This window comes from Citrobacter sp. Ce104, assembly GCF_030334595.1.
GTDB lineage: Bacteria > Pseudomonadota > Gammaproteobacteria > Enterobacterales > Enterobacteriaceae > Citrobacter > Citrobacter europaeus.
Window position 1 is genome coordinate 1 of the sequence record NZ_JAOWDP010000012.1, and the last position, 48,258, is coordinate 48,258.

General features: G+C 52.9%; 45 protein-coding genes and 1 pseudogene. 14 read left to right on the forward strand and 32 right to left on the reverse strand.

Annotated elements, in window-relative coordinates; translation table 11 throughout:
• The 3 genes and pseudogenes from OGW16_RS26425 to OGW16_RS00625 form a co-directional block, all read left to right on the forward strand.
• Positions 1-79, forward strand: a pseudogene (locus OGW16_RS26425) (T6SS immunity protein Tli3 family protein); the annotation flags it as partial.
• A 1-nt stretch (position 80) separates the two neighbouring features.
• Positions 81-341: a PAAR domain-containing protein gene (locus OGW16_RS00620; RefSeq protein ID WP_043018109.1), complete on the forward strand. Its 261-nt coding sequence runs from the start codon at positions 81-83 to the stop codon at positions 339-341.
• Entirely contained in the window at positions 338-1,744 is a 1,407-nt protein-coding gene (locus tag OGW16_RS00625) for a KPHS_23130 family T6SS system protein (RefSeq protein WP_172862575.1), read from the forward strand. Before OGW16_RS00620 ends, OGW16_RS00625 begins: the two co-directional genes overlap by 4 nt.
• Positions 1,745-1,815: 71 nt before the next feature.
• Here OGW16_RS00625 and OGW16_RS00630 read toward each other — a convergent pair whose 3' ends face one another.
• The 3 genes from OGW16_RS00630 to OGW16_RS00640 form a co-directional block, all read right to left on the reverse strand.
• On the reverse strand, positions 1,816-2,757 hold the full coding sequence (locus OGW16_RS00630) for an ABC transporter substrate-binding protein (protein ID WP_003826688.1): 942 nt from the start codon (positions 2,755-2,757) through the stop codon (positions 1,816-1,818).
• A gap of 73 nt (positions 2,758-2,830) precedes the next feature.
• Positions 2,831-3,826, reverse strand: coding sequence for an ABC transporter permease subunit (locus OGW16_RS00635; RefSeq protein WP_047406945.1), 996 nt, complete (start codon positions 3,824-3,826; stop codon positions 2,831-2,833).
• Positions 3,819-5,342: a sugar ABC transporter ATP-binding protein gene (locus tag OGW16_RS00640; protein ID WP_075145337.1), complete on the reverse strand. Its 1,524-nt coding sequence runs from the start codon at positions 5,340-5,342 to the stop codon at positions 3,819-3,821. The genes OGW16_RS00635 and OGW16_RS00640 overlap by 8 nt, the downstream gene beginning before the upstream one ends.
• A gap of 114 nt (positions 5,343-5,456) precedes the next feature.
• On the opposite strand from OGW16_RS00640, the gene OGW16_RS00645 reads away from it, so the two are divergent.
• The 4 genes from OGW16_RS00645 to OGW16_RS00660 all read left to right on the forward strand — a co-directional run bounded on the left by OGW16_RS00645 (position 5,457) and on the right by OGW16_RS00660 (position 8,947).
• Positions 5,457-7,721, forward strand: coding sequence for a hybrid sensor histidine kinase/response regulator (locus OGW16_RS00645; protein WP_172862576.1), 2,265 nt, complete (start codon positions 5,457-5,459; stop codon positions 7,719-7,721).
• A 69-nt stretch (positions 7,722-7,790) separates the two neighbouring features.
• Positions 7,791-8,120, forward strand: a complete 330-nt coding sequence (gene yjdP, locus OGW16_RS00650) for a DDRRRQL repeat protein YjdP (RefSeq protein WP_172862577.1) — start codon at positions 7,791-7,793, stop codon at positions 8,118-8,120.
• Between the two features lie 156 nt (positions 8,121-8,276).
• Positions 8,277-8,579, forward strand: coding sequence for a type II toxin-antitoxin system RelE/ParE family toxin (locus OGW16_RS00655; RefSeq protein WP_075145335.1), 303 nt, complete (start codon positions 8,277-8,279; stop codon positions 8,577-8,579).
• 26 nt (positions 8,580-8,605) lie between these two features.
• Positions 8,606-8,947, forward strand: coding sequence for a HigA family addiction module antitoxin (locus tag OGW16_RS00660; protein ID WP_043018115.1), 342 nt, complete (start codon positions 8,606-8,608; stop codon positions 8,945-8,947).
• A gap of 52 nt (positions 8,948-8,999) precedes the next feature.
• Here OGW16_RS00660 and phnP read toward each other — a convergent pair whose 3' ends face one another.
• The 16 genes from phnP to OGW16_RS00740 form a co-directional block, all read right to left on the reverse strand.
• A complete protein-coding gene (gene phnP / locus OGW16_RS00665) occupies positions 9,000-9,758 on the reverse strand; it encodes a phosphonate metabolism protein PhnP (RefSeq protein WP_286517553.1) in 759 nt (252 codons plus the stop codon).
• An 8-nt stretch (positions 9,759-9,766) separates the two neighbouring features.
• Entirely contained in the window at positions 9,767-10,201 is a 435-nt protein-coding gene (gene phnO / locus OGW16_RS00670; protein ID WP_043018117.1) for an aminoalkylphosphonate N-acetyltransferase, read from the reverse strand.
• On the reverse strand, positions 10,188-10,742 hold the full coding sequence (phnN, locus tag OGW16_RS00675; protein WP_043018118.1) for a ribose 1,5-bisphosphokinase: 555 nt from the start codon (positions 10,740-10,742) through the stop codon (positions 10,188-10,190). Before phnN ends, phnO begins: the two co-directional genes overlap by 14 nt.
• A 2-nt stretch (positions 10,743-10,744) precedes the next feature.
• On the reverse strand, positions 10,745-11,881 hold the full coding sequence (gene phnM / locus OGW16_RS00680) for an alpha-D-ribose 1-methylphosphonate 5-triphosphate diphosphatase (protein WP_047406916.1): 1,137 nt from the start codon (positions 11,879-11,881) through the stop codon (positions 10,745-10,747).
• Positions 11,878-12,564 carry a phosphonate C-P lyase system protein PhnL gene (gene phnL / locus OGW16_RS00685; protein WP_080626348.1) on the reverse strand — a complete coding sequence of 229 codons (687 nt, stop codon included), beginning with the start codon at positions 12,562-12,564 and terminating at the stop codon, positions 11,878-11,880. Before phnL ends, phnM begins: the two co-directional genes overlap by 4 nt.
• A gap of 143 nt (positions 12,565-12,707) precedes the next feature.
• Positions 12,708-13,466 (reverse strand): phosphonate C-P lyase system protein PhnK, encoded by a 759-nt coding sequence (phnK, locus tag OGW16_RS00690; RefSeq protein WP_003826710.1) that lies wholly within the window; start codon positions 13,464-13,466, stop codon positions 12,708-12,710.
• Positions 13,463-14,254 carry an alpha-D-ribose 1-methylphosphonate 5-phosphate C-P-lyase PhnJ gene (gene phnJ, locus OGW16_RS00695; RefSeq protein ID WP_230586357.1) on the reverse strand — a complete coding sequence of 264 codons (792 nt, stop codon included), beginning with the start codon at positions 14,252-14,254 and terminating at the stop codon, positions 13,463-13,465. Before phnJ ends, phnK begins: the two co-directional genes overlap by 4 nt.
• Before the next feature lie 46 nt (positions 14,255-14,300).
• Positions 14,301-15,368 (reverse strand): carbon-phosphorus lyase complex subunit, encoded by a 1,068-nt coding sequence (locus tag OGW16_RS00700; RefSeq protein ID WP_047406909.1) that lies wholly within the window; start codon positions 15,366-15,368, stop codon positions 14,301-14,303.
• Complete coding sequence (gene phnH / locus OGW16_RS00705) at positions 15,368-15,952, reverse strand: phosphonate C-P lyase system protein PhnH (protein WP_043018121.1); 585 nt, start codon at positions 15,950-15,952, stop codon at positions 15,368-15,370. The genes OGW16_RS00700 and phnH overlap by 1 nt, the downstream gene beginning before the upstream one ends.
• Positions 15,949-16,401 carry a phosphonate C-P lyase system protein PhnG gene (gene phnG, locus OGW16_RS00710; protein ID WP_043018122.1) on the reverse strand — a complete coding sequence of 151 codons (453 nt, stop codon included), beginning with the start codon at positions 16,399-16,401 and terminating at the stop codon, positions 15,949-15,951. Before phnG ends, phnH begins: the two co-directional genes overlap by 4 nt.
• Complete coding sequence (gene phnF / locus OGW16_RS00715) at positions 16,402-17,127, reverse strand: phosphonate metabolism transcriptional regulator PhnF (RefSeq protein WP_043018123.1); 726 nt, start codon at positions 17,125-17,127, stop codon at positions 16,402-16,404. It abuts the gene before it with no gap.
• A gap of 20 nt (positions 17,128-17,147) precedes the next feature.
• Entirely contained in the window at positions 17,148-17,927 is a 780-nt protein-coding gene (gene phnE / locus OGW16_RS00720) for a phosphonate ABC transporter, permease protein PhnE (RefSeq protein WP_016155398.1), read from the reverse strand.
• A gap of 125 nt (positions 17,928-18,052) precedes the next feature.
• Positions 18,053-19,069, reverse strand: coding sequence for a phosphonate ABC transporter substrate-binding protein (gene phnD / locus OGW16_RS00725; protein WP_080625840.1), 1,017 nt, complete (start codon positions 19,067-19,069; stop codon positions 18,053-18,055).
• A gap of 24 nt (positions 19,070-19,093) precedes the next feature.
• On the reverse strand, positions 19,094-19,882 hold the full coding sequence (gene phnC / locus OGW16_RS00730; protein WP_043018125.1) for a phosphonate ABC transporter ATP-binding protein: 789 nt from the start codon (positions 19,880-19,882) through the stop codon (positions 19,094-19,096).
• 132 nt (positions 19,883-20,014) lie between these two features.
• Positions 20,015-20,461, reverse strand: a complete 447-nt coding sequence (gene yjdN / locus OGW16_RS00735; protein WP_043018126.1) for a VOC family metalloprotein YjdN — start codon at positions 20,459-20,461, stop codon at positions 20,015-20,017.
• A 138-nt stretch (positions 20,462-20,599) separates the two neighbouring features.
• On the reverse strand, positions 20,600-20,935 hold the full coding sequence (locus OGW16_RS00740; RefSeq protein ID WP_003031835.1) for a zinc ribbon domain-containing protein YjdM: 336 nt from the start codon (positions 20,933-20,935) through the stop codon (positions 20,600-20,602).
• Between the two features lie 540 nt (positions 20,936-21,475).
• On the opposite strand from OGW16_RS00740, the gene crfC reads away from it, so the two are divergent.
• Both crfC and OGW16_RS00750 read left to right on the forward strand, forming a co-directional pair.
• Complete coding sequence (gene crfC / locus OGW16_RS00745) at positions 21,476-23,833, forward strand: clamp-binding protein CrfC (protein ID WP_286517557.1); 2,358 nt, start codon at positions 21,476-21,478, stop codon at positions 23,831-23,833.
• Entirely contained in the window at positions 23,830-24,723 is an 894-nt protein-coding gene (locus tag OGW16_RS00750; protein ID WP_047406891.1) for a diguanylate cyclase regulator RdcB family protein, read from the forward strand. The genes crfC and OGW16_RS00750 overlap by 4 nt, the downstream gene beginning before the upstream one ends.
• 30 nt (positions 24,724-24,753) lie before the next feature.
• On the opposite strand, the gene kdgT is transcribed toward OGW16_RS00750, so the two are convergent.
• Positions 24,754-25,752 (reverse strand): 2-keto-3-deoxygluconate transporter, encoded by a 999-nt coding sequence (kdgT, locus tag OGW16_RS00755; protein WP_043018129.1) that lies wholly within the window; start codon positions 25,750-25,752, stop codon positions 24,754-24,756.
• A 699-nt stretch (positions 25,753-26,451) separates the two neighbouring features.
• On the opposite strand from kdgT, the gene proP reads away from it, so the two are divergent.
• Positions 26,452-27,954, forward strand: coding sequence for a glycine betaine/L-proline transporter ProP (gene proP / locus OGW16_RS00760; protein ID WP_043018130.1), 1,503 nt, complete (start codon positions 26,452-26,454; stop codon positions 27,952-27,954).
• 81 nt (positions 27,955-28,035) lie between these two features.
• Positions 28,036-28,125, forward strand: coding sequence for an LpxT activity modulator PmrR (gene pmrR / locus OGW16_RS00765; protein WP_008321468.1), 90 nt, complete (start codon positions 28,036-28,038; stop codon positions 28,123-28,125).
• On the opposite strand, the gene pmrB is transcribed toward pmrR, so the two are convergent.
• The 7 genes from pmrB to melR form a co-directional block, all read right to left on the reverse strand.
• Positions 28,119-29,192, reverse strand: coding sequence for a two-component system sensor histidine kinase PmrB (pmrB, locus tag OGW16_RS00770; protein ID WP_087052826.1), 1,074 nt, complete (start codon positions 29,190-29,192; stop codon positions 28,119-28,121). The genes pmrR and pmrB overlap by 7 nt on opposite strands.
• A gap of 9 nt (positions 29,193-29,201) precedes the next feature.
• Positions 29,202-29,870: a two-component system response regulator PmrA gene (gene pmrA / locus OGW16_RS00775; RefSeq protein ID WP_043018133.1), complete on the reverse strand. Its 669-nt coding sequence runs from the start codon at positions 29,868-29,870 to the stop codon at positions 29,202-29,204.
• Positions 29,871-29,874: 4 nt separating this feature from the next.
• The gene (gene eptA, locus OGW16_RS00780; RefSeq protein ID WP_172862582.1) at positions 29,875-31,512 is read right to left on the reverse strand and encodes a phosphoethanolamine transferase EptA; all 1,638 of its coding nucleotides are present in this window, start codon (positions 31,510-31,512) and stop codon (positions 29,875-29,877) included.
• Between the two features lie 143 nt (positions 31,513-31,655).
• On the reverse strand, positions 31,656-32,993 hold the full coding sequence (adiC, locus tag OGW16_RS00785) for an arginine/agmatine antiporter (protein WP_003031853.1): 1,338 nt from the start codon (positions 32,991-32,993) through the stop codon (positions 31,656-31,658).
• A gap of 127 nt (positions 32,994-33,120) precedes the next feature.
• Positions 33,121-33,882, reverse strand: a complete 762-nt coding sequence (locus OGW16_RS00790; RefSeq protein ID WP_043018135.1) for an AraC family transcriptional regulator — start codon at positions 33,880-33,882, stop codon at positions 33,121-33,123.
• A gap of 314 nt (positions 33,883-34,196) precedes the next feature.
• Positions 34,197-36,464 (reverse strand): arginine decarboxylase, encoded by a 2,268-nt coding sequence (gene adiA, locus OGW16_RS00795; protein ID WP_172863295.1) that lies wholly within the window; start codon positions 36,462-36,464, stop codon positions 34,197-34,199.
• A gap of 237 nt (positions 36,465-36,701) precedes the next feature.
• Entirely contained in the window at positions 36,702-37,634 is a 933-nt protein-coding gene (melR, locus tag OGW16_RS00800; protein ID WP_043018137.1) for a transcriptional regulator MelR, read from the reverse strand.
• Between the two features lie 269 nt (positions 37,635-37,903).
• Here melR and melA point away from each other — a divergent pair, with 269 nt between their 5' ends.
• The 3 genes from melA to OGW16_RS00815 all read left to right on the forward strand — a co-directional run bounded on the left by melA (position 37,904) and on the right by OGW16_RS00815 (position 41,039).
• Positions 37,904-39,259 (forward strand): alpha-galactosidase, encoded by a 1,356-nt coding sequence (melA, locus tag OGW16_RS00805; protein ID WP_087052793.1) that lies wholly within the window; start codon positions 37,904-37,906, stop codon positions 39,257-39,259.
• A 92-nt stretch (positions 39,260-39,351) separates the two neighbouring features.
• A complete protein-coding gene (gene melB / locus OGW16_RS00810) occupies positions 39,352-40,782 on the forward strand; it encodes a melibiose:sodium transporter MelB (protein WP_043018139.1) in 1,431 nt (476 codons plus the stop codon).
• 2 nt (positions 40,783-40,784) lie between these two features.
• Positions 40,785-41,039: a SemiSWEET transporter gene (locus OGW16_RS00815; protein ID WP_043018140.1), complete on the forward strand. Its 255-nt coding sequence runs from the start codon at positions 40,785-40,787 to the stop codon at positions 41,037-41,039.
• Between the two features lie 26 nt (positions 41,040-41,065).
• On the opposite strand, the gene OGW16_RS00820 is transcribed toward OGW16_RS00815, so the two are convergent.
• From OGW16_RS00820 to OGW16_RS00840, 5 genes are all read right to left on the reverse strand, one after another.
• Positions 41,066-41,683 (reverse strand): DUF2238 domain-containing protein, encoded by a 618-nt coding sequence (locus OGW16_RS00820; RefSeq protein WP_043018141.1) that lies wholly within the window; start codon positions 41,681-41,683, stop codon positions 41,066-41,068.
• 148 nt (positions 41,684-41,831) lie between these two features.
• Positions 41,832-43,478, reverse strand: a complete 1,647-nt coding sequence (fumA, locus tag OGW16_RS00825; RefSeq protein WP_286517558.1) for a class I fumarate hydratase FumA — start codon at positions 43,476-43,478, stop codon at positions 41,832-41,834.
• Between the two features lie 96 nt (positions 43,479-43,574).
• Positions 43,575-44,915 carry an anaerobic C4-dicarboxylate transporter DcuB gene (gene dcuB, locus OGW16_RS00830; RefSeq protein ID WP_003031873.1) on the reverse strand — a complete coding sequence of 447 codons (1,341 nt, stop codon included), beginning with the start codon at positions 44,913-44,915 and terminating at the stop codon, positions 43,575-43,577.
• A 718-nt stretch (positions 44,916-45,633) separates the two neighbouring features.
• Positions 45,634-46,353, reverse strand: a complete 720-nt coding sequence (gene dcuR, locus OGW16_RS00835) for a two-component system response regulator DcuR (protein ID WP_043018143.1) — start codon at positions 46,351-46,353, stop codon at positions 45,634-45,636.
• Entirely contained in the window at positions 46,350-47,981 is a 1,632-nt protein-coding gene (locus OGW16_RS00840) for a sensor histidine kinase (protein WP_043018144.1), read from the reverse strand. Before OGW16_RS00840 ends, dcuR begins: the two co-directional genes overlap by 4 nt.
• Positions 47,982-48,258 lie beyond the last annotated feature (277 nt).

Below are 48,258 nucleotides of genomic sequence, written 5' to 3' on the forward strand. Positions count from 1 at the left end.
CCTGCCGGACAAAGAACCGGAAGTGGTGGGCTATAAGGGCTGGACCCGGATGCACTGCGATATGGATGCGGGGAAATAATATGAAAGGTGTAATCAGGCTAAACGATCCGCTGGAAAATGGCGGATATGTTAATAAAGCTTCTGGTAGCAAGTTTATGGGAATTGCTGTCGCCTTAATGGGGGATACTGTGGTTTGTATTCTGCACAAAGGTACCTTCCCAATACTTGATTTTGAGCCAACCTGGACAATGGATGGCAAAGGCGTCGTTGTGGATGGTTGTAGGGCCGCATGTGGTTGTGCAATTAAAACCACACTGCCAACAGCGGGGACAAGCAAATGAGGAAATGGAAGATACCAAACAAGAATCCCTATGAAGAACCAGAAAAATTCCCGCTGAATATTATGCTGATCATTAGCTGTGCTATCTTTCTGTTTTTTATAACATACAATATATTCAACTGGTTGCAGGACAAGAAAGTTCCTGATGATCTGATATGGAATGCAATAGGTATCCCATCGCTAATAGTGTTGGCAATCTGGTGTGTGATGGTAATCACTTACGGTGTTATATCTTTTCCATGTTACTATGCGGGTTATCTTGAGCAGTATGGTATGAATCAGTGGAAAAAGTGGGCAATACGGGCATTGCCGCTTTTAGACTATTCATCCATTCTGCCGGTACCTGAACTGGCATTAAAAATTCAGAAACTAGAGGGGGAAGCGCCAGCAGGTTCTGCAACGCCGTTACGCATTGATATTGAAGTTGACTCAATGGATGACACCAGAGTTGATAAAGTGCTAAGGCAATTGATAGAGCCCCTCAAATATTCTCTTGTCAGGGATTATCGGCCTTTTAATACCTGGCTGTACGTTAAGGGAGCGGATGACACTATCGGCAGTAGTTTCAAGGCGGTGCTGGCAAGCCTGAGCGTCCCCAACGATAAAGTCGGAAAAATTAATATCCTTCACGAGTGCCCTGATTATTTCTTAATTAATGACTGGGTTGATTTAAATATTTCTGAAAATAACCTGGTTATTGCAGTTGAACTGCATGATGAAAATAATTTTGACTTTTTTGAAAGTGCTAATGCTTTTATTTTTACCAATACACAACTGCTTAAAGATAAAGACACACCTTTATATTTATTGCGCATGATGGACAGTACCCCTTACTATCTTGATGAAATCGTAAGTACATATCTTTCTGCACAGCAAGTTGATGTGAGTAAAATTAAAAAACTATGGTTCAACTCACTGGATAAGCAGTCAAAGTTCGTATTATTTAGTGGGATAGAAAACGCAAAAACGAGCATTTTGGCCGATAGCCGATATGAACTGGAGGCCGTCACTGGGCAAAGCACAGAGGTTCAGCGCTGGGTTGTATTGGCATTGGCTGCGGATGCTGCAAAATATGGGCAAGGACATCAGTTATTCGCCAGTACATCCGCAAATGCTATTCAATCCGGCATAATAGCGGCTAAATATCCAGGATCTTGTCCGGCACTTGAAAAGCTGGATTTCCATGATTATTGGAGGGTCATAAAATTGTGCGCAATTATTTTATGGTGTATGGGATTTGTAAGTCTCGTACCACTGGAACTGTTCCAAAGTCACCCCTGGTATACGTTTGCACCTTTGGTTATTGGTATTCTGGTTATTTACACGGCGGTTATGATTTTTTCTTTTATACTGAGTCATAATATAGAGGAGAAAATGGATATTTATTACTCTCAGTTTTTATGAGGTAAGCGCCCTGACGGGCGCTCTTACTTCTTTGACTCTTTTTGTGGCAGGAGCCTTAGTCGGTTCAGGATTTATTTCACTGTCCAACCCTTATAACTGCCGACGTTGTTTTTATCGATCATCGTCACCGGGATCAGCACGGGTTCTTTCGGGGCGGGTTTCCCCTGCAATATGTCATAGCCGATTTCGACCGCTTTAGCAGCCATCACCTGCGGATCTTGTGCCGGAGTCGCCACAAATAGTGAGTTTTCGCGCTTCAGCGCTTCTTCACCGTCTGGGGATCCATCTACGCCGACAATAAAGAATTCGCTACGCTGCGCCTGTTTTGCCGCCAGATCGGCACCGATCGCAGTCGGATCGTTAATGGCGAATACGCCGTCGATCTTCGGATTCGCCGCCAGCAACGCGGTCATGATCTCCAGCCCGCCTTCGCGACTGCCTTTGGCGTTTTGGTTATGCGACAGCACCTTGATGTCCGGGTGGCGTTTGAACTCGGTTTGGCAGCCTTCCACGCGGTTCTGGACGGCGGAAACCGGCGGCCCGTTGATGATAACGACGTTGCCTTTGCCTTTCAGGCGGTCGGTAATGTATTTACAGGCCATTTCACCTGCCTGGGTGTTATCGGAGGTAATGGTCGCGTCTGCGCCTTCCGCCGCCACGTCAACAGCCACCACCACAATCCCGGCGTCTTTCGCGCGTTTTACCGCCGGGCCGATGCCCTTAGAGTCGGCGGCGTTAAGGATAATCATGTCGACTTTGGCGGCAATAAAGTTGTCGATTTGCGACACCTGTTGCCCCAGATCGTAGCCGCTGGACACCAGCGTCACTTTAACGCTATCCCCCGCCAGTTTGCGTGCTTCCAGCTCCGCGCCTTTGGTTATTTGCACGAAGAACGGGTTGGCCAGATCGCCCACCGTAACGCCGATCGATTTCAGTTCTTTTGCCTGCACAAACGGAGCTGCAGCAAGCAGTGCGCCAGCACAGAGCGCGGTCACTAATGGCTTCAAACGCATACTCGTTTCCTCACGTAGGGTATTGTTGTTATAGGCCGGATAAGGCGATTGCGCCGCCATCCGGCAAGTTTGTCTATGCACTTTGATGGTGTCGGGTACGGTATTTGTCGATCAGCACCGCTATGATGATCACCGCCCCTTTGATCACCAGTTGCCAGAAATAGGAGACGCCCATCAGCGTCATGCCGTTATTGAGCGTGGCAATGATCAACGCCCCCACCAGCGTGCCGGTAATGGTGCCGATCCCGCCAACAAAACTGGTGCCGCCAAGGATCACCGCCGCGATGGCGTCCAGTTCGTAACCCATGCCTAAGTTGCCGTTGGCGCTGTACAGCCGCGAGGCGCTCATCACCCCGCCAAGACCTGAAAGCAAACCGCTCATGCCGTAGACGAACAGCAGCACCAGCCACACTTTGATCCCGGTTAAGCGTGCGGCCTGCATGTTGCCGCCGACCGCGTAGATATGAACGCCGAGCGTGGTACGGCGCAGAATGAACCAGCACACCACCACCACCGCCAGCGCAATCACCACCAGCCATGGGATCGGCCCGAGATAGTTGTTACCAATCCACTCAAAGCTGATGTTGGAGTTAATCACCGTCGTACCATCGGCCAGCAGGTAGGCCGCGCCGCGTAACGCCGTATACGTTCCAAGCGTGACGATAAACGGCGGTAGTCCGGCAAAAGCGACCAGCGCGCCGTTAAACAACCCCAGCACCAGGCCGAGCATCAGCGCCGCCGGAATCGAAAGCATGGCAAGCTCAGGAATAAGAGAAACGACCATGGCTGCGACGGCGGTGGTGCCGAGAATCGAGCCAACCGAGAGGTCGATCCCGCCGGTCAAAATAATGAAGGTCATGCCAGCCGCCAGCACGATGTTGATCGACGCCTGGCGGGTAATATTCAGCAGGTTGCTTTCGGTAAAAAAGTTGGGCGCGATAAAGCCAAATACCGCCACAATCAGGATGAGAATCGGTAAGATGCCGACCGTTTGCATCAGATCGCTCATCAGCATTCTTTTCGCGGAGGCGGATTTCGCCACCTGCTGGGGAGGGGTTGGATTATTCATGGGGCACCGCCTGATGGTGGGAGTCGTTCACGCCGGTAGCCAGCGTCATAATATTTTCCTGGGTAATACTTTGCCCGTTCAGCTCGCCGGCAATGCTGCCTTCGCGCATGACGTACACGCGATCGCTCATGCCAACGACTTCCGGCAGTTCGCTGGAGATCATCAGGATCGCCACCCCTTTGCGCGCCATATCGTTCATGATCCGGTAGATCTCGCTTTTGGCGCCAACATCCACGCCGCGCGTGGGTTCATCGAGGATCAAAATACGTGGGCCGATCGCGACCCAGCGCGAAATCAGCAGTTTTTGCTGATTACCGCCGGACAGCCCGCCTGCGCGTACCTGCGCGTGCGGCACGCGGATGTTGAGCAATTTGATGGCGTCATCGGAAATAGCCTGCGCCTTTTTGCGATCGAGCATGCCCCAGTTGGCATCACGCTCCAGCGTCGCCATGGTGATGTTTTCTGCCGCTGCCAGCTCTAAAAACAGTCCCTGCTCTTTGCGGTTTTCCGTCAGAAAGCCAATGCCGTGGTCAATCGCCTCACGCGGGGAGTGGATCACCACCGGCTCACCGTCTACTTCAATCATGCCGCCGATGGCTTTACGCACGCCAAAAATCAACTGAGCCAGTTCAGAACGTCCGGCGCCGACTAGTCCGGCCAGGCCGACGATCTCCCCGGAGCGCACCAGCAAGCTGCACGGCTGGACTTTATGGCCGTCGGTCAGGTGGTGGACGTTGAGGCGCGCTTTCCCTAAGGGAATATCGCGTTCTTTGTTGAACAGATCGCTTAGCGGACGGCCCACCATCATGCGCACCAGCTCCGCGGCGTTGAGCTTGTCGCGGGTCAGGCTGCCAACATATTGCCCGTCGCGCAGGACGCTGACGCGATCCGAGAGTTCATACACTTCCGCCATGCGATGGCTGATGTAAATAATCGCCATCCCTTCATCGCGCAGACGCATGATCAGCTCAAACAGGCGGTGGGTTTCACGTGAGGAGAGGGCGGCGGTGGGTTCATCCATCACCAGAATGCGGCTGTTACGGTGCAGGGCGCGGGCAATTTCCACCTGCTGCTGTTCGGCGATAGTCAATGTCATCACACGGTCGCTGGCCTTAAACTGGGCACCGAGTCGGTCGATGACTTTCTGCGACTGCATCACCATCTCTTTACGCTGGACCAGACCGCCGCGCGACAGCTCGCTGCCAAGAAAGATATTTTCCGCTACCGTCAGGTTGGGCGCGAGCTGCATCTCCTGGTAAATCAGCGTGATGCCCGCGCTGAGCGCATCTTTTGGCCCACGAATGTGGAACGGCTGACCGTCAATCAGGATCTCACCACTGGTGGCAGTATAGGCACCCGCGAGGATCTTCATCAGGGTGCTTTTCCCCGCGCCATTCTCACCCATCAGGGCATGAATCTCACCCGGCCAGACCGTTAAATCGACCCCTTTTAGCGCGTAAAATTTGCCAAACGCTTTGGCAATGTTGCGCATCTCCAGAACCGGTGTCCTGCTCATGGCGGATCTCCTGTGGGGTGGCCGATATCAGCAGTCCATCACAGGAATGTAAATGCAAAATGTCAGAAGCCGTTCATATTTGTCATATTGCGATTTTTCTTCACGGAGCGTGATATGCCGCAACCGGGACGTCACTTTTTCGCCAGTGCGCGCGGACGATTGCTGTTCTTCAATCTGCTGGTCGTCGCGGTTACGCTGATGGTGAGCGGCGTGGCGGTGCTGGGGTTTCAGCACGCCAGTCAGATCCAGGAGCAGGTGCAGCAGCAAACCGTTGATGACATGACCAGCAGCATGAACCTGGCGCGGGATACGGCGAACGTGGCGACGGCGGCGGTGCGGCTGTCGCAGGTGGTTGGCGCGCTGGAATACAAAGGTGAAGCGGAGCGGCTGCAGGAGACGCAACGGGCGCTGAAGGATTCGCTGGAACAGTTGGCTAATGCGCCGCTGGCTCAGCAGGAGCCGGTGCTGGTTGAGCGTATTATCCAGCGTAGTCAGGAGCTACAAAGCAGCGTGGAAGGTATGCTGCAGCGCGGGCAACTGCGACACCTGGAACGTAACGCGTTGCTCAGTTCACTGTATCAGAATCAAAGTTATTTACGTCATCTGCAAAAGCTCACCGGCGCGCAGGATGACGTGCTGCTGGGACAAATAGACCGATTAATTATCGCCGCCATTGAAACACCCACGCCGCGTTCGGTGGTGAAACAACTGAATGGCGTGATGCCTGCGCTGCCTTTGCAAGCCAATAATCCGCTGATTAGCCACATCCTCAACGACTTCAACCAGGAACTGCATAAGCTGGAGCCACTCTCTTCCGCGCTGGAACAAAGCGATTTGGCGATCAACTGGTATATGTTTCATATCAAAGCGCTGGTGGCGATCCTCAACAGCGATATCAACCAGTATGCCTCGCAGGTGGCGCTGATCTCCGAACAGCGGGTGGCGCAAAGCCATCAGGAATTGCAATCTGGCGCGTTGTTTATTTTGGCGTTTGCGCTGCTGGCGGTGGTGATCACCGGTTTTGCCGGGTGGTATATCTACCGTAACCTCGGTTCCAACCTGACGGCCATTTCACGGGCGATGACCCGGCTGGCGCACGGTGAATCGGACGTCAGCGTACCGGCCCTGCAGCGTCGCGATGAGCTGGGTGAGCTGGCCCGCGCCTTTAGCGTCTTTGCCCGTAATACAGCGTCGCTGGAGCACACCACCCGATTGCTAAAAGAAAAAACCAGCCAGATGGAAATCGACCGCACCGAGCGCCAGGGGCTGGAGGAAGCGCTATTGCATAGCCAAAAGCTGAAGGCGGTGGGGCAACTGACGGGCGGATTAGCGCATGATTTCAATAACCTGCTGGCGGTGATTATTGGCAGCCTGGATCTGGTGAACCCAGACTCGCCCGATGCGCCGCGGGTCAATCGGGCGCTTAAAGCCGCCGAGCGCGGGGCGCTGCTTACCCAGCGGCTGCTGGCCTTTTCGCGCAAACAGTCGTTGCACCCTCATGCGGTGGAGCTGAAAACGCTGCTGGAAAACCTGGGCGAACTGATGCGCCACTCTCTTCCGGCCACGTTGACGCTGGAGATTGAAGCCCAGTCTCCCGCCTGGCCCGCATGGATTGACGTCAGCCAACTGGAAAACGCCATTATCAATCTGGTGATGAACGCCCGTGACGCCATGGACGGGCAGGCGGGCACGATTAAAATCCGTACCTGGAATCAGCGGGTCACGCGCAGCGATGGGCGTAAGCAGGATATGGTGATGCTGGAGGTTGCCGACCAGGGAAGCGGGATGTCGCAGGAGGTGAAAGCTCAGGTCTTCGAACCGTTTTTCACCACTAAACAGACCGGTAGCGGCAGCGGGCTGGGGCTATCGATGGTCTACGGTTTTGTGCGCCAGTCCGGTGGCCGGGTGGAGGTTGAAAGCGCGCCCGGACAGGGAACGACGGTCAGATTGCAGCTTCCTCGCGCCGTTGTGCCGGTGCAGGCTCAGGCAGAACCGGTGGCGGTACATGCGGCGAACAGCGGTGAAAAACTGGTACTGGTGCTTGAGGATGAAGCCGATGTGCGCCAGACATTATGTGAGCAGTTACATCTGCTGGGCTACCTGACGTTAGAGGCCGCCAACGGCGAACAGGCGATGCATATGCTGGCGGCTTCATCCGAGATTGATATTTTTATCAGCGATTTAATGTTGCCGGGGGGATTAAGCGGCGTGGATGTGGTTAATCATGCGCTGGCACATTATCCGCAACTGAACATCCTGCTGATTAGCGGTCAGGATTTACGTCCGGCGCATAACCCGGCGCTGCCGGATGTGGCATTACTGCGTAAACCTTTTACCCGAGGAGAACTGGCGCAGGCGCTGCGGCATTCGCGTAATTGAGATTCCTCCGCTACCCGCGCAAATTCGCTTTGATTACCGTGGGGCGAGTTTCTCGATGAGGCTGGTTTTATGCAACGCTCCACGACATTCTTACTTTTCACTCTGCTGATGATGACCACCGTTTCGGCGCAGGCGGATATTATCGATGATGCCATCGGCAATATTCAGCAGGCGATTAACGACGCATACAAACCGGACAACGGGCGGGATTATGACGACTCTCGTGATGAAAGCTGGCAGCGTCAGATGAGTGACGATCGTCGCAGACAATATGATGACCGCCGCCGCCAGTTTGAAGACCGACGCCGTCAACTGGATGACCGCCAGCGCCAGCTCGATCAAGAACGGCGTCAGTTAGAAGACGAAGAACGCAGAATGGAAGAAGATTACGATCGTTAGCTATAACGCTTTAAATATATGAGTATTTTGTCTCCCAGGCAGGGATTCACCTGTCAGCTAAATATTTCGCCATTTTATGTCAAGAAATGCACTTGAGCACAGTGCGTGTGTGCGTTACAATCTCTCTATGCTTATGGAAGAGGAGCTGGCAATGGAATGTCTAAATCATTAAACATCAGAAGTTTTCGGGATACATGGCTTGAAGATTTTTTTGAGCGGGCGACATCGCACAGAAAAATACCTGCGGATATTCATACTGCATTAGCCAGAAAGCTGGATATTATTAATGCGGCTGTTTCGCATCGGGATTTGCGCTCGCCACCCGGTAACAGATATGAAGAGTTAACCGGAAAGTTGCAGGAATATTCTTCAATTAGAGTAAACAAGCAGTACCGATTAATATTCAAATGGATTAACGGTAAGGCCGAAGATGTGTACTTAGATCCACACATCTACTAGAACTAGAGAAAATCTAAGGTAAAGATATGAAACAGGCAACCAGAAAACCAACTACTGTGGGTGATATCCTGCAATATGAATACCTGGAGCCGCTCGAGCTGAAAATTAACGATCTGGCTGAAATACTGCATGTTCATCGCAATACGGTGAGCGCACTGGTCAACAATAATCGCAAATTAACAACGGATATGGCGTTTCGTTTGGCCAAAGCGTTCGATACCTCCGTTGATTTCTGGCGTAACTTACAGTCGGCGGTTGACCTGTGGGAAGTTGAAAATGACATGCGGGCGCAAGAAGAACTGAACCGCATTGTTTCGGTTAAAGATTTTATCGCTCAGCGAAATGGCGAGTCTAAAAAAGTCGCCTGACTGTCAGCTTGTAGGCCGGATAAGATGTTTTCATCGCATCCGGCTAATTTCCTTACTCCAGCACAATCTCCATTCCGTCATATCCGGCTTCAAACCCTACTGGTAGCGGATTTCCCATCATCCACAGGTCAAACTGATGGCTGATATGCGTCAGGATCACCCGTGGGCAGCGGATAACTTCGTTTAAGGCGATAACGGTATTTACATCGCTGTGATTGCGCGGCGGTTCGGCGCGCGGGGCGTGGCTGCAGTCGATGATAATCACCTGAGGCTGGTTATTGTGGAGAAACTTCAGCGTCTTGTCGGGAAGTCCGGCGGTATCGGAGAGCCACGCCACGCGGCTGTGCGCGGACTCCAGCAGATAGCCAAACGTCAACTTTGAATGATTGAGCGGCAGCGGCGTGACCTGCAATCCTTGCAGGTCAAACACCACAAATGGCGCAACGGTATGCCTAAAATCGAGGATGCCGGGATGCTTAAACAGGTCGTCGCAACCCTGATCATCCGGCGGTCCGTACACCGGGATAGTTGCCCCCACGCCCCAGCGCAGCGGAAATAGCCCTTGCACGTGATCCATATGATAGTGGGTCAGCAGAAACTGCTGGAAGCTGCCCGCTGGCCAGTCGTCCATCAGATGTGGGATCCCCGCGTCCAGCAATGTCACCGCATTGTTGAACTTGACCACCCCGCTACAAGGGCGTCGACGGTATTGCACCTGTAAGCGTGCTCGTTGGCAGGCCGCACAATCGCAGCCAAATGTCGGCACCAACTGCGCGCCGCCCGTTCCCGTCAGCGTAATGGTCAGACTCATGGCTCCCCCTACACCGGTTTGGTGAAGCGAAAATGGCTCATGGTATAACCTTCGCGCTGGTAAAAACGATGCGCGTCAAGGCGTTGGGTGCTGGTGGAAAGCTCGGTGACTTCTGCGCCCGCTTCGCGCGCGGCGGCTTCGGCCCAGGCCAGTAACTGGCTGCCGACCCTTAACCCTCGCGCCTGCGGCATCACCACCAGTTCCTGGATTTCGCCAATCCAGTTAGCGTGGTGCAGATGAAACTGTAGGTGCAGACCGATCAAGCCGACGACCTGTCCGTCGATTAACGCCAACTGGTAGTGCATATTGGGATCTTGCAGATTTGCGGCGTAACCAGCGCTAAAAGCCTGCAGGTCAAACTGACCCTGCTTCAACTCGCAGATCAGCGCGTAAACCGCATCGGTATCGTAGAGCGTGGCGCGGCGTAATTCACAGACAGACATGTTTCTTCTCCTTGCGTCCCATCAGTGCGAGCAGTGTATCGACAGACTGTAGCAAACTACCATCGTTATTCAGGACGTGGCAGTCATACGGTGCGTAGCGCGCCGCGCGTTCAAGGCGGGCAGCGATTTCCGTTTCGCTCTCCCGCCCACGCGCCTGCAGGCGCTGGCGGAGAATTGCCGGAGAAACCTGTAAGCAAATGGGAAGCAAAGAAGCGCCATAACGGGCCTGCGCCTGGGGCAGATGTGCGCGCGAGCCGTTGACCACCACATCAAAGCCGGCGTGCAGCCAGAGGTCTATCTCTACGCCGACGCCGTAGTAGAAGCCGTTCGCGTGCCAGCTCAGCGCCAGCAGATTCTGCCCGGCGCGGATAAAAAATTCATGTTCACTCAGCGCGATATGGTTTTCATTCCCAGCGTTGGAGGCGCGGGTGATGTAACGGTGCGCCACCAGCAGTTGCGTCGGTTCCTGCTGGCGCAGTTCTGCCAGCAGACTGTCCTTACCGGAGCCGGAGGGCCCCATCAGCCAGATCAGTTTACCCATAGTCAGAATACCCTTTTTCCCTGACGCCAGACGTGGTCGATATGGATGTTGCCGCCTTTGCGGTGCGCCAGCACCAGATCCGCGCGTTTGCCTTCGGCAACAACGCCACGATCGTCGAGATTTAATGCCCGCGCCGGATTGCGGGTCACCAGGCGAATCGCCTGCGGGAGCGTAAAGCCGTTGGCGCTATCGTCCGCCACGCGAAATGCCGCATCGAGCAGGCTGGCGGGGTAGTAGTCGGAGGAGAGAATATCCAGCAGACCCAGCTCAGCCAGCTTATGGGCCGCCACGTTACCGGAGTGAGAGCCGCCGCGCACGATGTTGGGTGCGCCCATCAGTACGTTCATTCCATGCTGGCGCGAGGCTTCAGCCGCCGCGAAGGTAGTAGGAAATTCGGCGATCACGCTGCCAAGCTGGTGCGATTCCAGCACATGTTCGCTGGTGGCATCGTCATGGCTCGCCAGCGCAATCTGGCGCTCACGGCACATCTGGGCAATCGCCGTGCGATTGGGCTGTGACCAACGCGCAGCCAGGGCTAATTGTTCTTCTTCATAGCGGGCCATCTGCTCGTCGGTGAGTGAATACTTGCCCTGATAATACTCGCGGTACTTCTCGCGATTGGCGAACTGACGCTGGCCTGGCGAGTGATCCATCAGCGATACCAGCGTCACCGGCTCACGACCGACCAGTTTTTCAAAAAGCGGCAGAGTGGTGTGGTGCGGCAGCTCGCAGCGTAAATGCAGGCGGTGTTCGGCGCGATTGACCCCGCGCTTTTGCGTCTCTTCCACCGCATTGATCATCTTCTCCAGATTTTCCAGACGGTCGCCGCCGTCGCGCACATCGCCAATCGCCACCGCGTCCAGCACGGTGGTAATGCCGCTGGCCACCATTAGGGCATCGTGGCTGCTCATCGCCGAGTGGGCAGGCCAGTCTACCTTCGGTCGCGGGGTGAAAAACTTGTCGAGATTGTCAGTATGCAGTTCGATAAGCCCTGGCAGCAGCCAGCCGCCTTCGCCGTCCAGCGCCTGCGGCAGCTGGCTTTGACTTTCGGCAAAGGCGCGGATCGTTCCGCCTTCAATTTCCAGCGATCCTTGCACCACTTCATCTTCCAGTACCAGCTTTACATTATTGATAATCATGCTGTTGTTCCCATCAGATGCAGACGATCCGCTACACGGTCGCGCACGGTTTGATCGTGAAAAATGCCGACAATTGCTGCGCCGCGGGCTTTCGCTTCTTCAATTAATGCGACGACGGCGGCGCTATTTTTGGCGTCCAGCGAGGCGGTAGGCTCATCGAGTAGCAGAATTGGGTAATCAACGATAAACCCGCGGGCGATGTTGACGCGCTGCTGTTCACCACCGGAAAAGGTCGAAGGCGCCAGGTGCCACAGCCGCTCCGGCACGTTCAGACGGGTAAGCAGGTTAGCCGCTTTGGCTGCACACTCTTCACGGGATTCGCCGAGATCCAGCAACGGCTGCATCACCACATCCAGCGCGGAAATCCTCGGGATCACGCGCAGGAACTGGCTCACCCAGCCGATGGTTGAACGACGAACTTCCAGCACTTTACGCGCCGGAGCCTGCACCAGATCGACCCATTCATCGTTGTGGCGGATGTGGATGTGGCCTTCATCAGGCAGATAGTTGGCGTACAGCGAACGCAGCAACGTGGATTTGCCGCTGCCCGAGTGACCGTGCAGCACCACGCATTCGCTGTTTTTAACGTCCAGCGTGGCGTTTTGCAGCACCGGCAGACGCACGCCGTTTTGCTGATGCAGGACAAAGGTTTTACTGACATTTTCAACGCGGATCGCGTTCATTTTTAGCCTCTTTAAGCGTTTTTTCGTTTGATTGCCTGATGGCGCTTCGCTTATCAGGCCTACAACCAATGCCGCCATCCGGCACAAGCGATGCCGCTCCGTAGGCCGGATAAGGCGCAGCCGCCATCGGGCACAACAAAAAATCAGTTCTGCAAAACCGACGACACCAGCAACTGGGTATACGGATGATGCGGGTCGTCGAGCACGCGGTCGGTTAACCCACTTTCCACCACCTGACCCTGCTTCATCACCAGCAAACGGTCGGCCAGCAGGCGCGCCACGCCCAGATCGTGGGTGACAATCACTACCGCCAGATCCAGTTCCACCACCAGGCCGCGCAGCAGGTCCAGCAGTTTGGCCTGTACGGAAACGTCCAGCCCGCCGGTGGGTTCGTCCATAAACACAAGTTTTGGGTGGGTGACGAGGTTACGGGCGATCTGCAGGCGCTGCTGCATGCCGCCGGAAAAGGTGGTGGGCAGATCGTCGATACGCGAGGCAGGGATCTCTACCTCCTCCAGCCAACGCTGCGCGGTGGCGCGGATGTCGCCGTAGTGGCGCGCGCCGGTGGCCATCAGACGTTCGCCGATATTGCCGCCTGCGGAGACCTGACGGCGCAGGCCATCCAGCGGATGCTGGTGCACCACGCCCCACTCGGTGCGCAGCAGACGGCGGCGGTCGGCCTCGTTCATGCCGTACAGCGAACGGTTCTGATACAAAATCTCACCGTTCTGCGGCGTCAGCCGTGATGAGATTGATTTCAGCAACGTGGTTTTGCCGGAACCGGACTCGCCGACGATACCCAGCACTTCGCCAGGCCACAGGTCAAAAGAGACATCGCTGAAGCCCTTGCCCGGCGCGTAGAGATGGGTCAGGTTGTTGACTGAAAGCAGCGGTTGCGTCATTGGCTGAGGGCCTCGCTCTGTTGGCGGCAGTAGTCGGTGTCGGAGCAGACAAACATGCGTTTGCCGGTGTCATCGAGCACCACTTCATCGAGATAGCTGTGGGTTGAGCCACAAATGGCGCAAGGCTCATCCCAGCTCTGCACGGTAAACGGGTGATCGTCGAAATCGAGACTTTCCACGCGGGTGTAAGGTGGAACGGCATAGATGCGCTTTTCGCGGCCTGCGCCAAACAGTTGCAGGGCCGGCATCATGTCCATCTTCGGATTGTCGAATTTTGGGATGGGCGACGGGTCCATGACGTAGCGGTCATTAACTTTCACCGGATAGGCGTAAGTGGTGGCGATATGGCCGAAGCGGGCGATATCTTCATACAGTTTCACCTGCATGATGCCGTACTCTTCCAGCGCGTGCATGGTGCGGGTTTCCGTTTCGCGCGGTTCGATAAAGCGCAGCGGCTCAGGGATCGGTACCTGGAAGATAATGATTTGATCTTCCACCAGCGGCGTTTCCGGGATGCGGTGGCGGGTCTGGATCAAGGTCGCGTCTTCCGTACGCTCGGTGGTATTCACCCCGGTTACGCGTTTGAAGAAATTGCGAATCGACACGGCGTTGGTGGTGTCATCCGCGCCCTGGTCAATCACCTTCAATACGTCCGGCTCGCCAATCACGCTGGCGGTGAGCTGGATGCCGCCGGTTCCCCAACCGTAAGGCATCGGCATTTCACGTCCGCCAAACGGCACCTGGTAACCGGGGATGGCCACCGCTTTCAGAATGGCGCGGCGGATCATGCGCTTGGTCTGCTCATCAAGATACGCAAAGTTGTAGCCGGAGAGGTTAGTGGTCACGAGGGGCCTCCTGTTGCAGGCGTTTGAGCAGTTCCAGCTCAGCCTGGAAATCGACGTAATGGGGAAGTTTGAGGTGCGAAACAAAACCCGCCGCCTCGACGTTATCCGCATGCGCCAGCACGAACTCTTCGTCCTGCGCCGGTCCCGTGACCGTTTCATCGTATTCGGCTGCCTGTAGAGCGCGGTCCACCAACGCCATCGCCATTGCTTTACGTTCGCTCATGCCGAACACCAGCCCGTAGCCGCGGGTAAAATGGGGAGATTCGTTTTCTGGTGCGACAAACCCGTTGACCATTTCACATTCGGTCATCAGCAGTTCGCCGACGTTCACCGCAAATCCCAGCTCTTCCGGGACTGTTTCCAGTGCCACATAGCCGCTACGGATTTCGGCGGCAAACGGGTGATTGCGCCCGTAGCCGCGCTGGGTGGAGTAGGCCAACGCCAGAAGATAGCCTTCGTCGCCGCGCATCAGCTGTTGCAGGCGTGAAGCACGTGAACAGGGGTAAACTGGTGGTGTGCGGGTGACGTCGTCGGGCGTGGCGCCATCATCCTCTTCACGCTTTGCCAGTCCCTGGTTGGCCAGCAGGGAAAAGACGTGCGGGGAGGCATCCTGTGCGCCGTCTGCGCTGCGCAGAGGCGGCGTTTCGCCATTAGCCAGCAGAGTAAAATCCAGCAGGCGATGGGTGTAGTCATAGGTCGGTCCCAACAGCTGTCCGCCGGGAATATCCTTGTAGACCGCCGAGATTCGGCGCTCAAGGCGCATTTCTGCACTGTTAAGCGGCTCGCTGACCGCCACCTTTGCCAGCGTAGTGCGGTAGGCGCGGAGCAAAAAGATGGCTTCGACGTTATCGCCGCTGGCCTGCTTCAGCGCCAGCGCCGCCAGTTCGCGATCGGCGATGCCGCCTTCGGTCATCACCCGGTCGACGGCCAGATTCATCTGCTGTTCGATTTGCGCTACGCTCAGTTCAGCAATGGTCTCATCGCCCCGGCGTCGGTTTTCCTGCAGGGCGTGGGCGTTGGCTATCGCCTTTTCGCCCCCTTTGACGGCGACGTACATCAGCACACCTCCACATGGGTGGTTCGCGGAATAGCCAGCAGGCGTTCGCCGCAGGTGAGGATCAAATCAACCCCCAGCGGGAACGGATGCGGGCGTTCGGTGAGTTCGTGAATCAGGCATTCCGGCAACTGTGGCGCGATCATGCGCTCTTCGGCGATGCCCGCGCCGGTCAGACGCAGCATACGTCCGCCGCTTAAGCCTGCGACCTGCACAATGAGCGTGGCGCTGGTCTCTGGCGCGACGGCGGAACCGGCGGAGAGGACGTTAAGCTGTTCACTGCTGATGTGTTCATCGGCGACGGCAAAGGCCGCCAGCTGCGGCTGATCCACCAGCGGCGCGTTGGTATGAAAACGTAGGTTCTGCCGGGCGATATCGTTATCCATCGACGGCGCCAGCCAGACCGGCGTGTCGCCGTCGACCAGGGTCAGCAGCACGCTGGTGGTTGCCACGCCCAGTGGCTGCCAGCCGTGTTTCAGTTGATGCAGGGCGACGATTACGCCCGGTTCGCTCATGGCCTTCAGCAGGCGACGAAAGCTCTGCTGAGCATCCTGAACGGGTAAATTAAAAGCGGTTTGTAAGGTCATGCGTTATCTCCGCGTACCAGCGTGAAGAAGTCGACCCGACTGGCGTTGACTTCGGCACGGCGTGCGCGAATCAGCGCATCGCGTTCCGCTTCCAGCGGGGCAATTAAGGTTTCCATTAAGTTCTGGAAATGCGTTTGTTCCTGCAGCAGCGCGTCAATCACCGCGCACTGCTCGGCATGTTGTTTGTTGCGTCCCAGCAGGTAGCTGTAACCCAGCGTGCCGCTTTTCAGGCGGACAACTGCGCGGGTAAGCGTGGTGTCACCGGCAAAGAAGCGGTTGCCGGTACCACCCATACGGGCCTGGATCTGCATCAGTCCGCTTTCCGGTGCGCGAATAAGTTCATAGTCCGGCGTCAGTTTGAGCGCGGTGATGCGGGCGTTCAGGGCATCGGCATTGCTGTAAGCCAGCGCGCGCATCCAGCGCTGGCGGGTGGCGGTATCGAAATGCATTCAGTGCTCCATAGTGAATTCGATCATGTCGGCGCGGGTCAGGCTGACGGAGTATTCCGCCGCGTGTTCTTCGCCTTCACGGTGGTTCAGGGTGCGCACGCACAGCAGCGGCGCCATATTGGGGATTTCCAGCACCTTGCTCTCTTTGGCCTGCGCGCGGCGGGCGCTGATGCGCGTTTGCGTACGCAGCAGCGTCAGGCCGGACTGTTCGCGCAGGTAGTCGTGCAGCGAACCGCTGTTAAAGCCCTGCAGCAGCGGCCACAGCGTGAGGTCGGAAAAATAGTGGTCGATCTGGCACAGCGCGATCCCGTTAACCCGGCGCAGGGTGCGCAGGTGAATCACGTTATCGCCCTCGTTAATGCTGAGCGCGTCGGCAATGTGGCTGGAGGCCGGGCGCAGCACCGCCAGCAGTTTTTCGCTGGTGGGGTGGCTGCCCTGGTCCAGCAGGTTCTGACTAAAGCGCGCCTGGGCATTCAGCGGGTAATCGAATGGGCGCATCAGCACCAGCACGCCGACGCCCTGGCGACGTTGTACCCAACCGCGCTCAACCAACTGGTCAATGGCGCGGCGCAGGGTGTGGCGGTTTACCTCGTAGCGCGCGGCAAGCTGATGTTCGGCGGGCAGATAGTCACCGCAGCGATAATGTTGACGAAGCTCCTGCTCAAGTCTCGCGGCAATTTCCTGATAACGCGTTGGATAACTGGTCGGATGTGTAGACAAGTGCATAGCAATCAATGCCTCGCTAATCAGATAAAGTGCTTACGCAAACGCTGGGAAAGGAAATCCAACAGGCTGACGGTGACGATGATTAACACCATCAGGGCGCAGGTTTGCTGGAACTGAAAACCGCGAATCGCTTCCCATAAGGTCACGCCAATACCGCCTGCGCCCACCATCCCGACTACCGTGGCCGAGCGAACGTTGGATTCAAAGCGATACAGCGAATAGGAAATAAGCAGCGGCATGACCTGTGGCAGAACGCCATACAGAATTTCTTCAATTTTATTGGCCCCGGTGGCGCGAATGCCTTCTACCGGACCTGGCTCAATGGCTTCTACCGCTTCGGAAAGCAGCTTGGAAAGCACCCCGGTGGTGTGGATAAACAGCGCCATCACCCCGGCGAATGGACCTAAACCGACGGCGACCACGAACAGCATGGCGAAGACCATTTCATTGATGGCGCGACAGGCATCCATCAGGCGACGCATCGGCTGGTAAATCCACCACGGCACGAGGTTATCGGCGCACATCAGGCCGAAGGGAATCGACAGCACCACGGCGAGGGCAGTACCCCAGACGGCAATTTGCAGGGTAACGGCCATTTCACCGAGATAGTCCTGCCACTGGCTGAAGTCCGGCGGGAAGAAGTCGGCGGCGAAGGTCGCCATATTGCCGGAATCCTGGATCAGCGTGAGCGGAGCCATTTCGGCACCTTTCCACGAGACCACCAGTACGGCGAGAAGAATGGCCCAGCTCAGCAACGAGAACCAGCTACGTTTGGGCGGGGCGACGGTGATGGTTTGCATGTTTAGCTCCGTTGGCACGTGTGTTTGCGTTGTAGGCCGGATAAGACGCTTTTGCGTCGCCATCCGGCATTCACGCCTTTGCCGGATGGCGCTTCGCTTATCCGGCCTACAATCCGGTCTACAAATCACTGCACCGCTTTGCTGACGCTGGTCATGGCACCCAGTGCGGCGGTCAGACGGTCAAGGTCGTCGAGCTGCGCTTTCAGCGCCGAGGTTTTGCTGGTTTTCTCTTCCTCGTTCAGCCCTTTGTTATCCTTCACGCCCTGCATCTCTTTAAACAGCGCCAGTTGGCGAATCGGCACCAGTTGTAAGTCGCTGGAGGCGCGGAACGGTGCCCATCCCAGGCGTTCCAGTACGGTTTTCTGTTCCGGCGTTTTGCCGTAATTCATAAAGAAGTCGTACACCTTGTCCTTGGTGGTTTCGGAAAGGTTTTTACGCCAGACGATCGGATCGCCCGGGATCAGCGGTGACTTCCAGATAACCTTCAGCTCTTTCAGCTTGTCCGGCGCGGAAGTTTTCAGCTTGTCGAGGTTTTCGGTGTTGTTAGTGGCGACATCGACCTGTTTGTTGGCGACGGCCAGGGCGTTGGTTTCATGTCCGGCATTGACGGTGCGTTTGAAGTCGCTGGCGGAGATGTTATTTTTCGCGAAGACGTAGTAACCGGGGACGAGGTAGCCTGAAGTGGAGTTAGGATCGCCGTTGCCGAAGGTCAGATCCTTACGTTTGGCGATCAGATCGTTCAGATTGTTGATCGGACTGTCTTTGTTAACGATCAACACGCTCCAGTAACCCGGGGATCCGTCGGCGGCGACGGTCTGGGCAAACACTTGTCCGTTAGCGCGATCCACCGCTTCCATTGCCGAGAGATTGCCGTACCAGGCGATATCAACTTTGTTAAAGCGCATTCCCTGGATGATCCCGGCGTAGTCCGGGGCGAAGAAGGCGTTTACTTTCACGCCCAGCGATTTTTCCATGTCCTTCAGGAACGGTTCCCACTGTGGCTTCAGGTTTTGCTGTGATTCGGTCGAAATAATGCCAAAGTTCAGCGCTTTCTCTTGTTCTTCGGCATGCGCCGGGCTTAACAAGGTGCTGATGCTGAACATGCTGGTAAACGCCAGCGCGGCAACGGCCTTGTAATTCATGTTTATTCCTCAGTTCGGGCAAAGTTAAGCAGCCTGTGCGTTCTGTTCGACGCGGTTCATGCTGCGGTAGAGATGGTCAAAACGATCGTTATCAAAATGCTGGCTGCTACCGTCAAAGAAGACGTTGCCCTGGCGCAGCGCGACGATGCGTTCGCAGTAGCGCAGGGCGTAATCCACCTGATGCAGCGTGACGACCACGGTGATACCGTCGGTCTGGTTAATATCGCGCAGGGTATCCATCACGATGCGCGCGGATTCGGGGTCCAGCGAGGCTATCGGCTCGTCGGCCAGGATCACTTTGGCCTGCTGCATCAGCGCGCGGGCAATGGCGACGCGCTGCTGTTGCCCGCCCGAAAGCGTGGAAACGCGCTGGTATGCAAAGTGCGCCATGCCAACGCGGGTTAGCGCCTGTAATGCGCGCTGCTTCTGTTCCTGACTAAACCAGCTAAAACAGGTGCGCCAGAACGGCGTGCTGCCGAGTGCGCCAATCAGGACGTTCTCCAGTACCGTCAGGCGGTTCACCAGATTGAACTGCTGGAAGATGTAGCCGGTGTGGGCGCGGCTTTTGCGGATATCCCGCGCCAGGCGGCCTTCACGTTGAACGGTGCGACCCAGCAACTCGACGTGGCTACCAGGCGATTTATCACCGGTGATCAAACCGCTTAAATGACGTAAAAGGGTGGATTTGCCAGAGCCAGACGGTCCAAGCAGAGCCACCATCTCACCGGAACAGATGTTCAGATCAACCGCATTGAGCGCCTGATGTTGATTGAAGGATTTGGAGAGTTTTTCGACGCGAATAATCGTTTGCATGATGCGGCCTCCCTAAAAAAGTGGCCCCATCGTGGCGGATCAATGTGACGTTTTCGTTAAGGGATGGTTACTCGGCGATGAAGAGTTAAGCGATTTTTGATGACAGTACGGGAGGGCGGGCCTCCCGTTGGATTACTCAGTAGGTTGCTGTTGTTTGACGACGTTGATCATCCACGGCACGCCATACTGGTCGCTCACTTTACCGAAACCGTGGGCCCAGAAGGTTTCCTGCCAGTCCATTTCGATTTTTCCGTTTGCTGCCAGGTTATCAAACCAGCGTTTGCCTTCGTCGACGTTTTGCGTGTCGAGCACCAGCGTAAAGCCAGAGTAGTGAGCATTTCCGTCGGGGGCGCTATCGCTCATCATGATGTCGCTGCCTGCCACGCGCAGATTGGCATGGGCAATGGCGGTATCGGGGAATTTCATTCCGGAAGGGCAACCTTCTTCGTTGTCCTGCGCGGATTTGGGCATTTCACCGAAGTTGATTTTGTAGAGCAGCTCTGCGCCTAACGTTTTTTGGTAGTAAGCGATAGCGTCAGCGCAGTTGCCTGCAAAGGAGATATAGGGACTTAACGGCATAATTTTTACCTCAGGTAAAAGAAGCCAGTTAAGTGTAGTTATTGTCTGCACAAATAAACCAGGCGGGAAGTATTAGCTTCCCGCCTGGCAGATGAGCTGGCGCAGCCTGATGAGCGTAGCGCCATCAGGCAATTTGCATCAGTTCTTTTTCACAAACTCAGATTTCAGCTTCATTGGGCCAAAGCCATCGATTTTGCAATCGATGTTATGGTCGCCTTCAACCAGACGAATGTTTTTTACTTTGGTACCGATCTTCAGCATGGAAGAGCTACCTTTTACCTTCAGGTCTTTCACTACGGTAACGCTGTCGCCGTCAGCCAGCAGGTTGCCGTTGGCATCTTTAACGATCAGTTCGTCGCTGTCCTGTGCCGGTTCAGCATCGTTCCATTCGTGAGCGCATTCCGGGCAGATGAACATGCCGTTATCTTCGTAAGTGTATTCGGAGTTGCATTGCGGGCAGTGTGGTAATGACATGTGGATTTCCTCAAAAGTCAGCAGGGGCAAATGCGCCCAAAAAATGGCAGATTGCCGAAAAAGGCCGCAATTATACATAAAATCCCTGCATTTGTCGGGACTACTGCGCGATTAGACAAAATGATCTGCTGTAAAGACCCTCTGCTTTCACCCCAATGAAAGTATGGCGGAATATTTTTTAAGGGAAATTGCTACGCTTAGTTATTTAAGATAAGGTGAGGCGAAATATCTGATATTCATAGGTAACAATGCCTACGGATGCCTAAGTCATTGTGATTGAATATCACCAACCCCCTTAATTTTAGTAGGGGGATTAAACTGGCATTTTTTAAAACTGAACTACGCTGTTTATCTTTCTTACTTATTAGATAAGTGAGAGGCATCAGGCCAACGGTTATACGCCAAATTTATTTTAATAATATCAATTGGTTGTTTTGATTTTAATTATTTCTACACGTAATTATAAAAGCCAAAAAATCTATAAATAAAACGATTGGGCTAAATAAAAGCAATGCCATTTGCGTTAAGGAAAAATTTTCCATGCACACACAGACAATATATGAATTAAGTCAGGAAGCGGAACGCTTGCTGATGCTCTCACTTGAACATCTCAGGCAATTGCAAAAATTGCCCATGACGTCGTTGGATGATGTCGCGCTAAAACAAGGAGAGCATAGCAGACAGGTTGTTCAACCCATGCATTTCAGCACGCGTGGCATGGATGTCCAGCAAGCAACGCTCAATAATGAACTGCGTAAGATTACGCGCCTGGAAATGGTGCTGGCGATTGTCGGTACCATGAAAGCGGGAAAATCGACGACGATCAATGCGATTGTGGGGACAGAAGTTTTACCTAATCGTAATCGCCCCATGACGGCGTTACCGACGCTAATTCGCCATACGCCGGGGCAGAAAGAGCCGGTACTGCATTTTTCACATGTCGCACCGATTGATGCCTTAATGAAAGTTTTACAGCAGCGCGTGCGCGAGTGCGATCGCCAGCGTCTTACGCAGACCCTGGAAGTCGATAAGGATATGAATGTCCTGCTGCAGCATATTGAAAACGGCGTGGCATTTGAACGGTATTATCTTGGCGCACAGCCTATTTTCCATTGCCTTAAAAGCCTGAATGACCTGGTGCGTTTGTCAAAAGCGCTGGAGGTCGATTTTCCTTTTGCCGCTTATGCCGCGATTGAGCATATTCCGGTTATCGAGGTTGAGTTTGTCCATTTGGCCGGACAGGCGAGCTATCCGGGGCAATTAACATTGCTGGATACGCCAGGGCCGAATGAGGCAGGGCAACCGCACTTACAAAAGATGCTGAATGAACAGTTGGCGCGGGCCTCTGCGGTATTGGCGGTGCTGGATTACACCCAACTGAAGTCGATTTCCGATGAAGAAGTGCGTCAGGCGATTATGGCGGTTGGTAAGTCAGTGCCGTTATACGCGCTGGTGAACAAGTTCGATCAAAAAGACCGTAATAGTGATGATGAAGAGCAGGTGCGGGCGTTAATTTCCGGCACGCTGATGCAAGGCGGCATTGCCCCGGAGCGAATCTATCCAGTTTCCTCGATGTGGGGGTATCTGGCGAACAGGGCGCGTCATGAGCTGACGACCCGCGGGCGGCTGCCGGATCATCAGGTGCAACGCTGGGTACAGGACTTTGCCGAGGCGGCCCTTGGCAGACGCTGGCGCACCACCGATCTTGAGGATACGGAGCACATCCGCCATGCCGCCGATCTGTTGTGGGAGGATTCGCTGTTTGAGCAGCCGATTCAGAAAGTGATTCATGCCGCTTACGCCAATGCTTCACTGTATGCGCTACGCTCAGCGTCGCATAAGTTATTGAATTATGCGCAAAGCGCGCACGAATATCTGGAGTTTCGCTCCCACGGATTAACGGTTGCCTATGAAAAATTGCGGCTGAACATCACGCATATTGAAGAGGATATGCAACAGTTAGAAGTGAGTCAGGGGCGGGTCAGCGATGAAGTCAGCCATGAGGTCGAGTTGGCGCTGGAGGCTGCTGCGGGCTATCTCAATGATCAACAGACTGAGATTCTGTGCGGCATCAACACGTTCTTTGTCAAAGAAAACGTCCTGATGATGTCACAACATGGCCTGGGGGCTGGCGTCTCCTCGGCAGAAATGGTCGGAGAAATGCTGGTGCTGCACGATGAAGGCCAGGCGAAAATCGTGCTGGATAAAATGCGTTCGTCCTGTGAAGTGGTCTTGCTGGCGGCGCAGGAAAGCATCAGCCGGGACTTAGCCCTGCGCTTTGAACAGCTTGAGTCGACACTGTCCCGGGCGCTTAATGATGCCATGCGCCCTATTGAACAGCGGGTGAAAGAGGAACTGAATCACGCGGGTTTTCGGGCGCGGATCCGTTTTCCGGCGTTTCATGCGGCGATGTTTAACTTCAACACCCGCCAGTTGTTTAACGAGGCCATTGAACAGGATATTCCGGCGGAGAATACACCGTCTCCTGGCGGCGTGGTGCGTGATACCTTCTCGCGTTGGCTGAATCAACCCAACTGGGGATGGAATGATTACGTTGAAACGAAAACGCGTTATCTCATTGATATGGGCGCACTGCATAATAACCTTGTGCATTACGTCACCCAGTTTTGCCAACAAATTCGTAAAGCTTTAGCCGCTCAGGTCGATATTTCCGTTACGGCAGGCATGGCCACGTTTTTTGCTGATTTTTCACAGTGTTTGACGCAATTACAGGCGAGCCTGCGTGAGAGTCTGACCGTGCGCCAGCAAAATGAATCTGCGGTGAATGCCTTGAATGAACAGTTGCAGCATCGCATTGCGACTGCGGCATGGCTTTATGAAGATTCCCGCTTGCTGCGCGACGATATCAATACCCTTTTTGCAACCGAGCACACATGACTAACGTGTTACTGGAAGGCCCCGGGCGGACGCTGGAGTGTGTCTACCCGAAGTTTATGGTCGATCTGGTTCAGGGAGATGAAACCAAACGTTCCGGCGGTTTTCTGCAACAGCAGCAGCGCCTGCGTGCGCGCCTGACGCAGGAAGTATTATCCCAAACGCAACTGCGTGCGTGGGTGATGGCGGGAGTGTCCAGCGAGCATCTGGTGATGCGTCTCAAGCTGGTAGAGAAGCTGGCGGGCATGATCGACCCGGGTCATCTGGCGCTGGTGCGCATTGCCGAAGGGCTGAGGTTTTTACAACAAACCGAACAGCCTCGCGGGCTGCCCACGCCCGGCCTGATGCAGCAGGTGAGTGCACTCACCGACTGGTTTACCCAGCGCGGTGCTTATAAAGAGAAAGCGCTGACGCAACGCGGTCTGACGGTGCAAGCTGGCGAACACAGCGAGCAAATCTTTACCCGTTGGCGGGCTGGCGCGTATGACGGCTGGTCGTTGCCTGGACGCTGTTTTGTTGCGCTGGAGGAGTTACGCTGGGGAGCCTTCGGTGACGCCTGCCGGTTAGCGAATGCCGATGTGGTGTCAATGCTAAAAGACAACCTGAGAACCATGGCTGCGCAGGCGCTGGCGGACAGCGTGAATGCGGCACCCGCCACGCGTCATTACTATCATCATTGGCTCAGCACACCAGTTGTCGGCGGCTCGGGCGAGCACAACGATATGTTAAGCTGGCTGGGGGACTGGTGCGATGCGCAGCGTCATCCGGTGAGCTGGTCGGTGACGCAGCGTTGGCAAAATGTAGCGTTGGGAATGCCGCGATTGTGTTCGGCTAAACGGCTGGTTGATGCGATGGTTGAGGAGATTTTTGCACCGTCCCCGCTCATCAATTGAGCAGGAACGGTGAGTGGGATAAAGGCAGGTTTAGTGGTGCAGGGAGTCTGCCGGGGTTGCCGCAGCCTCATTGACGACCAGATTTTTATTAAAACGTTTGGCATACAGCGCGGTGATAATCGGCACCAGAATGGCGGTGACAATCACGCTGGCGGCAACCAGCGCCGTTGCGGATGCGGCAACCGGTTCGAACGCCGGGTTAATCTGGGCGATAATCACCGGGTTTGCTACCGCAGCGCCTGCTGCGGAAGAGGCGGCTACGCCCGCTGTACCGTTCCCACCGCCAATAACGCGGTCAGCAATAATCAGTGGGATACCGGTGATAACGATAACCGCGACACCCAGCAGGATACCCAGCAGGCCTGTATCAACGATTACGCTCAGGTTAATTGTGTTGCCCAACGCGAAGCCGAAGAACGGGATCAGCACCGGCGTGGCTTTGCTGAAGAAAGAACGCAGGTCGTGATCCAGGTTACCCAACGTAAAACCAATCAGGAAGGGTAATACCGCGCCGATAAAATGGTGTGGCTCGAAGGAGGCCAGACCTGCGGAGCCGAGGATCACCATGGTCATTAACGGACCGGATTCCAGAGACATCAACACAAATGCGCCGGACTCTTCTTTGGTTCCATACTGGTTCATCAGGCTGGCGTACAAACCGCCGTTGGTCATGTCCATCGCTGAAACAATTGCCAGCACGGAAAGACCGGCAAAGAACCCGGTTTGAATACCGGTATCAGGAATAAAGGAAGCAGCAATCATTGCCACTACCCACGCCACGGCTATTTTGGTTATTACCAACGTACCGGACTTGCGTAATACCGTGCCGGTTGCCCGTAAATCAATAGATGCACCGATACAAAAAAACCATACAGCCAGAATCGGTACCGTTCCGCTGATCATTCCTTTGGTAAACGAACCGAAATACGCACCGGTATCCGGAGCTAACGTATTTAACACTGCGCCTAATAACAGGGGAATCAACATCATTCCGCCGGGGATGCGTTCAATCGTGGCTTTAATTTTCATAAACGTCCTCATGTCTTGTCGCAGCTAATACTCGCGCAAGAAAGTAAAAATTAATAAATTCAAATGGTTACTAATGTCTTTTAACAAAGAAAATCGCTATCTCTTTGTTTTATAAAATCTAACGCGGCATACGTTGAGCGTGTTGCTGCTCCCAGGGATATTGCGTCTGGAATTAGTGTGCATTCATGGGAACGTTGATTCAATCAAAATAAAACGATGTTTTAGTTATCTTCATCACATATTCCGCGCAAAATTTCTTAAACGCTCTGATTATTAAAAAAGCTGTGATCTTTTTGTGAAGGGATTAGGTGATTTTTTTGCTAGCAGAATAATAGTGACTATTGTGATTGTTGGCGCAACAAAGCGATTTATTCTTGTATTTAATTGCCAGCAAATCGCAAGCATGACATGTAAAAAAGTTGACTCAGAATGACCTGATTTACGCAGGTTGACGAAACGGAAAACTATATGTGAAGTTGATCACAAATTTAAACACTGTTAGGGTAAAGAGGTCATTAACCGCCCAATCAGGCGTCAACAGGTTCGGTTGTACTGCGTGTTTCTCGTCAGTGTAAGTAAACCTGCTACGCTTGTTACAGGGAATGCGTCTGTGCGTTCCCCGCTCGGTGATGACCCTGACGCATGGGCGTTAGGGGACTCGAACTGTAGCGTGACAGGGCTAAGTCTATGAGGACGGGTATGTTAAAAAGGAAAAAAATAAAACCAATAACGCTGCGCGACGTTACCATCATTGATGACGGTAAATTGCGAAAAGCCATTACCGCGGCGTCGTTAGGTAATGCGATGGAGTGGTTTGATTTTGGTGTTTATGGGTTTGTTGCTTACGCATTAGGTAAAGTGTTCTTCCCGGGGGCTGACCCCAGCGTGCAGATGGTTGCCGCACTTGCTACTTTCTCTGTTCCCTTTCTGATTCGACCGCTTGGCGGATTGTTCTTCGGTATGCTTGGCGATAAATACGGTCGTCAGAAGATACTCGCTATCACCATTGTGATTATGTCGATAAGTACCTTCTGTATCGGTCTTATTCCCTCGTATGCCTCGATTGGTATCTGGGCGCCGATTCTGCTGTTGCTGTGTAAGATGGCGCAGGGGTTCTCGGTCGGCGGAGAGTATACCGGGGCGTCGATTTTTGTCGCAGAGTACTCGCCAGACCGTAAGCGCGGGTTTATGGGCAGCTGGCTGGACTTCGGCTCAATTGCCGGGTTTGTGCTGGGTGCGGGCGTGGTGGTCCTGATTTCAACTATCGTCGGCGAGGACAACTTCCTTGAGTGGGGCTGGCGTATTCCGTTCTTCCTGGCGCTACCGTTAGGGCTGATTGGTCTGTACCTGCGTCATGCGCTGGAAGAGACGCCGGCGTTCCAGCAGCACGTGGATAAACTGGAGCAGGGCGATCGTCAGGGGCTACAGGAAGGTCCTAAGGTCTCGTTTAAAGAGATTGCGACCAAACACTGGCGTAGCCTGTTGGCATGTGTTGGTCTGGTGATTGCCACTAACGTTACCTACTACATGCTGCTCACCTATATGCCGAGTTATCTGTCGCATAACCTGCATTACTCTGAAGACCACGGCGTGTTGATTATTATCGCCATCATGATTGGTATGCTGTTTGTGCAGCCGATTATGGGTTTGCTCAGCGACCGCTTCGGGCGTCGTCCGTTTGTGATCATGGGCAGTATTGCGCTGTTTGTGTTGGCGATTCCGGCATTTATTCTGATTAACAGTAACGTCATCGGCCTGATTTTCGCCGGATTGTTGATGTTGGCGGTGATCCTCAACTGCTTTACCGGGGTGATGGCGTCAACGTTACCGGCGATGTTCCCGACGCATATTCGCTACAGTGCGCTGGCCGCCGCGTTTAATATCTCGGTATTGATCGCCGGTCTGACTCCGACATTGGCCGCATGGCTGGTGGAAAGCTCGCAGAATCTGATGATGCCTGCTTATTATCTGATGGTGATTGCGGTGATTGGTTTAATTACCGGCATGACCATGAAAGAGACCGCCAATCAGCCGCTGAAAGGGGCCACGCCTGCCGCTTCGGATATTCAGGAAGCGAAAGAGATCCTTGGCGAGCACTACGATAATATCGAGCAGAAAATCGAAGATATCGATCAGGAAATTGCCGATCTGCAGCTCAAGCGTACGCGCCTGGTGCAGCAGCATCCACGTATCGATGAGTAACCTTTTTCTGTAGGTCATGCCTTAAGGTTGACTTAATCTGTGTCTGGCAAACTCTCCTCCATAGTATCGGAGGAGAGTGTTATGAAAACCCGCATTTATGAAAGTTTGACCACCGTGTGCAGCCTGCTGATCGTCAGCAGCTTTTTGTACGTATGGGTGAGTTCTTACTGACCTTTCGCTAATTCCACCCAGGCGCGAGTGCCGGTGGTTCCCTGACGATTTTGCAAATAGAAATGCCCGTGATGTAACTGGGTGATACGACTGACAATGCTCAGCCCCAGCCCAATCCCGCCAAAACGGCTGTCCATACGCACAAACGCTTTGCTCAACTCCCCGCATTTACTTTCATCAATGCCGGGTCCTTCATCTTCAACGGCCAGGACGGCATCATGCCCGGTATTCAGGCTAATCGTAATATTAGTGCCTTCCGGACTGTAACGATGCGCGTTTTCTACCAGGTTTCTCAGTAACATTCGCAATAGCGTAGCATCGCCACGTACGACAACGTCCGCCGCGCTTTGCGGCAGGAGCAACGTCTGCTGGCGCAGCTCCAGCATGGTGCTGAGTTCATCGTAGGAGGGCAGAATAACGTCCTCCAGCAGTTTGACGTGCTGGTAGCTCCCGGCCGAAAACGACTGTCCGACGCGGGCAAGTTGCAGCAGTTGCGACACGCTGTCCATCATTTGGTCAAGACGGGCAATTAACGGCGTAACGTCGACCTTATGGGCTTTTGACAGTAATTCCAGATGCAGGCGAACGCCCGACAGCGGTGTACGCAGTTCGTGGGCGACATCGGCGGTAAATAAGCGTTCGTTTTCGATAGTGGTGGTGAGCCGCGTTACCAGCTCGTTGAGTGCTGAGACGACCGCCTGGATCTCAACGGTTGAACTGTGAACTTCAATCGGCGCCAGGTTATCGGCGGCCCGCGTTTCTAACTCTTTTTGCAGATCCGCCAGTGGGCGAGTGATTCGCCGTACCGCCTGGTAACAAATCAGCAGCGTCAGGCTGACCATAAAGATGCCGGGGACGATCAGGCTGGCGATGGCTTCGCGGATCTCATGCAGGATGTGGCGATCGTTATTTCTATTTTCGCGTAACGCCTGCTCGAACAACTGTATTTGCTCGGTGCTTTCGTGCCACAACCAGAAGGTGCTTATCAACTGAAAGACCAGCAGAATAAGACCGATCGTCAGCATCAGGCGATGACGAAGCGGGAGCGGTTGTTTTAGAAATTGCAGCAGCTTCACTTAGCTTTCCTCAGTGGCAACCAGCATATAGCCAAATCCCCTGACCGTGCGGATCCGTGATTTGCCCACTTTGTCACGCAGGTTGTGAATGTGTACTTCCAGCGTATTGGTCGACGGTTCGTTATCCCAACTGTAGATGTCGTTATACAGGATTTCCCGGTGTACCGGGCTGCCGGCTTTGAGCATCAGGCGTGACAGGAGCGCGTATTCTTTCGGCGTTAAGATGACCTCTTGTCCATCCATCCACACCTGGCGACGACCGATATTCAGCGTCAGATTGCCGACAATTAATTCACTTTCGCCCTGATTGTTATGACGACGCAGCAGCGCCCGGATGCGGGCGTGCAGTTCTTCCAGCGCGAAGGGTTTGACCAGATAGTCATCGGCACCCACGTCCAGCCCGCTGACCCGGTCTTTCACCGTGTCGCGCGCGGTGAGAATAAGCACCGGCACGGTGTATTTTTTCTGCCTGATGCGGTTCAGGAAATGCAGGCCGTCTTCATCCGGTAAACCCAGGTCCAGAACCACCAGGCTGTAATGTCCGGTCTCCAGACACTGCTCTGCTGCACGGGCCGTTGATACGCCGTCACAGGCATAACCTTCTGTTTGCGCGGCGAGTATCAGTCCCTGTAATAACAACGTATCGTCTTCAACAATCAGAATTTTCATTCGTTTAGCCTCCCCGGCAGGGTTGCAGAATATCATCTGCCGCCTGATATTTCTGTGTTTGCACGCCCGTTAATCCCAGCAGGGTGGAGAAGAGATTATCCTGCGAGAAATTCTCTGAGCTTGCCCGTTTTTGCAAACATGTCTGAGAGACCTGATAGCGTTGCTGATAATCTTCTGAGAGCCACAGCAGCATCGGCACATGTTTTTGCGTATCTGGCGCAATCGAATACGGCAGGCCGTGTAAATAGACGCCATTTTCCCCTAAGGATTCGCCGTGATCGGAAAGATAAACCAGGCTTGTGGTGAAATTATCCTGGTGCTCTTTCAGTATATTGATTGCTTTATCAACAATATAGTCAACGTAAAGAATGGTGTTGTCGTAAGTATTGACCAACTGTTGCTGTGAACAGGTCTGGATTTCGTTGGTGTCGCAGGTTGGCGTAAATTTCTTGAACTGCGCAGGATAGCGGTTGTAATAGGTCGGACCGTGGCTGCCGATGGTGTGCAGCACAATCACCCCGTCGCCTTGCAGGTTATTGATGTACTCTTCCAGCCCGTTGAACAGCACGTCATCGTAGCATTCACCGTCAATACACTGCCCTGGCAGGTTCAGCTTAGTCATATTCTGGTGCGGTACCCGATCACAAGCCCCTTTGCAGCCACCGTCGTTATCGTTCCACAGCACGTTAATTCCCGCCCGTTGAATAATGTCGAGCACGCCTTCCTGATGCTGCGCCAGTTCCTCGTCGTAGTGCGCGCGCGGCATATCGGAGAACATGCAGGGCACCGACACCGCCGTCGCCGTTCCGCAGGAAGTGGTGTGGGGGAAATAGACCACATCATCTTTTTCCAGCAGCGGGTTGGTCTGGCGCGAATAGCCGGATAGCGAGAAGTTATCGCCGCGTGAGGTCTCGCCGAGAACCACAATCGTCAGGTTCTTACGCTTTTCTTTCACCATCAACGGATTGCGATGGGCATCTTCACCAATGCGCACCAGCGGCAGATGGGCCAGCCTCTGATGCGAATACCAGGAAGACGTCGCTACAATGCTGTTAGATGGGCTGAGGGATTTCACCAGTTCTTTGTTGTTGCGAAACAGTGAGGCGTAATCTTTATAGAAGAACGCGGCGACCAGCACGATCAGCAGCGCGGAGACCAGAATGTTCGCGCCACGAAACAGTACGCTGCGTAGCGCCGGAGTCATAGGCTTGATTCTGACCCAGCAGGCGATGAGCGCGGCCAGAATACCGCTCACCCCGAGCGTGATGAGCATTTGCGGCGTCAGCAAAGCGAAGGTTTCAGCGGGCGTGGTGTCCATCATGTTGGCGATCATCGAGCGGTCGATGATGATGCCGTAGGTCATGATGAAATATTGAGCCGATGCGCCAACCAGAATGAAAATGCACGCCACCAGGCGATTTAGCCACAGGAATGAGGCCAGCGTCAGCACAATATTCATGACGCTAAATGCGACGATCGGCATTGATAAAAACACCAGCACGTTGCGCACGGAGTCCAGTGGCAGGTCTTGCAGAACTTGTTTATAGAACGCAATGTTCAGGAAGGTCGCAAGATAAAATGAGATCAGCAGAAGCCAACTGATGAGCCCGAGAGTGGGCCTTTTAAACAGGAGCTTTAACATTAAGGGGGTTCCATCGACTAAGTGGCGCAAATCCTCTCAAAGTAAAATTAAGCCAACCTTAAGTTCTTAATGTTGATTTCAAGAATAACGGGGGAAGGCGTCAGCCCGATGATCCTATGCCATCGGGCTGACGACTGTTTGCGTTAGTTATTGTTTACCGGGGCATCCAGTGGATACGGGTTTTTATGGATCCGATTGTAGTTCAGTGCGTACAGCGCGGTGATGATCATCAGCGTAACGAACGACCACATCACCTCTTTGGCGCCGGAACCGACTACCGCCCAGATGCAGTAGACAAAGGCGATAAAGGTCACCAGTAAGTACATCGGACGCGCTTTACCGAAGTGGCCATGGCCGAGCAGCAGCAGCGCGGCGCAGGTGTAAAGATACGGCACCAGGGTGAAGATAACGGAGACCGAAGAGACCAGACCAAACTCTTTCGCTGCGTTCGGCGACATACTGCTGAACTGGAAGATGGTCATCAGGATGCCGACGATAATTAATCCGGCAACTGGCGTACCAGCTTTGTTCACGCGGGCAAAAATGGGTGGGAACAGGCCGTCATCGGCTGCCGCTTTGGCGGTTTGCCCGGCAAGCAGCGTCCAGCCGCCCAGAGAACCAAGGCACCCGGCCGCGGCACAGAAGGAGACAATCGCCCCTGCGGTGTCACCCAGCGCCATACGTGCGGCATCACCGAACGGAGAAGCTGAAACACGCAGCGCCGCGTTAGGGATCATACCCATAATCGCCGTGGTGGAGAGCACATAGCACACGGCGGCAATCAGCACGCCGCCCATAGTGGCGATAGGCACGTTACGTTTGGGATTTTTAACCACGCCTGCCGCGACGGAGGCGCTTTCCACCCCGATAAATGACCACAAGGTGACGTTCAGAGTGCTTTGAATCGCGCCGAAGGTGTTCATGCCGCTGACGTTCCAGGCCGCCATATAGGTTTCACCGCGGAACCAGAACCAGCCGAAAACGGCAATACCGACAATTGGCACCAGCGCCAGTACCGTTGCGACGGCCTGCACACGGGTGATCATTTTCGGTCCGACAATGTTCAGCAATACGAAGATCCACAGCACCACGACGCAGGTCAGCGTCAGGACCAGCGGATCTTTTAAGATGGGGAAGAAGTAGCTCAGATAACCGACGCCAATGACCACCATGGCGATGTTACCAATCCAGCACGCCAGCCAGTACAGCACGTTGGTCTGATAGCCTAAAAAAGGACCGAAACAGCGGCGGGCATAAGCATAAGAACCACCGGGACTGGAGTCTAAGGACGACATTTTTGCGTACACCATCGACAGTGCTAAAGCACCGATAATAGTGACCAACCATCCGTAGATTGCAATCCCGCCAGTTGACGCAAGGTTTGCGGGCAGCAGGAATACACCGGAACCCATAATATTCCCCGACACCATAAGGGTGACGGGGATTAAGCCCACTTTGTGAGCATCAGCATCCGTCGACATATTTTTTAACTCCTGATAAGGATAAATGACGCTTAATCATACCTCTTCAGAAGACTATTTTATGGTGACGGACTGGGGGTATCGCTAATGCTGATATTATTATGGCTTATCGCTATCTGATTAAAAATCAGGCAGCGGATGGCTCCCTATGTTGACTGACATAATGCAGTGGCGTCATTCCATAGAACTCTTTGAATACAGAAATAAAGTATGAAGTACTGTTATATCCGCACAGTTGAGATACCTGGGAAATGTTTTTGCCGTCCATCAATAACTGATTGACGGCATAACGCATGCGACATGTGGTAATTATTTGGCTGTAACTTGTATTTTCACTTTTGAGCTTTTTCTTTAACAAACTGGGACTCAGGCATAAGCAACTGGCGACCATGCTTAAATTCCAGTCTTTATGTATATCGCTCTCAATAATGTGATAGACGCTATCGCTGATACGACTACGTAGTATATGCATGAGCAGAGAAATAAACTTTTTGCTGCCGAGAAAACGTGATAACACCGTGAACAGTAGCGAGCGTGTGCGCTCACTTTCACCTTCGTCCACTGTGTCCATAACGCTATGTTGGGCGGCAACACGGAAGACATCCGGCGTCAGACACGCGGCGGTCATCACTGGGTTGGCACTCCGTTGCCAGAGTGGAATCTGTGAAAGGTCTTTATTTAAAAATCGCAGATAGTCTTTAATGATATCGCGACTGATATGTACGACCAGTGCGTTATTAAGTGATGAGAAATCGATAATATTATTATCGCATGCCACCAACGCCATATGATTAGTTTTTAAGCTGATGGCTTCTTTACCGTTAATCCTTAACCAAACATCCTTCTCCGCTAATACAACAACACAAGCTGCTCTGCTGCAAACCCTCATACCCAAACTCCAGGAATATGAACATAAAACACCGTAGCCCATCATCAGATGAACCATATCGGCTAAATTGAAATTGTATGATGAAACCAGGACTGCAATAAAATAACGTGTCTGAAATTAATTACAATGTTTGCGGGATTTTTCTTATGTACACAATTTTGTACGCAAGTGGAAACGTGCTATTTGCGTATAAAAAAAGCGCGGGGTGGTCCCGCGCAAAAAGGTATGACAATGTTATTGTTTTGCAGCAATACTCAGGAATTACTCAAGAATGACATGTCTACCTTAAACATCGGACTATCTATAAAGCGACATTATGCTTTCACGCACATGACGTGATAAACACCGTCAATAATTTCCGTTCCTTCGGTTTCATGTTCAAATCCAGGGAAGTGGTGGTCCCAGGACTGCAACGAACGTAGATAACTAATCTGCGGGCTATTGGCGTCGCCAAAGTTTTCCCCGGACAGCAGCATTGGAATTCCCGGTGGGTAAGGAATCACGGAATTCGCCGCTATACGACCCGGCAGATTTTCAATGGCGACCATCTCAACGTTATCGCTGACTATCGCGTTATAGGCTTCACGCGGGGTGATGTCAGCAACAGGCAGGCCGGAGTAGGCCGCGTTGAGTCGGCTGCCAGGGTTGTTCTCCTTCAGCCAGGCAAACATGGTGTCGCCCAGATCGTGAATGCCCATATTGGCGTAAGTTTCAGGATGTTCCTCAACCAGTTCCGGCATCACCTGCGCCAGCGGTGTATTGGCATCGTAATGGTGTTTGAATGAGCACAGGGTGTTGATTAGCGTGCCCCATTTCCCACGAGTAATCCCCATTGAGAACAGGAACATAATCTGGAAATCAGTGGTTCGGGTCGGTACGATACCGTGGCGGCCAAGCCAGGCGGTGACCAACGCTGCCGGTACGCCGCTCTCTTCCAGTTCGCCATCGTCCCCCATCCCCGGCGCCAGAATGCTGACTTTGATTGGGTCCAGCATGCTCCAGTTATCCGGCAGGTCTTTAAACCCGTGCCAGGATTCACCCGGACGCATCACCCAGCAGTTCTGGTCAGTGGTCAGGAGTTGGGTTGGCGCATCGGCAAAGTCATAGGTTTTGCCGGTCTGCGGATCGGTTACCACTTCTTTGTTCCACGGTTTGAAGAACCAGTCGCCTTCGGCGGTGAATTCTTTATACAACCGTGCCATGGCCTGACGGAAATCGACCGCTTCGTCGATCACTTCCTGAGTCAGCGACAGACCGCTGTTGCCGTCCATCATGGAAACCGCCACGTCGTTTGATGCGCAAATGGCATACAGCGGAGAGGTGGTGGCGTGCATCATGTACGCCTGGTTGAAGCGTGAGAAGTTCACGGCCCCACGACCTTCACGGACGTGAATGTAAGATGCCTGAGAGAGCGCATTCAGCAGTTTGTGGGTCGAGTGGGTGGCAAAAACGGTAGGACCGTTATGATCGCCCGGCGCACCACGCATAGCGTAGTGATCGGCATAAATTGGGTTGAAGCGGGCATAGCCGTACCAGGCCTCATCGAAGTGGATGCGATCGCTGGTTTGCGCGAGCAGGTCCTGAGCCTCTTTGGCGTTATAACAAACACCGTCATAGGTACAGTTGGTCACCACGCTGTAAGACGGTTTTTGCCCGACTTTGCCTTTGGTCAGCGGGCTTTCGCTGATTTTTTTCTGTAACGTTTCAGGCTGCATTTCCTGCGGGTAGATAGGCCCGATAATGCCGTACCGGTTGCGGCTTGGCACCATGTACACCGGTTTTGCTCCGGTAAGGATTAGCCCCTGCTCGATAGATTTGTGGCAGTTACGATCCAGCACCACGACGTCGTTGTCGGTCATGCAAGCCTGCATAATGGTGCGGTTAGAGCCGGAAGTCCCGACCACAACGGACCAGGAGCGGTCAGCGCCAAACACGCGGGCGGCATATTTTTCACTCTCGCCAAACGCGCCGGTGTGATCCAGCAGCGAGCCAAGGGATGCGCGTTCGATACCCATGTCGCTACGGAATAAATTTTCGCCGTAATAATCATGGTAAAAACGACCGGCCGGCGTTTTAGTGAATCCGACGCCGCCCTGGTGGCCTGGCGCGGCCCAGGAGTATTCATGGATGTCGCCGTACTTCATCAGCGCGCTAAACAACGGCGGCAGAAGCTGCTGGCGGTAACGGGTCATCGCCGCAACGGCACGCCCGGCGATAAAGTCTGCGGTATCTTCCAGAATCCAGGCGAATTCATCGACAAGCTCCAGCAGGTCGCGATCCAGCGATGCGGTGGCTTTTTCGCGATCGCCCAGCAGGAAAACGGGAACGTTTTGCTGGCGCTCGTGGAGCTTGCCGATCAATTGCCTGACGTTCAGGTGCTCGTCTTGTTGTTCCATTTGATAGCTGAACATCAGGCAATCAATGGCTTCATTGGCGGCGAGGATTGCGTAACCATCGTCGAATGAGGTGGACTTAATGACGGTAACATTTTGGCGGCTTAATGCGTCAGCCAGACGTTCGACAGCGCTACCGATCCAGGTGTCCTGATGCAGAAACTCACTTTCAACAATTAATACTTTCATCATCTTTTACCCGGTTGTGGAAAGGTTGCAATTTATGGATTGCAGACACACCGTATGAATGTGACGCAGGCAAGTATTATCCTGACAAAATGAGCTGTAAAGCGGATGAAAAATAGGCTGATTTGTATTTAATTTGTTTTTAAACAATCGGTTATGTTCGCTTGTTGGCGGTTTTTCACCGCCGTTTATCGACAGGGGGAATATTTTTTTGGCTGATACTGATATTGGCGAATGATATCAGCCAGCCATTGTTTGCCGACGCTGCTGGCTCAGTTTGCGGTACTGCTGCGGCGACATGCCGACAAATTTGCTGAAGGTGTCATAAAAACGGCTACTGGATCGGAATCCGGCGGTTAACGCAACGTCGAGAATGGTTTTATCGGTATCGCTAAGCAATGCGCGGACGTGATTGATGCGCATCGCGGTGATGTACTGCTTCATGGTGAGTTGCATCACGCGCTGGAAAATCCCCATTGCGTAGTTGGCGTTGAGCTTCACGTGCTCCGCGACGTCGTTGATCGTGAGCGCCTGGTCGTAGTTATCGGCAATAAAACTCAGCATTTGGCTGACGTAAAACTGGGCGTGCCGGGACACGCTGTTTTTGTGTGTCCGCGAGGTTTTATTGACCAGGATAGGCTGCCAGCCGGAAAGGCTAAACCGCTTGAGCATCAGACCAATTTCATCAATGGCGAGCTGGCGAATTTGCTCGTTCGGGTTGCTCAGTTCCTGTTGCCAGCGCTGAACTTCAAAGGTGCTCAGCTGCTGCGACGCCAGCGATTTGATGACCATGCCATGAGTAACGTGGTTGATCAGTTCGCGATCCAGCGGCCAGGAGAGGAAAAGGTGCATCGGTAAATTGAAGATAGCCATGCTTTGGCAACTGCCTGGACGCGTGAGCTGATGCGGCGTACAGGCCCAGAATAGCGTGATGTGTCCCTGTTTTATCTGCACCACTTCGTTGTTGATAAGATACTCGACGTCGCCATCAAACGGCACATTGATCTCCACCTGCCCATGCCAGTGGCTGGCAGGCATTGCATGCGGTGAGCGCAGCTCAATGTCCATCCGTTGATATTCTGAGTACAGCGACAATGGGCTGCGAGTTTGTTCTTCATCGCTACTGCACATGTGCGGATCGGGGGGAAGAGGCGATGTCGGTAGTGTACTCATGGTTGCTCCATTTCCTGAATTATCAGAATCATGTCATTTGCTGCGCATTAAGGCTGAGAATCAGGACACAAATCGGACCGATATCATTGAGCATAGCGAGAGTTTGGGACCGCATACTCTGCTTTTTGGGCAATTTTGTCCCATAAACTCAGATCCACTAGCGGGCAAAGAGGCGATCTGAGTTTATGGGAATGCTCGCCAGGGAAGTCGGAAGTTTTCAGCTATGCGCTGTGCCACCATGACTGTGTTCACTAATGTTCTGGAGAGTCATGATGTCTGCACCCAAAATTACCTTTATCGGCGCCGGTTCCACGATTTTCGTCAAAAATATCCTTGGAGACGTTTTTCATCGCGATGCGCTTAAATCTGCGCATGTCGCCCTGATGGACGTTAATCCTACTCGGCTGGAAGAGTCACACATTGTTGTGCGTAAGTTGATGGACTCAGCGGGCGCGTCCGGACGAATCACCTGCTACACCGATCAAAAAGCGGCATTACAGGACGCCGATTTTGTGGTGGTGGCTTTCCAGATTGGCGGTTATGAACCTTGTACCGTCACCGATTTTGCGGTGTGTAAACGTCATGGTCTGGAGCAGACGATTGCCGACACGTTGGGGCCTGGCGGTATTATGCGCGCACTGCGCACTATCCCGCATTTATGGCAGATTTGTGAGGACATGACCGAAGTTTGTCCGCAGGCTACCATGCTTAACTACGTTAACCCGATGGCGATGAACACCTGGGCAATGTATGCACGCTATCCGCATATTAAGCAGGTTGGACTGTGTCATTCGGTGCAGGGAACAGCGGAGGAGCTGGCCCGCGATTTGAACATCGACCCGGCCTCTTTGCGTTATCGCTGCGCCGGGATCAACCATATGGCGTTTTATCTGGAACTCGAGCGCAAAACGGCTGACGGTGCCTATGTGAATCTTTATCCGGAACTGCTGGCGGCTTATGAATCCGGTCAGGCGCCGAAACCGAATATTCACGGAAATACGCGTTGCCAGAACATTGTGCGCTATGAAATGTTCAAAAAACTCGGCTATTTCGTCACCGAGTCTTCGGAGCATTTCGCCGAATATACGCCATGGTTTATCAAACCCGGGCGTGAGGATCTGATTGAGCGCTATAAGGTTCCACTGGATGAGTACCCAAAACGCTGCGTGGAACAGTTGGCGAACTGGAACAAAGAGCTGGAGGAGTACAAAACGGCGGCGCGAATCGATATTAAACCGTCGCGCGAATATGCCAGCACTATCATGAACGCTATCTGGACCGGTGAACCGAGCGTGGTATACGGCAACGTTCGTAATGACCATTTGATCGATAACCTGCCGCAAGGCTGTTGTGTGGAAGTGGCTTGCCTGGTCGATGCGAATGGTATCCAGCCAACGAAGGTGGGTACTCTCCCGTCGCATTTGGCGGCTATGATGCAAACCAATATCAATGTTCAGACTCTGCTGACGGAAGCCATCCTGACAGAAAATCGCGATCGTGTTTATCACGCGGCGATGATGGATCCGCATACCGCTGCGGTATTGGGGATTGAGGAGATTTATGCGCTGGTGGATGACCTGATCGCGTCTCACGGCGACTGGCTGCCGGCCTGGTTACACCGTTAACACACAATCACGCCGGGCAGAGTATCCGGCGTTTAACCTCTGACGTTTCCTCTTACAGAAGGCGGGCGCTGGTAACAGCGACCCGATACCCTATGAGCATCTCTCTGACAACAAAACTCAGTTATGGATTTGGAGCGTTTGGTAAGGATTTCGCCATCGGTATCGTGTACATGTACCTGATGTATTACTACACCGACGTGGTGGGATTATCGGTAGGCGTCGTTGGAACGTTGTTCCTGGTGGCAAAAATATGGAATGCGTTTAACGATCCGGTGATGGGTTGGATAGTGAATGCCACCCGGTCGCGTTGGGGAAAATTTAAACCCTGGATCTTACTCGGCACGTTGGCGAACTCGTTGGTGCTGTTTTTGCTTTTTAGCGCACACCTGTTTGAGGGGACGGCGCAAATCGTATTTGTTTGTGTGACGTATATATTATGGGGAATGACTTACACCATTATGGATATTCCATTCTGGTCGCTGGTCCCTACCATTACGCTGGATAAACGCGAGCGTGAACAACTGGTGCCGTTCCCCCGTTTCTTCGCCAGCCTTGCCGGGTTTGTCACCGCGGGCGTGACGCTGCCTTTTGTGAGCTATGTTGGCGGGGCCGATCGCGGCTTCGGTTTCCAGATGTTTACGTTGGTGCTGATTGCATTCTTCATCGCGTCGACGCTCGTCACATTACGCAACGTTCATGAAGTTTATTCCTCCGACAGCGAGGCAACGGCGGACAGCAGTCGTCTACCGCTAAAAACGATTCTCGGGCTGATTTACAAAAACGATCAGCTTTCATGCCTGTTAGGGATGGCGCTGGCTTACAATGTTGCGGCCAATATTATCACCGGATTTGCGATCTACTATTTTACCTATGTTATTGGCGATGCAGATCTTTTCCCGTATTACCTGTCATATGCCGGCGCAGCGAATTTATTAACGCTGATCCTCTTCCCACGTCTGGCGAAAGCGCTTTCTCGTCGAATACTCTGGGCTGGCGCTTCAGTGATGCCTGTTTTGAGCGCAGGCGTATTGCTGATTATGGCTCTGGCGGAGTACCACAATACCTTCCTGATCGTTACCGCGGGGATTTTCCTGAATATCGGTACTGCGCTTTTCTGGGTGTTGCAGGTCATTATGGTGGCGGACACCGTCGATTACGGTGAATACAAATTCAATATTCGCTGTGAGAGTATTGCCTATTCGGTTCAGACCATGGTGGTTAAAGGGGGATCAGCGTTTGCAGCATTCTTCATTGCAGTGGTACTTGGGCTGATTGGTTACGTACCCAATATGCCTCAATCAGCGGAAACAATTCTCGGAATGCAGTTCATTATGATTGTCCTGCCCACATTGTTTTTTATCGTCACACTGCTGCTCTATTTCCGTTTTTACCGACTTAACGGCGATACGCTGCGCAGGATCCAGATCCATTTATTGGATAAGTACCGTAAGGTGCCGCAGCACGATGAGCAACCGGATATCCCGGCTATTGCGGTAGCCGCTCCAGGCGATATGAAGGCGTAACTATGGAATGGCATTCGTGGATTGGGTATTTGGCAGCCTGCCTGACGACGCTCTCTTTCTTACCGCAAGCGATTAAGGTCATTACCACCCGCAACACGCAGGGTATCTCCGGTTTAATGTATGTGATGTTTGTGTGTGGGCTGGTTTTGTGGCTGATTTACGGATTATTGATTGAAGATACTGCCGTCAGCATGGCGAACTTTCTGACCCTGTTGTTCGCCTTGCCGATTCTGGTTATCAAATCTCGTAATGGGTAGGGCAGACTGCCGGATAAGCGTGAGCGCTATCCGGCAGTTTTTAACTGTCTGTTGTGCCAGCCAGCCAATAACAGCACCGTTGTCAATGCGCCGAGCAGAGCGCAGAACATATCTGACTGGGTATCCCACGGGTCGCCCTGCGTACCAAGAAAATCATCCGCCCCCTGGCCCATTGCCAGCGCCGCCCACCATTCGATCAGTTCATACATTGCGCTAATCGCCAGCGCTACGCAGCAGACCAAAAATGCCAGCATTTTTCGGCCACGAACAATACTACCGCGCACTAAGATCTCTCTTGCCGTCAGGGCAGGCACCAGCCCCTGGAAGAAGTGACCCAGCTTGTCATAGGGGTTACGACTGAGATCCAGCCATTCCTGAACCTGAAAACCGACGGGGACTTTAGCGTAGGTATACATACCGCCGACCATCAGAATGATGGCGTGCAAGAAAATGAGCGTGTAGAGCAACGGCGTCAGCGGGTAGCGCTTAACGGTCACCAGCAGCAACGGGACAACAATAATGACCGGCGTGACTTCCATCAGCCAGGTTATTTTCTCCGAGGCGGAGATTCCGGTGTAGATAAGAATCAACGCCAGGAACAGCGCGCCAGAGTACAAAATTGTGGGGTTCAGTGTGCGGAGCATTGCGAATTCACAAGTAATGGAAAAGGTTACTATTCCCTGTGAGCGGTAAAAATTCAACGCCAGTAAATGGGGGGATAAAGTTGGCCCGGGGGGATCACTGGACTGACGCCAAAAAAACAGGTGTCAGTCCAGTGCCGGGCCGAATGGGTTACCTGGCGCAGTTAGCGCATTGTTTGCTGACGATTTGCTGGAAGAAATCGTTGCCTTTGTCATCGACCAGAATGAAAGCCGGGAAATCTTCTACTTCGATTTTCCAGATAGCTTCCATACCCAGCTCCGGGTATTCCACGCATTCCAGATGCTTAATGCTCTGCTGCGCCAGTACTGCTGCCGGACCACCAATGCTGCCTAAATAGAAGCCGCCGTGTTTGTGGCAGGCGTCAGTCACCTGCTGGCTTCGGTTACCTTTTGCCAGCATGATCATGCTGCCGCCGTGAGACTGCAGCAGGTCAACATAGGAGTCCATACGACCCGCGGTGGTTGGCCCTAAAGAGCCGGACGGATAACCCGCAGGTGTTTTGGCCGGACCCGCGTAGTAGATCGGATGATCTTTCACGTACTGCGGCAGGCCTTCGCCGGACTCAATACGTTCTTTCAGCTTCGCGTGAGCAATATCGCGACCAACAATAATGGTGCCACTCAGCGACAGGCGGGTAGAGACCGGGTACTGAGAGAGCTGGGAGAGGATCTCTTTCATTGGGCGGTTGAGGTCAACTTTAACCACTTCACCTTCGCCCGCCTGGCGCAGGGATTCCGGAATGTACTGAGCTGGGTTATGTTCCAGTTTTTCGATCCAGATCCCTTCGCGGTTAATCTTGGCCTTAATGTTACGATCTGCGGAGCAAGAGACGCCCATACCGACCGGGCAGGACGCGCCGTGGCGAGGCAGGCGGATCACGCGGATATCGTGCGCGAAGTATTTCCCGCCAAACTGGGCGCCGAGGCCGAGTTTTTGCGCTTCTTCCAGCAGTTCCTGTTCCAGTTGTAGATCGCGAAACGCCTGGCCCTGAGCATTACCTTCAGTCGGCAGTGCGTCATAGTAATGCGTGCTGGCCAGCTTCACCGTTTTAAGGGTGCTTTCCGCTGACGTGCCGCCAATGACGAATGCGATGTGGTACGGCGGGCAAGCTGCGGTACCTAGCGTGCGCATTTTCTCAACCAGGAAGTTTTTCAGTTTGCCGGGAGTCAGCAGCGCTTTGGTTTCCTGATACAGGTAGGTTTTGTTCGCTGAACCACCGCCTTTAGCCACGCACAGGAATTTGTATTCGTCACCGTCCACGCTGTACAGGTCGATTTGCGCGGGCAGATTGGTGCCGGTATTCACTTCTTTGTACATATCCAGCGCCGCGTTTTGCGAGTAGCGCAGGTTATCTTCGATATAGGTATTAAATACGCCTTTGGAGAGGGCCGCTTCATCGCCGCCGCCGGTCCATACGCGCTGACCTTTTTTACCCATGATAATTGCCGTACCGGTGTCCTGGCAGGTTGGCAACACGCCTTTGGCGGCGATTTCGGAGTTTCTCAGGAACTGCAGCGCCACGTACTTATCGTTTTCGCTGGCTTCGGGATCATGGAGAATTGAGGCGACTTGCTGTTGGTGTTCAGGGCGGAGCATGAAGGAGGCATCGTGGAAGGCTTGCTGGGCCAGTAGCGTAAGTGCTTCAGGGGCTACTTTCAGAATTGTTTCGCCTTCAAACTCGCCGACGCTGACGTGATCGGATGTCAGCAGGTAGTACTCAGTTTTGTCTTCCCCCAGTGGGAAAGCCGCCTGGTAAGTGAATTCAACTTTTGACATTTGCTTCCAGCCTTTTCATTTTTCTCAGGAATTTTAAAATTCTCTGTGTCTTAACGGTGGCGTGCCGTACCAACGTGGACGGCACGCGAACTGTAATTACAAGAAACCGTACATTGCGGCGAAGATCCAACCAAAGACACAGGATACGCTTACGCCGATCAAACCTGGCAGAATAAAGCTGTGGTTGATAACGAAGCGGCCGATGTGGGTGGTACCGGAACGGTCAAACTGAATAGCCGCCAGGTCGCTCGGGTAGGTCGGCAGAATGTAGTAACCGTAACATGCAGGAGCGGAAGCCACGATGTACGCTGGATCAACCCCGATTGCCAGCGCGACCGGAACAATCGCTGCCAGCGCCGCTGCCTGTGAGTTTACAAATTTGGAAACCAGCAGCAGAACAATTGCATAGGCCCACGGATACTCTTTCACCATATTGCCCAGCACACCTTCGATTTCTGTCATGTGCGCGCCGAACATTGTTTCGGCCATCCAGGCAATACCGTACACCGCCACAATCGCGATCATACCGGAACGGAAGACTTCGTTTTTAGATATTGAAGCGGGATTGGTCTTCGTCAGGATAATAATCAGCGCACCGGTCAGCAGCATAAACATCTGGATGACCAGTACCATTGACAGCGGTTTGCCGCTGAAGGTAGGACGCAGCTCAGAGAACGCGCCGAGCACGGCAACCACGGCGATTGCGGCAAGGAAGATCCACATGGCCAGCCAGTTGCTTTTCGGCAGTTTTTTGTCTAACAGCGTGGCGGTATCGCCATACACATAGTTGTGGTTTTCAGGTACGGAAATGAACTTCTGAAACTCTTCATCTTTATCCAGATCTTTACCGCGAAACCAACTGAAGATACCGATCGCCAGGATACCCAGCAGGGTAGACGGGATGGTGATGCTGAGCAGGTCGAGGAATTCGAGATGCTTGCCTTCAAACGTGACGTTCCCCAGCATTGCCACCAGTGACACAACGGCGACGGAAACCGGGCTGGCGATAATCCCCATCTGCGCACCGATAGAACTCGCCGCCATCGGACGTTCTGGACGAATATTGTTCTTAATGGCAACGTCATAAATGATTGGCAGGATGGTGTATACCACGTGGCCAGTACCGCAGAGAATCGTCAGGGTGCAGGTCACGAACGGGGCGACGATGGAAACGTATTTTGGGTTACGACGCAGCAGCTTTTCAGCGATTTGCAGCATAACGTCAAGGCCGCCGGAGGCCTGCAGGGTTGCCGATGCGGCCACCACGGCAATAATAACCAGCATGACATCTACAGGTGGTTTACCCGGCTGGAGATGGAAAACGAAAACCAGAATGACCAGGCCGATACCGCCTAATAAACCCAGCGCGATACCGCCCTTTCTGGCACCATAAAACAAACATATTAATATTATGAGAAGTTGTATACTAAATAACATTTTATTTACCCTCGCGAAAAACCCAGTCAATTTTTTGAAAAATGGATCTGTGCCACATCCTTTTTTGCCAGAATAGGCATCAAAAAATGGTCAGTATTCGATATGTCCGTATTTGCGATTAATGTTCAAATGTCTTGCTAGAATGTTTATTTAAAGTTATGGCGATATTTTGCTTTTTTCTGTGGCTTTGATCAGAGGAGAGAATCCTCAGGCGATGGGAAGCAGAGCTGGACATAGAGAGCCGCGGTTGACGCTGTAATTTATCTGTTTTGCGTTTTCCGCTATTACGTGAACCACCGACAGAATGAGTGAGTGGGTTATTTATGTGATCACGCTCACGCCATTTCATGATTTGATGAGGTTGGCGTGCGGATACTTTTATTTGCTCACAAAAATGTACGGTGTCCATGGTACGTAGCATGGTCTCCATTGCTACCAGTCTAGATTTTGTATGTCTGGTTAATTTCAGACTAATCCTTTATGGGTAAAAATACACACTCTGCGAGTTAGATAATACTTAATTAACTTTTGTTAGCGATTTTGAAATTAAAAACAGTGTGACATTAATCAATATTAAAATAACGCATTTAACATGCCGGATACAAATATATTTGATCTAACGCAAATTTATAATTCTGCAGCATGAACCAGTAAAATAGGGATTTTTCATTATTTTAATAATTGTTACCTTCAAATAACAAATAATCCCCAATTGTTTTTATTGGCAATATTGTTTAAGCAATGAGTAATGTTCCGCCTGAACGCGGTAACGATAAACCGGTCGACCGGTTACGCCATAATGGATGCTGGTAAATAAAATGTGACAATTGACGAGCCAGATAAGATATTTGCGGCAAGAGACGCGCGAGATATTGACCTCGTTGGCCAGTTCATCGGTGGAGAATTCCTGATCCTGATGCTCATCAATCCACTGGCACAGCGTGCGTAAAGTTTGTGGCGTTAATCCTTTGGGTAAGCGCCGCACTTCCTGCTCATTAGAGGAGCTACCGTGAATCAACTGGTCAAGCTCAGACTGTTCATAGTACTGATGCTTTTCCATTTCAGTTTTCTTCTGTAGCCAACCGGTTAGCGCCTCTTCAAAACGGGAAGCCTGGAAAGGTTTGATCAGGTAGTCAACGACACCATAGTGGAGAGAGTCTTTGATGGTGGTCGCGTCGGCGGCGGAAGAGATGACAATGACATCACACTTGCAACCTTCGCTGTGCAGAACAGGCAACAGATCCAGACCGTTTTCTTTTTGCATGTAAATATCAAGCAAAATCAGGTCGATATGATGACCGCTATGAAAGATTATCTCTTTTGCTTTCTCCAGCGTGGAGGCTGTGCCGCAGCAATGAAAACCGGAGAGTTGCGCGACATAACGGCGGTTTAATTCCGCTACCATTGCATCGTCATCGACAATTAAGACATTGATCATCTGCTGGCCCTCTCACCATTCCACGGTAACTGTACAAAAAATTGGGTGAAGATCCCAGGTTCAGACTCGACGGATATATTACCGCCAACGTTTTCAACCTGTTGTTTAACAAGCGCTAAACCTACGCCCCGTTCGGTTCCTTTTGACGAAACGCCCTTCTCAAAGATGTGCTCAATGTGTTCGGGGGCGATCCCCGGACCATCGTCATTCACTTCGCAATGCAACCAGCCGTGTCGATAATGCAAGGATACGCTGATCTCACCGCCAGGTTCTTGACCTAGCGCCTCCAGGGCGTTTTCAATCAGATTCCCCAGAACGGTAATCAGCACCGCCACCTGATCTTCGTTGCTATTTTCTGGCAACTGGCTTTCATTACTGATCACCAGGCTATGGCCTAAATCAGAGGTACGATTAATCTTACTGAGTAAAAATCCTGCGATCACCGGAGATTTTATTTTTCCTAACAGTGAGCCAATCTCTTCCTGGTAATTGTTCGCGGTCTTCAGGATGTAATTTTCAAGCTGCTTATAACTTTTCAGATGCAATAATCCCAGAATCACGTGCAATTTATTCATGAATTCGTGGGATCGTTCACGAAGTGCATCGGCATAGTTAACCATGCCGTCCAGTCGTTGCATCAGTTTTCGCACTTCAGTCTTATCTCTGAACGTTGAAATGGCCCCGATGATTTTACCGTTGCTGAGTACCGGAACGGTGTTAATTAAGAGTAGCCGATCCTTAACCATGATCTCTTCATCGCGACGCGGCGTCCCGTCATGCAGTACCTGTGAAAAATCGACTACCTGTGACCACGCGTGGCTGAGCGTGGAGAGCTGGGCATCGTCTTGTGACTTGTGGTAATCGAGCAACTCCTGCGCAGCCTGGTTTATCAGCGTCACTTCACCGCACTCGTCAACGGCAATGACGCCTTCTTTTATCGAGTGCAGCATCGCCTGGCGTTGTTCGAACAGATTGGAGATTTCATAAGGTTCCAGACCAAACAGAATGCGCTTGAGGACCTTAACGAATATCCATGTACCGAGCAGCCCAACCAGCACGCCAAATAAGATGGACCAGATGATGCTGCCGCGGCTGTTATTGATCTGTTCAGCAACTCTGCTTAGCTCAAGACCGATCGCCACCACGCCAATTTGCCGGTGATGTTCGTCATATATAGGAGTGAACACCCGCAGGGCTTTAGCCAGAAATCCGCGATTAATGGCGACATTCTCTTTACCTTGTAGGGCCAGCAAAATGTCATCGCCTTTAAACGGCTGACCGATTCGCTGTGCTTCGGGGTGGGAGTAACGAATGCTTTGCATATCGGTGACGACGATGAACAAAAAATCGTTGCTCTTATTCACCGCCTGAGCAATCGCCTGAATGCCGCTTTCTGCAGGCTTTTTCATTAGCCCCTGGCGGATCTCCGGGGAGTTTGCCAACGTTCGTGCGACCGCAAGCGCTTTACCTGCTAACGCATCGCGCGTCATATTGCTGATCTGTGAGAAATAAATCAGATGAACGACAAGCAGCACGGAGAAGAGTACCGCACTGACCATGAGGATCACGGTAGTGCCGAGCTTCATCGGGCGTTTGCGTATAGCAGTACGTTGCAGAGAGTGTCTCATCACGGTCCTGGAATCACGGTTTGTACGGGTATTATCGCCTGATGGGATGCGTAATTCAAAGGTGGTAGGGATGATGGGGCATGCACTACCTGTGCATTCCTTCTTTATATACCGTAGAGCGAGTTTCTTTCTATATAGCGATTTCCTTATTCGTTTTCTCTTCTTTTCAGGGATGTTGACCGCTAATTTTCTTACGATTGTGGATAACTCTGTGTGTAAATGGGTATAAGGCGGGGTTTTGCTGTGGAATGCAGCACTCAGTCATTTTTCTGTCATT

Bases quoted from the DNA above. Each gene is read 5' to 3' on its own strand.
- pmrR (WP_008321468.1), top strand. From the start codon at position 28,036: ATGAAAACCCGCATTTATGAAAGTTTGACCACCGTGTGCAGCCTGCTG.
- OGW16_RS00620 (WP_043018109.1), top strand. From the start codon at position 81: ATGAAAGGTGTAATCAGGCTAAACGATCCGCTGGAAAATGGCGGATAT.
- OGW16_RS00635 (WP_047406945.1), bottom strand. From the start codon at position 3,826: ATGAATAATCCAACCCCTCCCCAGCAGGTGGCGAAATCCGCCTCCGCG.
- phnM (WP_047406916.1), bottom strand. From the start codon at position 11,881: ATGATTATCAATAATGTAAAGCTGGTACTGGAAGATGAAGTGGTGCAA.
- OGW16_RS00660 (WP_043018115.1), top strand. From the start codon at position 8,606: ATGAAACAGGCAACCAGAAAACCAACTACTGTGGGTGATATCCTGCAA.
- OGW16_RS00790 (WP_043018135.1), bottom strand. From the start codon at position 33,882: ATGAGGGTTTGCAGCAGAGCAGCTTGTGTTGTTGTATTAGCGGAGAAG.
- melA (WP_087052793.1), top strand. From the start codon at position 37,904: ATGATGTCTGCACCCAAAATTACCTTTATCGGCGCCGGTTCCACGATT.
- OGW16_RS00630 (WP_003826688.1), bottom strand. From the start codon at position 2,757: ATGCGTTTGAAGCCATTAGTGACCGCGCTCTGTGCTGGCGCACTGCTT.
- OGW16_RS00740 (WP_003031835.1), bottom strand. From the start codon at position 20,935: ATGTCATTACCACACTGCCCGCAATGCAACTCCGAATACACTTACGAA.
- phnL (WP_080626348.1), bottom strand. From the start codon at position 12,564: ATGAACGCGATCCGCGTTGAAAATGTCAGTAAAACCTTTGTCCTGCAT.
- phnH (WP_043018121.1), bottom strand. From the start codon at position 15,952: ATGACCTTACAAACCGCTTTTAATTTACCCGTTCAGGATGCTCAGCAG.
- phnJ (WP_230586357.1), bottom strand. From the start codon at position 14,254: ATGATCCGCCGCGCCATTCTGAAAGCGGTGGCCATCCCCGGTTACCAG.
- phnO (WP_043018117.1), bottom strand. From the start codon at position 10,201: ATGTCTGTCTGTGAATTACGCCGCGCCACGCTCTACGATACCGATGCG.
- melB (WP_043018139.1), top strand. From the start codon at position 39,352: ATGAGCATCTCTCTGACAACAAAACTCAGTTATGGATTTGGAGCGTTT.
- phnG (WP_043018122.1), bottom strand. From the start codon at position 16,401: ATGCATTTCGATACCGCCACCCGCCAGCGCTGGATGCGCGCGCTGGCT.
- OGW16_RS00700 (WP_047406909.1), bottom strand. From the start codon at position 15,368: ATGTACGTCGCCGTCAAAGGGGGCGAAAAGGCGATAGCCAACGCCCAC.
- phnC (WP_043018125.1), bottom strand. From the start codon at position 19,882: ATGCAAACGATTATTCGCGTCGAAAAACTCTCCAAATCCTTCAATCAA.
- phnF (WP_043018123.1), bottom strand. From the start codon at position 17,127: ATGCACTTGTCTACACATCCGACCAGTTATCCAACGCGTTATCAGGAA.
- dcuB (WP_003031873.1), bottom strand. From the start codon at position 44,915: ATGTTATTTAGTATACAACTTCTCATAATATTAATATGTTTGTTTTAT.
- OGW16_RS00655 (WP_075145335.1), top strand. From the start codon at position 8,277: ATGTCTAAATCATTAAACATCAGAAGTTTTCGGGATACATGGCTTGAA.
- OGW16_RS00625 (WP_172862575.1), top strand. From the start codon at position 338: ATGAGGAAATGGAAGATACCAAACAAGAATCCCTATGAAGAACCAGAA.
- proP (WP_043018130.1), top strand. From the start codon at position 26,452: ATGTTAAAAAGGAAAAAAATAAAACCAATAACGCTGCGCGACGTTACC.
- pmrA (WP_043018133.1), bottom strand. From the start codon at position 29,870: ATGAAAATTCTGATTGTTGAAGACGATACGTTGTTATTACAGGGACTG.
- kdgT (WP_043018129.1), bottom strand. From the start codon at position 25,752: ATGAAAATTAAAGCCACGATTGAACGCATCCCCGGCGGAATGATGTTG.
- eptA (WP_172862582.1), bottom strand. From the start codon at position 31,512: ATGTTAAAGCTCCTGTTTAAAAGGCCCACTCTCGGGCTCATCAGTTGG.
- OGW16_RS00815 (WP_043018140.1), top strand. From the start codon at position 40,785: ATGGAATGGCATTCGTGGATTGGGTATTTGGCAGCCTGCCTGACGACG.
- phnN (WP_043018118.1), bottom strand. From the start codon at position 10,742: ATGGGTAAACTGATCTGGCTGATGGGGCCCTCCGGCTCCGGTAAGGAC.
- phnP (WP_286517553.1), bottom strand. From the start codon at position 9,758: ATGAGTCTGACCATTACGCTGACGGGAACGGGCGGCGCGCAGTTGGTG.
- phnD (WP_080625840.1), bottom strand. From the start codon at position 19,069: ATGAATTACAAGGCCGTTGCCGCGCTGGCGTTTACCAGCATGTTCAGC.
- OGW16_RS00645 (WP_172862576.1), top strand. From the start codon at position 5,457: ATGCCGCAACCGGGACGTCACTTTTTCGCCAGTGCGCGCGGACGATTG.
- OGW16_RS00750 (WP_047406891.1), top strand. From the start codon at position 23,830: ATGACTAACGTGTTACTGGAAGGCCCCGGGCGGACGCTGGAGTGTGTC.
- OGW16_RS00820 (WP_043018141.1), bottom strand. From the start codon at position 41,683: ATGCTCCGCACACTGAACCCCACAATTTTGTACTCTGGCGCGCTGTTC.
- crfC (WP_286517557.1), top strand. From the start codon at position 21,476: ATGCACACACAGACAATATATGAATTAAGTCAGGAAGCGGAACGCTTG.
- fumA (WP_286517558.1), bottom strand. From the start codon at position 43,478: ATGTCAAAAGTTGAATTCACTTACCAGGCGGCTTTCCCACTGGGGGAA.
- phnE (WP_016155398.1), bottom strand. From the start codon at position 17,927: ATGCAAACCATCACCGTCGCCCCGCCCAAACGTAGCTGGTTCTCGTTG.
- melR (WP_043018137.1), bottom strand. From the start codon at position 37,634: ATGAGTACACTACCGACATCGCCTCTTCCCCCCGATCCGCACATGTGC.
- OGW16_RS00640 (WP_075145337.1), bottom strand. From the start codon at position 5,342: ATGAGCAGGACACCGGTTCTGGAGATGCGCAACATTGCCAAAGCGTTT.
- OGW16_RS00840 (WP_043018144.1), bottom strand. From the start codon at position 47,981: ATGAGACACTCTCTGCAACGTACTGCTATACGCAAACGCCCGATGAAG.
- yjdP (WP_172862577.1), top strand. From the start codon at position 7,791: ATGCAACGCTCCACGACATTCTTACTTTTCACTCTGCTGATGATGACC.
- adiC (WP_003031853.1), bottom strand. From the start codon at position 32,993: ATGTCGACGGATGCTGATGCTCACAAAGTGGGCTTAATCCCCGTCACC.
- dcuR (WP_043018143.1), bottom strand. From the start codon at position 46,353: ATGATCAATGTCTTAATTGTCGATGACGATGCAATGGTAGCGGAATTA.
- phnK (WP_003826710.1), bottom strand. From the start codon at position 13,466: ATGACGCAACCGCTGCTTTCAGTCAACAACCTGACCCATCTCTACGCG.
- adiA (WP_172863295.1), bottom strand. From the start codon at position 36,464: ATGAAAGTATTAATTGTTGAAAGTGAGTTTCTGCATCAGGACACCTGG.
- yjdN (WP_043018126.1), bottom strand. From the start codon at position 20,461: ATGCCGTTAAGTCCCTATATCTCCTTTGCAGGCAACTGCGCTGACGCT.